The sequence below is a fragment of the Amycolatopsis sp. lyj-109 genome (assembly GCF_046548995.1).
GTDB lineage: Bacteria > Actinomycetota > Actinomycetes > Mycobacteriales > Pseudonocardiaceae > Amycolatopsis.
In genome coordinates, this window is sequence record NZ_JAJPWR010000005.1 from 390,031 (window position 1) to 446,505 (window position 56,475).

Genomic DNA, 56,475 nt, shown 5'->3' on the forward strand with positions numbered 1-56,475 from the left:
CACCGGGGCGAGGGTGGTCAGGTCGTCTTCGAGCACGGTGAAGTAGCTGGCGCCGAGGGTCTCGCGGGTGCGCAGCAGTTGCTCGGCCACCGCTTCCGCCGAGCCGGCGAGGACCGTGGCCAGCGCGCCGAGCTCTTCGACGTCGAGGTGCGGTACGAGCTGGTGAGCCTCCTCCAGGGCCGCCCGCCGGTCATCGGTGATCCGGACGAAGTGGACCATCAGGTTCAGCTCGGCGTCCCGGCCGTCGAGCACCCGCTTCACGAAGTCGGTGCGCTCGGCCAGCGCGGCGGAATCGGCCAGGGCCAGCCGCCCCTCGGCCGCGCCGGGCGCCGTACCGGTGAGGGCGATGGTGTCGGCGTGCGCGGCGGCGAAGGTCAGCATCCGGTCGCCGCGGCCGCCGAGCAGCAGCGGCGGCCGCGGGCGGCCGGTGAACGCGCGCTCGATCTCGGTGACCACGTCGACGAGCCGGCCGAACCGGCGGCCGGGCGTGCCCCAGTCGATCCCGGCGGCTTCGAACTCCGCGCGGACGTACCCGGCGCCGATTCCGAATTCCACCCGGCCGCCGGTGAACTCGTCGAGCGCGACGAGGTCGCGGGTCAGGACCGCCGGGTGGTGGAAGCTCGCGTTGAGGACGTAGGTGGTCAGCCGGATCCGCTCGGTGGCCTCGGCGGCGAGGAGCAGGGCGGGAACCGGCGCGACCCGGCCGAGGTGATCGACCACGCCGACGACGTCGTAACCGAGATCCTCGGCCTGGCGGCATTTCGCCACCCACTCGGCCCGTGAGCCGGGCACGTACAACGCCACCCCGAAGCGGAACGATCTCATGGCCGCGAACGTACCCGGGCTCGTGAGTGGTAATTAGGGTTAGAACCCTAATTACCACTCACGAGAGCCGCGGCAGACTGCTCAGCTCAGGCGCTGGGCCAGCGCGTCGAGCTCGTCGCGCAGCGAGGTCGGGACCTCGCCGATCTTCTCGAACCACTCCTCGATCAGCGGCAGCTCTTCGCGCCACTCCTCGGGCTTGACGTCGAGGGCGGCCTGGATGTCCTCGATCGGCTCGGTGAGGCCCTCGGTGTCGAGGTCCTCGGCCCGCGGCACGAAGCCGACCGGCGTCTCGACGGCGTTGCCCTTGCCCTCGACGCGCTCGACGACCCACTTCAGGATCCGCGAGTTCTCGCCGAAGCCCGGCCACAGGAACCGGCCGTCGTCGCCGCGGCGGAACCAGTTGACGTAGAAGATCTTCGGCAGCTTGTTCGCGTCGGCGTTCTTGCCGAGGTTCAGCCAGTGCTTGAAGTAGTCACCGGCGTGGTAGCCGAGGAACGGCAGCATCGCCATCGGGTCGCGGCGGACGTTGCCGACCGCGCCGGCCGCCGCGGCGGTCGTTTCCGACGACATGGTGGCGCCCATGAACACGCCGTGCTGCCAGTCGCGGGCCTCGTTCACCAGCGGCACCGTGGTCTTGCGGCGGCCACCGAACAGGATCGCCGAGATCGGCACGCCCTTCGGGTCGTCCCACTCCGGGGCGAGGATCGGGCACTGCGACATCGGCGTGCAGTAGCGCGAGTTCGGGTGGGCGGCCTTCTCGTCCGAGTCGGGCGTCCAGTCCTGGCCCTTCCACGACGTGGCGTGGGCGGGCTTGTTCTCCATGCCCTCCCACCAGATGTCGCCGTCGTCGGTCAGGGCGACGTTCGTGAAGACCGTGTTGCCCTTCTCGATCGTCCGCATGGCGTTCGGGTTGGTGTGCCAGTCGGTGCCCGGCGCGACGCCGAAGAAGCCGAACTCGGGGTTGACCGCGTACAGGCGGCCGTCCTCGCCGAAGCGCATCCAGGCGATGTCGTCACCCAGGGTCTCGGCGCGCCAGCCCGGGATGGTCGGCTGCAGCATGGCGAGGTTGGTCTTGCCGCAGGCGCTCGGGAACGCGGCCGCGACGTAGTGGACCTTGTCCTCGGGCGAGATCAGCTTGAGGATCAGCATGTGCTCGGCGAGCCAGCCCTCGTCACGGGCCATCACCGACGCGATGCGCAGCGAGTAGCACTTCTTGCCCAGCAGGGAGTTGCCGCCGTAGCCCGAGCCGTAGCTCCAGATCGCCCGCTCCTCGGGGAAGTGCGAAATGAACTTCGTTTCGTTGCAGGGCCAGGAAACGTCCTTCTCGCCCGGTTCGAGCGGCTTGCCGACCGAGTGCAGCGCGGGCACGAATTCGCGCTCGGATCCGTCCGGCGCGACGAACTTCGCGAGCGCCGCCTTGCCGGCGCGCGTCATCACGCGCATCGAAGCGACAACGTAGGCGAAATCCGTGATTTCGATACCCAGCTTGGGATTGTCGTCGCCGAGCGGGCCCATGCAGAACGGGATGACGTACATCGTGCGGCCACGCATCGAGCCCCGGAAGAGCTCGGTCATGGTGGCCTTCATCTCGGCCGGGTCCATCCAGTTGTTGGTCGGCCCGGCGTCCTCGGGACGCTCCGAACAGATGAAGGTCCGATCTTCGACGCGGGCGACGTCGTTCGGGTCGGAAGTGGCCCAGAAGGAGTTCGGCTTCGACTTGAGCTGCACGAACGTGCCCGCTTCGACCAGCTCCTGGTTGATCCGGGCGGCTTCTTCGTCAGACCCGTCGACCCACACCACGCGGTCCGGGTTGGTCAGCTCGGCGACCTCCCGGACGAAGGACAGCACGCCAGTGTGCGTCGTCGGCGCGGTGTCCAGTCCGGGGATGGCGACTGCGGTCATCTCTACTCCTGACTTCCGACGACAAATGCGCCCGCACCGGAACGACGTTGTCCCGGTGCGGGCGTCATTGCCGGCGACCGAATGGCTTCGCACACCGGCTGGCGAACCGGTGTCTGCGATTGGGGATTCCCTGAGCGTAGCTGCATGACCGGCAAGTAACCGAGAGCTGACGTGTAGGTTCTCTCACAAGAACGATAAGGGAATCGATTCAGATGTCACTTGATCGGTGTATTCGCTGAAAATCTTCCGGTGCGCTGGGACACAGCCGTGACCTGCTCGTTTTCATTGAAGACATGAAAAAAGCCCGAGGCCGAAGCCTCGGGCCTTCAAACTATGACCTGGGTCACTTTCAGTTCGGCGAAATCCACTGCCCCGTGCCGGAGTCGATGCGGGCAACGCCTTCCAGGGTCTGCGTGCCGGCCTCGCCCCACGCCGCGTCGGCGGCCGGGTCGCCGTCGGTGCCGGCGTTCATCAGTCCACTGGAAACTTCGGTCCACTGGCCGGGGCCGGAGTGCTCGAACGTCGTGGTCGTGCCGTCGGACTCGGTCTGCACCGCGATGTCCGCTTCGCCGTCGCCGTCCTTGTCGGTGAAGGCGATGGTGCCGCCGCTCTTCGTCTCGACGATGGCGGTGTCGTTGTGCCCGTCGTGGTCGGTGTCGATGGTCGCGACCCCCGCGTCCACCTCGCCGTCCGGCAGGTCGGCGTGGATGTGCCCGCCCGAGCTGTCGTCCCGGCCGCCGGTGTCGGAGCCGTCGTGGCCGCCGCCCGAGCCGTCCTGGACCCACTGGCCGCTGGCGTCGTCGTAGACCGCCTGCTCGACGACCTTCCCGTTCTCGTCCAGCACGGCGTAGTGGTCGGCCTCGCCGTCGTGGTTCGTGTCGATGAAGGCCTGGGCCGAGCCGTCGTCGTGCTCGATGATCGCGGTGTCGTTCACCCCGTCTTCGTTCACGTCGTAGTTGACCTCGGCCTGGTACTCCTGGCCGTCGACGTGGACGGTCATCGCGTCCGCGCTGCTCGCGTCGGTGTCGCTGCCGCCGCTCTCGTCGACCCACATGGGACTTCCCCCTTCGAACCGGGTAACACGCTCCGACCTGCTGTCTGAGGGTATGACTCACCGTAGGCCCGTTCGGTTCCGCTCCACAACCGGACCGGTGCTCAGGCGGTTTTGTCCCGGAGCGCCCGGATCCGCGTCAGGAAGGCTTCGGCACGCTCGCGGCCGTCGCTGACCTCCTTGAGCCGCTTCGACACGACGGCGATCTTCTTGGCCCGCTCCTGCGCGCCCATCTTGATCGTCTTGTCGACTTCCTTCAACTCGGCCTCGATCGCGTCGATGCGCCGGCCCAGTGCCTCGTCCAGCGCCATCGACAGCTGCTGCTCGGCCTCGATGAGCTGCTCGGCGACGAGCTGGTCGAGCGTCGAACGGGCGTCCGCGATGGCCTCGACCAGCCATTGCTTCATGTGCTGCTTGTCGGCCGCGTGCTTGCGCGTGCGGGCCATCCACCAGCCGGCACCCAGGCCGATGATGATCGTCGCGGGCAGCACCACCGGGTTGAGGATCGCGACGCCGGCCAGCGGCAGCGCCGCGACCTTGCCCGCTCCGACGCCGCCGGAGATGCCCATGAAGACGAGCAGCTTGTCCTCGGCCGTCGGCGGCTTCTTGTCCGGCGGGCGCAGCACCACCGGCGGGCCGCCGGCCCGGGCGAACTGCGCACGGATGACGTCGAGCTCTTCGGGCGAGAACAGCTCCGACAGCGAGACGTTGGTGACCTGATTCAGGCGCTGCGAGAGCAGCATCGAGATCCGCTGCGACGTCGTCTGCAGCGCGATGTCGACCTGCTGGGGCAGCGCGGCCAGCTCGTCGCGCTTGGCCGCGTCGATCAGCTGGCGGAAGTGGGTCTGCGCGTCCCGCATCTGCCGACTGCTCTCGTGGCTGACCTCGACGCGAGTGCGCTGCACCTCGCCGCGCAGCTTCAGCTGCCAGCCGCGGGTCGAGCTCCGGCGTTCGGCCTGCAGCTGGTCACGGCGTTCGCGCAGCTGCTCGGCCTCGGCCTCACCGGCCGACAGCGCCCGGCTCTCGGCCTGCAGCTTGGCCTTGAGCTCGCCCAGCGCACTGGACAGCGCGCGCAGCGTGTTCGCCTCGCCGAGCATCGCCGAACGGCCGACGAGCAGCTCCTGCAACGCCGTCTGGATCGCCGCGACCCCGGACTTCTCCCGCAGCATCGCGGCCATCTGCTCGTTGGGTGCCTTCGCGGCGGTCTCGAACATCCGCGCCGACACCGGGTGGAACACCGCGTCGGCGAAGCGCGGCGCGTACTCGCGCAGCAACTGCTTGTCGGCTTCCATGATCTCGCGCCAACCGCGGAACATGTCCACCTTCGTCAGCGCGAACACCACGGTTTCGACGCGCTCGCCGACGTCGCGCAGGAACTGCAGCTCGGTGGTGGTGAACGGCGCCGACGCGTCGACGACGAACAGCAGCGCGGTGGCACCCGCGGCGGCTTCCTTGGCCAGCTCGCCGTGCATCGAGTCGAGCCCGCCGACGCCCGGGGTGTCGACCAGCGAAAGCCGGTCCAGCAGCGGCACCGGCCCGGTGACCTCGACGTACCGCGGCGGGATCTGGCCGGGCGGCAGCTCGTGCGCGGCGGAGACCCAGTTGATCAGCTGGCCGAGGTCGATCGGCACCGGAGCGAGCTGGCCGGGGTAGCAGGCCTGGGCGCCCCAGTGCTCCGCGTGGTCGAACACCAGGTAGGTCGCGGTGGCCACGTCGGCGTCCACAGGGGACAGTCCCGGCCGCGCGAGCAGCGCGTTGACCAGCGAGCTCTTCCCGCGGTTGGTCTCGCCGACGACCACGACGGCCGGCTTCTTCGGCCGGGCCTTCCGGATCTCCTCGACCCACTTGGCGGCGTCCGGATCGGCGTCGCGGACGACGGTCAGCAGCTGGTCTCGGGTCGCGGCGACCTGCGTGGGCAGGCTGGGCGCGGTCGGTGCGCTCACGGGTTCTTCTTCGCGTAGACGGTGACGATCGGGGCGCGCAGCAGGCGGTCGTGGTCGGCGAACCCGGTGACCTCGGTTTCCGCGACGACGCCGTCGAGGGCCGGGTCTTCGGTCGGGACCGCCCCGCCCGCTTCGTGCCGGGCCGGGTCGAACCGCTCGCCGTCGGGCCGCAGGGCCTGGACGCCGATCGCGGCGAGCCCCTCTTCCAGGCGTTCGACGACGCCGCCGCTGCGGGCACGGTCCAAGGCGTACAGGCACATCTGGATCAGCGCCTGGCGGTCCGCGAGAGCACGCTCAAGGTCCGTGACCTGCTGCAAGGGGTGCACATCGGTGTCCGACGCGACGGAGCCGCTGCCGGTTCCCTCCTTGCGAAACCACGCCATGCCGACATTCTGGCGGACTCAGCCGCCGTCCGGGCGCGAAACCGGGCGAAGGAACCGGATCAGGATCGTCCGGAGGATCGCCTGTTCGGCCGCCAGATCGAGGCCGGGGTCCAGGCCGGCCCGCGAAATCATCGCGTCGATCAGCCCCGCGACCCACCCGGCGGCCGCGTGCGCGGGGACGCCGGGGTCGATCAGCCCGGCATCCTCGGCCCGCCCGACCAGGACCGCCAAGCCGTCGCGCAGGGCACTGTCGTTGCGGTGGATCAGCTGGGCGAACTCGTCGTCGCGGGCGGCCTGCGCGGCGGCTTCCAGCACGATCCGGGCGACCCCCGGCTGCGCGACCTGCCCCGCCTGCTCGACGACGATGTCGAGCAGCTCGGCCAGCGGATCCTCGGCCTTCGCCGCCGTCTCCAGGCGTTCGGCCGTCTCGGCGGCGTCGTCGGTGAAGATCGCCGTGAACACCGCGCGCTTGCTGGGGAAGTAGTGGAAGAGGCTGCCGGAGCTGATGCCCGCGGCCCGGCAGATGTCCGCCGTCGTCGTCCGCTCGAAGCCTTTTTCGGCGAAGCAGCCGGCCGCGGCGTCGACGATCGCGCGGCGCTTGGCCGCGTGCTTGGCGGGGTCGACGGTCCTCATCGCTCGACCGGCGGCTCGTCCCGCCAGGGGTAGCCGTGCTCGGCGAAGGCCGGCGCCAGCTCGCGGCCCGGCAGGTCGGTCTTCTCGCGGACGATCTCCCGGCCGTCGGCCGTGCGCAGGACGAGCTCCTTGCCGTCGAGGTAGACGGCTTCGAGTTCGGCCTCGATGCGGCGGGTCTTGTCGCCGCGGACCAGGGTGACGCGGGTCGGCGACACCGTGACGACCAGCCGATCGCGGGCCCAGATCGCGGCGAACAGCAGGCCGAGCACGAGCCCGCCGGCGACCGCGGCCAGCGTCGCCCACGGCTGCGGGAGCTTCGTGAGCACTTTGAACACGCCCTGGAACGGGAAGGCGGGCAGGTCGGTGACCCACGCGGCGATGGCCCAGACGCCCACGCCGAGGGCACCCCCGACCAGCGGGCAGCCGACCCAGGACCCGGTGCGCAGCCACGACGGCTCGTCGACGGTCGTCTCCATACCGCCCATTATTAGACCGCGTGCTCGGTTTATGAAACCCGGGACTCAGACGAGCTGGTCGATCACGTTGCGGAGCACGGCTTCGAGACCGGGCCCGTCCTCGGCGAGCCGGGACGAGACGAGCAGCTGGTCCTCGGCCGTGCGCAGCCAGATCGACCCGGCGACCGAGATCTCGATGACGTTCAGCCGGAAGGGGTAGGCACGGCGGCCCTGCTTCACCTCGGCCTCGCGCACCAGCTGACCGAGCCGCTCACCGGCCACGATCTGGCGGCGGTAGAAACCGGGCGCCCACGGCGTGCCGCCCGACGGCTCGTTGGTCCCGCGCAGGGCCGGGCCGCGGGCGTTGGCGAAGTGGCGGGCCGCGGCCGGGGCGAAGAACTCGAGCGCATGCCGCATCGCCGACCCCTGGGCGAGCGCGGGCCTGCCATAACGAGAGCGCGGGCTGCGCGGGTCCGGGTCCTCGCGGTTGCGCAGGAAGGCCAGCAGGTCGACCCACCAGTCGGCCCACTGCGCCTGGACGGCCGCCCGGTCGAGTCCGGCCGGAACGTGCACCGGGACCCGCGGCTCCACCGGCGGCAGCACCTGTCCTTCGGAAACGGACAGTGCCAGGGCGTCACGGATGTACAGCGCGACGTCGACCTCGGTCTCGCTGCTCCAGCCGGCTCGCCAGGATGTCGTGTTTTCTAGGCGCACGACTCAACAGTACGCGGAAGAACGGCTCTACCAGCGGAAGTCGGCAAGCAGAAACAACACGGCGCTTTGGGGGTCCGTGGGGGCGGAGCCCCCCGGGGCGGGGTGTGGGGGTTGCACCCCCACAAGGCTCACGCTTCGCGGACCTGCTGCCAGATCAAGAAGTACGCGCGGTGGACGACGTGCGCGACGCGGCTCTGCGCCGGCGTCGCCCCGAAGGACGCGAACGACCGCCACCAGCCCGCCCGTTCGAGCGCGTGCGCGGCCAGCTCCGGCCGCGGGGCACCGGGCTTGCCGAGCTGGGCGCCGATGTCGGCGTTGCTGCCGACCCGCAGCACCTCTTCGGACAGGTCCTCCGGCATGTCGACCGCGCCGGAGGCGACCAGCGTCAGCGCTTCGAGCAGCCGCAGCTGGTGGGCCTCGGGCTTGGCGAGCAGCACCTCGATGGCGTCGTGGACGCGCTGGCGTTCCGCCGGATCGGCCGACGCGTGCGCGAGCGCGGTCACCGAGGCCAGGGCCGCGGCCGCCTTGATGCCGTCCGCGCGGGCCGCGAACACCACCGCCAGCCGCTGCCGCACCGCTTCGAGGCCGGACGCGTCGAGCAGCGCCCGCCGCAGCGCACCCGCCGTGATCTCCGGTTCCTTGCGGATGGCCTCGACGGCGTGCGAGATGCCGAACAGGTCGAGCTTCTCCAGCAGCCGCAGCCGGGTGCCCGCCGGGACGTCGCACTCCCAGCTCGTGAAGATGTCGGCCGAGATGAGCATGGTCTGCAGGACGTCGTCGTCGAGCTCGGCGAGCCGGCGGAGGCCCTCGGCGTCGGCGGAGGTGAACCCACCGGACTCGGCGGACTCGGCGATCAGCCCGATCACCGGCAGCACGTCGGCGACGCGCGGCTTCAACGTCGACGCCTGCTTCTCGGCGAGGAGCGTCGCGGCCTTCCAGACGTCGCCGCCGGAGCCGTCGACCGACTCGGGCGCGATGGTGTCGGCCTTGTTGAGGACGGCGATCGCGTTGACCGGGCCCGCCTCGCGGCTCGCGGTGGCCGCGGTGAAGGCGGCGAGGGCCTGCTGGTCGTCCGCGCGGACGCCCTGGGTGACGACGTAGAGGACGGCTTCCGCGCCGGCGACGGCGTTGCGCGAGGTGTCGTCGAGCTCGTCCGAGCCCTCTTCGTCGTCCTCTTCTTTGCGGTGTTTCGCCGCGCCCAGCAGCTGCTCGGTGCGGGACACCGAAGCGGCGTCGAGCGAGCCGAGGCCCGGGGTGTCGATCACCGTCATGCCCTGGAGGACGGCGTTGGTCAGGTACGCCTCGATGTGCGACACCCGCTCGATGTCGACACCCAGCTCGGCGGGGATCATGCCGTCGGCGGCGAACGGGAGCACCTGCTTGCGGCCGTCGGTGAAGACGATTTCGACGCGGTCCACCGTGCCGTACTGGAACCGGGTCACCAGCCGGGTGCACTCGCCGATGTCGGTCGGCGCGACCCGGCGCCCGATCAGCGCGTTGACCAGCGTCGACTTGCCCGACTTGATCCGGCCGGCAACGGCCACCTGCAACGGCGCCCCGAGCCGGCGCAGCACCTCGGCGAACCCGGCGGCGGTGCGCGCGGAGACCTGCGGCTGCAGGCGGTGGCACAGGTTGGCCACCGACATCGACAACGGACCCGCGAGCCGGCCCTGCTCCGGTGACGTCACGGCCCCCCTCCCCGTCATACGGACAACCCCTGAATCGTGCCATGTAGGTCATCCGTAGGTCGCACCGAAGGTGGTACCGACGACCGACGCGCGGCCTTCGCGCGCGACCTAGGGTTGTGTGGTGCGACGGCTGAGTCTCTGGATGCGTGCCCACCCCATGGCGGGCGACTCGGTGCTGGCCGTCCTGCTCGGCCTGTTCGACCTGATGCTGTTCGCCGCCGACGGCCTGGCCGAAATCACCGAGCTGCCGCCTTGGTACATCGCCGTGCCGCTGGACATCGCCATGGTGCTGCCGCTGGCGTTCCGGCGGCGGTCGCCGCTGTGGTCGGCCTACGTCGTGCTGGTGTTCAGCATCGTGCACGCGACGCTGGAGCTGGGCATCGCCAGCATCGCCGGGCTCGCGATGAGCATCTACTCGGTCGTCGTCTACGCCGGGCGGCGGCAGGGTCTGGTGTACGTCGGCGCGGTCGTGGCCGGCTCGGCCCTGATGCTGATGCTGGGTCCGCAGGACGAGCTCGTCATCTCGGCGCTGTTCCTGGCGTTCGGGATCGCCCTGTGCTGGACCCTCGGCGAGTTCGTCGGGGCCCGGCGCGCCTACGACGTGGAAGTGGAGGCCAGGTTGCACCTGCTCGAGACCGAACGGGACCAGGCCACCCGGATCGCGGTGGCCGAGGAGCGCGGGCGGATCGCCCGCGAGCTGCACGACGTCGTCGCGCACGCGGTGAGCGTCATGGTCGTGCAGGCCGACGGCGCTTCGTACGCGCTGGCGAGCAATCCCGAGCTCGCGCAACGGGCTCTGCAAACGATTTCCGAGACCGGCCGGGGCGCGCTCGGCGAGCTGCGGCGCCTGCTGGACGTGCTCCGCAGCGACGACGCGGACGGCGAGCCGCGCGTGCCGCAGCCGGACGCGCACGCCCTCGCCGAGCTGGCCGACCGGATGCGCACCGCCGGCGTCCCGGTGGAGCTGGAGCTCGGCGAACTCGGCGACCTGCCGGCCGGCGTCTCGCTCGGCATCTACCGGATCGTGCAGGAGTCGCTGACCAACACGCTCAAGCACGCCGGCCGCGGCGCGACCGCGTCGGTGCGGGTGCACCGCGCCGGCGACCTGGTCGAGGTGCTGGTGAGCGACGACGGCGCCGGCCACGTCCCGCAGCTGGTCCCCGCCGGGCGGCGCGACTCCCGGCTGCCGGGCGGCAACGGCTTGATCGGCATGCGCGAGCGCGCGCACGTGTACGGCGGAACATTGGACGTGGGCCCGGCTCCGGGCGGAGGGTGGCAGGTCCGCGCGGCTCTGCCGGTTAGGTTGGACAAGTGATCCGGGTGGTGGTCGTCGACGACCAGGAACTGATGCGCGTCGGGTTCCGGATGGTGCTGGGCGCCCAGGAGGACATCGACGTCGTCGGCGAAGCGGGCGACGGTGCGCAGGCCATCGAGCTGGCCGAGCGGCTGCGTCCCGACGTCGTGCTGATGGACGTCCGGATGCCGGTGCTCGACGGCGTCGAGGCGACGAAGCGGATCGTCGCCGCCGGCACCGCGCGCGTGCTGGTGATGACGACGTTCGACCTCGACGAATACGTCTACGCGGCGCTCCAGGGCGGGGCGAGCGGGTTCCTGCTCAAGGACACCCAGCCCAGCCACCTGGTCTCGGCGCTGCGCGCGGTCGCTTCGGGTGACGCGGTGGTGTCGCCGTCGGTTACCCGCCGCCTCCTGGACCGCTTCGTCGGCACCGGCGGCTCGCCGATGCGGGACACGGCCGAGCTGGACGTGCTCACCGACCGCGAGCGCGAGGTGCTGGTGCTGATCGCCAAGGGCATGTCGAACCTGGAGATCGCCGAAGCGCTCTTCCTGTCCGAGGCGACGGTGAAGACGCACGTCGGGCGGATCCTGGCGAAGCTGGAACTGCGGGACCGGGTGCAGGCCGTCGTGCTGGCCTACGAAACCGGTCTCGCGCGCCCTGGTCTGGGCTGAACGGCACTTTCACGCGAAAGCTCCGCTCGGATCGTGGAGACCACGGCCTTCGGCGATCCGTACAGATCAGCCTTGGTGACGATCACGAAGCGCCATCCCAACGCGCGGATGGCGCTCCGACGTTCCTCGTCACGCTGCGGTTGGTCGCCCTCCCGATGCCAGTCACCGTCGTATTCCACCGCGACCTTCCGCTCGGGAAACGCGAGGTCCAGCCGCCCCACGAACGCACCTTGCTCGTCGACGACCGAAACTTGGAGATCCGGTACGAGGCCGGCGACCGACAGCCAGACCCGCAGCTCGGATTCGGGGATGCTCTCCGAGCGAGGATCGGCAAGCCGGAGTGCTCTCTTCGCACGGACGATCCCGTTGTCGCGACGGCCCTTGAGGTAGTCCGCCAGCACCGGGACGTCCACCACCCCGGCCCTGAGCAACACGTCGAGGTATCCGACGACTCTCGCGAGTGATCGATGCAGCTTGGTGTTGGTCAGGATGTCGAGGGCGAGACGCGGTGAAGAGGCCAGCCGGATCTCGCGCCACGGCTCGCTGTCGATCGATCCCCGGCTCGTCCGGCGGATGTGCACACCGTCCCGCAGGGCGAACAGCACACTTTCGGGCAAGATCAACTCGACCGGGTCGTGCGGACCCGCCAACTCCACGCCACGGACGGCTGCGGCCGAGCACCCGGTGAGCACGGCACCCGGTGGCGCGAGCAGCGCGGCGGCCCGGCACCGGAGCACGTGCGTGACCGGAACCGTCGAGGCCACGTAGACGTTGCGCAAGAGCCTGGTGAAGAGCGGTGAGCGCAGGGCGCGTTCGGTCACCGCGCCTTCGGCGATGGCGTGGCTGCCCAGGAACGGCTCGGCGAACTCGAAGTTCACGGAAGTAAACGACACATGCCAAGCGTGACGTACGCCCGGCTGCGGCCGACCGTCCAAGCGCACCTGTCCACACCCGCCCCCAAGTTGTGGACAACCGCCGCTTTCACGTGAAAGCGGCGGTTCGGGGGGTCAGCGGTAGGGGGCGGGTGGGGTGGTTGCCGGGTCCTTGCCCGCGTTGCGGACTTCGGTGAGCCAGCGGCCGAAGTCCGGGCGGTCGCCGTCGACGTCGGTGTAGCCGTACTCCTTCATCAGCGTCCAGGACGCCAGCGTCTGGCCGGCGAAGCGGGCGACGTCGGCGTCCTGCGCCAGGGCCGCGACGCCGCGGGCCAGCAGGTACGGCGTCTCGGAGATCTTGAAGTCGACCGGGGCCAGCTTGCCGATCGCGTCGCGCCAGTTGTCCTCGGTGACCTCGAAGTGGTCGAGCATCGACTCCGAGCGCAGGAATCCCGGCGTCACCGCGAGGCCTACGCAGTCGTCCTTCTTCAACTCCGCGCCGAGCGCCCGGCCGAGGGCGCGGATGCCGCACTTGGCCAGGTAGTAGGGGAGGCCCGCGCCGACGTAGTCGTCGTTGTCGCCGTCGGTCACCTCGAGGACCAGGCCGCGGCGGGCGACCACCAGCGGCAGGAGCTTGTGCAGCGCGATGAGGTGCGTGTCGAGGGCGTTGTGCGTCAGCTTCAGCGCGTCTTCCAGCGGCGTCTCCCAGAAGGGCGCGTCGAAGTGGAAGTACACGTCGCCGCCCCAGACGTCGTCGACCAGGATGTCGATTCCGTCCACTTCGGACTCGATGCGCGCTTTCAAGGCGTCCACATCGGACACCGAGGTGAAGTCGCAGCGGACCACGACGGCCTTGCCGCCCGCCGCCTCCACCAGTTCGCCCGTCTCTTCGATCGTCTCCGGGCGCTTCATCGGCGACACCGTTTCGCGCGTCGTGCGGCCGGTGACGTACACCGTCGCGCCCGCGCGGCCCAGCTCCACCGCGATCGCCCGCCCGCAACCCCGGGTCGCCCCCGTGACCACCGCGACCTTGCCCGCCAAACTCATCTGACCTCCCGTCCCCGCCACGCGGCCAGCACCGCGTCGACGTCCTCCGCCAGCCGGTCGGCCAGCCGCCCGTGCGGCCGGATCGACCAGTCGATCGACACCCCGTTGATCACGCCGAGCACCGCACGGGCCGCCCGCGGCACGCTCGGCGCGTGCGGCAACGCGGACGCCGCCGCCCGCACCAGCCGCCGCAGTTCTTCCTCGACCGCCGTGAAGTGCTCGCCCAGCAGCGACCGCAGCACCGGGTCGCCGATGTCCACACCGAGCTGGCCCAGGTGGTTCGCGGCCTCTTCGGCGTCTCCGAGCGCCGAGTAGACCGACACCGCCGCGGCGCGCAGGCCGCCGACCGGGTCGTCCGCCCGCTCGGCGCACTCTCGCATCTGCTCGACCGCCCGCTGTGTGGCCCGCCGGCTCATCGCCTGCAGCAGGCCGCCCTTCGAACCGAACCGCTGCGCGACCGTGCCGACCGAAACCCCGGCCTCCGCCGCCACCTGCGCCAGCGTGAAACCCGGGCCGCAGCGGCCGATCACGGTCTCCGCCGCGGCCAGCAACCGCTCGTCGGTGATGCTCCTCGGCCGGGCCACGTAATTATTGAACCACAGTTCATTAATTACGTCGAATCAGGGTCGACTCAGGGTCATCACGGATCGCGCATCAGCCGAAGAGCCAGCAAGGTACTACTCAGGTAGGGGGCCCGGTTCGGTCCACAGGGTGACGCGCGAACCGGCTCCGACCCGCGACGATGAACGCGTCGTAAGCGAGGGGCGGAAGAGGAGCAGTCATGATCGAGGCAACCGGCCTCACCAAGCGGTACGGAAAGACACTGGCGGTGAACAACCTGTCGTTCTCCGTGGCCGCGGGTCAGGTCACCGGCTTCCTCGGCCCGAACGGGGCGGGCAAGTCCACCACCATGCGGATGATCCTGGGCCTGGACAACCCGACGGGCGGCCAGGTCACCATCGGGGGCAAGAAGTACCACGACCTCAAGGAGCCGCTGCGCACCGTCGGCGCGCTGCTCGACGCGAAGTGGGTGCACCCGAACCGCTCGGCGCGCGCCCACCTGCTGTGGATGGCGAAGTCCAACCGCATTCCGGCCACCCGCGTCGACGAGGTGCTCGAGACGGTCGGCCTGACCAGCGTCGCGAACAAGCGCGCCGGCGGGTTCTCGCTCGGCATGTCGCAGCGGCTCGGCATCGCGGCCGCCCTGCTCGGCGACCCCGAGGTGCTGCTGTTCGACGAGCCGGTGAACGGCCTCGACCCGGAGGGCATCCTCTGGATCCGGAAGTTCATGCACCGGCTGGCCGAGGAAGGCCGTACCGTTTTCGTCTCCAGCCACCTGCTTTCGGAGATGGCGCTGACCGCGAGCAACCTGGTGGTGATCGGCCGGGGGCAGCTGATTTCGCAGTCGTCCACCGAAGAATTCGTCGCCCGCGCGGCGGAGAACACGGTCAAGGTGCGTTCGCCGCAGCTGGCCGAGCTCCGGGACGCCCTGCAGCGCGCCAGCGCCGGGGTCGCCGAGGAGGCGAACGCGCTCGTGGTGTCCGGGATGGACAGCGACAAGATCGGCGAGATCGCCGCCGCGAACGGGATCGTGCTGCACGAGCTGAGCCCGCAGACCGGCTCGCTCGAGCAGGCCTTCATGCAGATCACCGGCGACTCCGTCGAGTACCACACCGGCCTCGACGCCGAGGCGCAGCACGTGCTCGAGACCGCCAAGTAATCGGGGAAGCCAAGATCATGAACCTGCTCGCCGTAGAACGCATCAAGCTGTTCTCGACCCGCTCGCCGTGGTGGTGCGCGCTCATCACCCTGACCCTGGCCATCGGCTTCGCCGCCATCCTCGCCGGCAACAGTGATGCCGACTCGCCGATCACGATGTCCGCCACCCTGTTCGGCGGCACCCAGTTCGGCATCGCCGTCGTCATGGTGCTCGCCGCGCTCGCGGTGACCACCGAATACCGCTTCAACACCATCCGGACGACCTTCCAGGCCGTGCCGCACCGCTCGCCGGCGCTGATCGCCAAGGCGATCGTCCTCGCCGCGGTGGCGCTGGTGCTCGGCGAGCTCGCCGCGTTCGGCGCGCTCGGCCTCGGCATGCTGATGCGGCCGAACGACGGCCTCGGCCTGCACACTTCGCAGGACTGGATGAACGTGGCCGGGCTCGGGCCGGTGTTCGCCATCAGCGCCGTGCTCGCGGTGGCGCTCGGCATCCTGATCCGGCACAGCGCCGGGGCGATCGCCCTGCTGCTCATCTACTACTTGGCCGTCGAGGAACTGGTGCAGCTGATCCCGAAGATCGGGCACACCATCCACGAGTGGCTGCCGTTCAACGTAGCGAACAAGTTCCTGCGCGGCTCGGCGATGGTCGACGGCCCGGCACCGTCGGACTCGCCGCTGAGCCCCGGCTGGGCGCTGGCGTACTTCGCCGGCATCGCCATCGTGGTCCTGCTCATCGCGCTCGGGGTCGCGAAGAAGCGGGACGCATAGGGGGTAACAGGGGAAAAAGGGGAAAACACCGAATCCGGGTCGCGCTGTCGGGGGGCGACCCGGATTCGGTGTTTCGCAGTAGGCTCACCTCGACGGACGGGGGAGCCCATGATCGAAGCGACGGCACTGACCAAGCGGTACGGCGCCACCACCGCGGTCAACGAACTGACGTTCACCGCGCGGTCTGGGCGCGTCACCGGCTTCCTCGGCCCGAACGGCGCCGGCAAGTCCACGACGATGCGGCTGATCCTCGGCCTCGACAGCCCGGACGCGGGCCGGGTACTCGTCGACGGCGTCCCGTACCGGGAGCTGAAAGATCCTTTGCGGACGGTCGGCGCGATGCTGGACGCCACCTGGCGCCACCCCGGCCGCAGCGGGCGCGACCACCTGCGCTGGCTGGCCGCGACCAACGGCATCCCGGACAAGCGCGTCGAAGAGGTGCTGGCCCTGGTCGGGCTGACCAGCGTCGGCAAGACCCGCGTCCTGCAGTACTCGCTCGGCATGCAGCAGCGGCTCGGGATCGCCGCCGCCCTGCTCGGCGACCCGCGGGTGCTGCTGTTCGACGAGCCGGTGAACGGCCTCGACCCCGAGGGCATGGCGTGGATCCGGCAGCTGCTGCACGTGCTGGCCGGCGAGGGCCGGACCGTGTTCGTCTCCAGCCACCTGCTGCCCGAGATGGCGCAGACCGCGCAGGACCTGGTGGTGATCGGCCGCGGCCGGCTGATCTACCAGGGCACCATGGACGACTTCATCGCTCAGACGAGTGACCACGGCGTGCGTGTCCGCACCCCGCACGCGGACCGGCTGCGCACGGCACTGACCGGGCAGGCCGAGTTCACCGAAACCGGCGACGCCTTCTTCGTGTCCGGATTGGACAGTGACCGGATCGGGCAGCTCGCCTTCGACGCCGGCGCGACGCTGCACGAGCTGAGCCCGACCACCGGCTCGCTCGAGCAGGCCTATCTCGACCTCACCCGCGACGCCGTCGAGTTCGCGCTGCCGTCCCCGGAGGCCTCCCGATGATCACCAACCTCCTCCGCGCCGAGCGCATCAAGCTCTTCAGCACCCGGGCGCCGTGGTGGTGCCTGGCCATCGCGGTCGTCGCGCCGCTCGGCTTCACCGCGCTGTTCTTCGCGCTGGCCGGCACCGAAATCCCGCCGACCGTCGGCAACACCCAGCTCGCGAGCGGCAACGGCCGGACCGTGCTGCTCGTCCTCGCGGTGCTCGCGACCGCGTCGGAGTTCAACTGGGGCACCATGCGGCTGACGTTCCAGGCGGTGCCGAGCCGGGTGCCCGCGCTGGTGGCCAAGGTCGGGGTCGTCGGTGCGCTGGGCGCCGTGCTGGGGCTGGTCGTCGGCTTCGGTTCCTGGGCACTGGCGTCCTTGGTGCAGCCGGACGCCGACCTCGCGCTGCACTCGGCCGAAGCCTGGCGCTCGGTGCTCGGCCAGAGCCTGGTCTTCCTGTTCACCGCGGTCGCCGGGGTCGGCGTCGCGCTGCTGCTGCGCAGCGTCGCCTTCGGGCTGACCGTGGTCCTCGTGTGGACGCAGGTGCTGGAAGGCGTGCTGGCCGTGATCCCGGGCTTCGGCAAGCACGTCTACCAGTGGATGCCGTTCCACGCCGCCGACGAGTTCGTGGGGGCGGCGAGCTTCGCCAGCGGCCCGCTGCAGCTGCCGTCCGCGCCGCTCGGCCCGTGGGGCTACCTCGGTTACTTCGCGGCGATCACCGTTGCCCTGTTCGTGGCCGGCGTACTCGTCACGGCACGACGCGACGCCTGAGCGTGACCGCGGTGTCGATACCGTACAAATCCTTGTTAACAAAAGATGAAACAACTGTGGCTTCTCTCACAGGCACCGGACATACTGCTACGACCAGGCAAGATTCATAAGGGAACGCGCCGGACCCGTCTGAACTCCCCCTGGAGGTGATCCTTGACGGTGGACACCGGACAAGAATTGGGCAGCACGATTCCGCGAGCCCGCGTCGAAGGCGACGCTCCCCGGCTTGAACCCATGCTGGACCTCGAATGGTCGCGGGCGATCGAACTCCCGCAGGCCGTCATGACGGCGGCGACACCGGCCGAACTCCGCCGGGCGTGGGTGCACCGCGCGCCCGAAGACAACGTCCTGGCCCTGTACCGCGCTTCGTCCGGGATGGCGGGGCCGATCCCCGCGCCGTGGTGGCTGCGCGCGATGGCGGACGGCAAGCTCGATACGCGGGAACAGGGTTTCCGCGTCGAGGACCGGATCGCACAACTGCTGGGCCCGCGCCCGGGGTGGGAATTCGTCCCGTGGGCCGCGGACGGCGAATCCGGCTACTGGGAGTTCATGCCGTCCGAACGCGGGAAATCGGGCCACGCGATTCCCACGACGGTGGTGAACACCGACCGGCACCCTGGTTGGATCGACGTCCTGCCCGCGCACACCGGGCGCACGCCGGATCCGATCCCGGTGGCGGGATTGGCCGGGCTGCGGTCTCGTCTCGGGGTATTCGAAGCAGTTCGTTAACCTCGGCGGGTGGAAAACCAAGACCAACCGCGGCTGCGCAGCGTTGTCAGCTACGTCAAGCGCGGCGGCCGGATGACCGTCGGGCAGCAGCGAGCGTGGAACGAACTGTGGCCTGACCTTGGCCGCACGGTCGGCGAGCTGCCCGAAGGGCCGCTCGACTTCACCGCGTGGTTCGGCCGCGAGGCGCCGGTCATGCTGGAGATCGGCTCCGGCATGGGCGAGACGACGTCGCAGCTGGCGGCCGCGGCGCCGGAGCTGAACTACGTCGCGGCCGAGGTCTACGACCCGGGCCTCGGCCAGCTGATGCTGCGCGCCGAGAAGCTCGGCGTCGAGAACCTGCGGCTGCTGCACGGCGACGCCGTCGTACTGCTGACCGAGCACGTCGAGCCCGGCACGCTGCACGGCGTGCGGCTGTTCTTCCCCGACCCGTGGCCGAAGAAGAAGCACCACAAGCGGCGGATCGTGTCGCCGTCGTTCGCCGCGCTCGTCGCGTCGCGGCTCGCGCCCGGCGGCACCTTCCACCTGGCGACCGACTGGGAGAACTACGCCGAGCAGATGCTCGAGGTCTGCTCCGCGGAGCCCGCGCTGCGCAACCGGTACGCCGACGAGCCGGGCGGCTGGGCGCCGCGGCCGGAGTGGCGGCCGGTGACGAAGTTCGAGCAGCGCGCGGACGTCGAAGGCCGCGTCTCGCACGACCTCATCTTCGAGAAGCAATAGGGGCACTTTCACGTGAAAGTGCCCCTCCCTGGTGGGTGCTTTCACGTGAAAGTGCCGGGGTTCGCCCCTCCCCCGACAGAGGGGCGAACGCCTTATTCCTCGGCCAGCGGCTCGGCCTGGACCCGCTTGAGGGCCGGTGTGCAGACCGACGCGCCGAGCAGGGCCACCCCGACCCCGAGCACGACCGGCGCCAGGAGCCACGGGCTGAGCACGATGCCCCGCGCGTCGACCATGCTGTAGAGCCCAACGCCGACCAGTACCCCGACGATTCCCGCACCGATGGTGGCGACCAGTGCCGGCAGCGCGGCTTCCATCCGCAACGCCCTGGCCAGCACCCGCACCGGGGTGCCCGCGGCCATCAGCGCCCCGAACGTGCGGCGGCGGTCCATCACCGAGCCCGCGGTCGCGACCGCGGCGCTGCAGCCGGCCAGGATCCCCGCCGCGATCAGCCCGATCACGGTGACCCGGCGCAGGTCGCCGAGCTCGGTCTGCTGGTTGAACAGGTACTGGTCCCGGCTGCCGATCTCCTCGCCGGCGGCCGGGCCGGCCAGCGCCGTCCGGACGATCTCGCGGTTCGCGTCGGTGGCCGGCGCGACCACGGTGACGTACTTCGGCGTGAAGCCGTCCGGCAGTGCAGCTGGGTCGATGACGAACGAGCCGCTCAGATCGGCATCCGGGTACTTGACGTTTTCCACCCGCGTCCCCGACTTCGCGGCTGTGGCCGGACCTTCCCAGTCGGCCGCGATCTTGTACTGCGCCAGGTCGAGTGCCGAGTCCCCGAAGACGGCCGGACCGCCCGTGCAGTTCTCGGCGGTGAGCCCGAAGCGGGTCAGCTTCACGGCGTCGGCGCAGGTCAGCACCAGCGCCCGGTGACCGTACCGATTGGGAGCCGTGCCCCGCACCAGGTTGACCTCGGCGACCGCGACCGCCTTTTCGGACTGCCCGTACTTCTGGAGGGAGGCGTTGGCCTGCTCGACGATCCGGTCCGCGTGCTGGGCATCGGTGTCGACGTAGAGCACGGAGTCGGAGAACGACCGCCCGCCGCCGGCCATCGACTCGAACGTCGGCAGCAGCGTCAGGGCCATCGACCCGGCGAACACCGCCAGCACGATCCCGGCGGACGCGCGGTAGGCGCCCTTCGGGTCGTCACGCAGGCGGCGGCCGGCGAGCAGCGCGGACGGGCGTCGCCAGATCCGGACGAACGTGCCGCCGACCGCCGACGTCACCCACGGTCCGACGATCGCGGCCGAGCCGACCAGGAAGAACAGGCCCGCCATGACCAGCCCGATGCCACCGGTCTCCTTCGCCGTCGTCACGGCGATGAGGAAGAACGCCCCGGCCGCGGGCAGCGCCAGCAGCCGCCACCAGTGCAGCGGCTTCTTCGTGTGGCCACCGGTCGCGAACAACGGGTTCTTGAGGACGCGGCGCAGGCCGAGGACACCGGCCAGGACCACGAGCACCGGGATGGCCACGGCGATGGACACCGTCAGGCCGATCGGCAGCGCGAAGTCGGACGCCAGCCAGGTGCCGCCGGCCCACGGGACGAACGCCGCGAGGCCGTGCAGCGCCGGGCTGATCAGCACCCCGAGCACCGCGCCGATGCCCGCGGACAACGTCGTCTCGGCGGCCACCATGTTCGTGACCTGCCCCGGCGTCGCCCCGGCCAGCCGGATCGCGGCGAGCCGCCGTTCCCGCCGGGCCGCGGTCAGCCGGGCCGACGACGCCACCAGCACCAGGCTCGGCACCAGCAGCACGATGATCCCGACCCAGGACAGCAGCATGAGCAGGGCGTCCGGGCTCGCTTTCCCGCTCGGGAAACCCGGTATGTGCGAGACGTTCTCCGGCATCGCGTCCGGCGTGTGCCCGGTCAGCGCGACGAGCTGCTCCGGGAACCGGAGGCCGTCTTCGCCGAACGCGCCGACGGGCTTGCCGAAGCGGTCGCCGAGCTGCCCGGCCGGGTTCGCCTGCAGGAGCCGGCCGAGCGCGGGCGACACGATGGTCTCGCCCGGACCGGGCAGCTGCGGCACGCCCGGCGGCAGCTGGATCTCGGCCGCGCTCGCCCCCGGGGCCAGCGCGACGTCGACCCGGACGATCTGCTTGCCGTCGAAGTAGTCCCGCGACTGGTTGAAGAGCATCTTGACCGGGCCGTCGGAGACGCGGCTGTAGAACTGCTCGCCCTGCCAGAGGGCGCGTTGTTCGCGGTTCTGCGTGGCGAACGGCAGCGTCGCCAGCAACAGCACCAGCCCGGTCGCGACGGCCACCCCGATCGCGGTGAGGATGGCCGACGTCCGGGTCCGCCGATCCACCCGCAGCACCCGCAGGGCGATCTGCAGCGAGTTCATGCGGCGAGCCTCGTCGCGATCAGGCCGTCGCGGATGGAGACGGTCTTCGGCATCGACTCGGCCAGTTCGCGGTCGTGGGTCACCACGATCACCGCGGCCCCGGTCTCGTGGGCGGCGCCGAGGAGCGCGTCCATCGTCTCGCGGCCGGTGCGCGTGTCGAGCGCACCGGTCGGCTCGTCGGCGAAGATCACCTTCGGCCGGTGGGTCAGGGCCCGCGCGATCGCGACGCGCTGGGCCTCGCCGCCGGACAGCTCGCCGGGACGGCGCTTCTCCTTGCCGGCCAGGCCGAGGCGGGACAGCCACTGGCGGCCGGCGTCGATGGCTTCCCTGCGCCCGAGCCCGGCCAGCAGCGACGGCAGCGCGACGTTCTCTTCGGCCGACAGCTCGGCCACCAGCATCCCCGACTGGAAGACGAACCCGAATTCGGTGCGGCGTAGCTCGCTGCGCTTCTTCTCACCGAGGTGGTCGACCCGCTGCCCGCCAAGGAAGATCTGGCCGTCGTCGGCCCGGAGGATGCCGGCCAGGACGTGCAGCAGCGACGTCTTGCCCGAGCCGGACGGCCCGACGATGGCGACGGCGTCCCGCGGCTGGATGTCGATGTCGATGCCGGCCAAGGCGTACTGGGTGCCGTAGCGCTTCACCAGTCCGCGGCCGGACAGCACCGCGCCGTTCGTCGTATGTGGAGTGTTCGGGTCCACGAGGTTCTCCCTGCGGTTCGGATGTCCCAGTCGGTTGGGATCTTGATGCCGATGAGCTTCGCCGAGAGCTGGGGGAATCCACTTCGGGCAGACGGCCAGTCACGTCCCGGCCGGCCTCGGCCGATCGGCCGAGGGAGCGCGGGCCAGTCGGCCAAGGTGCGGGTGCCGGGGAATCACGTAACTTCACGTTGTGCCCGCCGCGTCGCCACCGAAAACGCTCTACACCCGCACGACCGCCCTGGTGCGGCGCATTGGCGTGCCCTCCGCCGTCCTCTTCGCCGCGCTCCTGTTCGACGTCGTCTACACGACGCAGGCGGCGCTCGACGACCTGGGCCCGCGCCTCGTCGACTTCGGCCTGCTGCCCGCCATCTTCGCGATGGCGGCCTGCGGGCTCTGGGCCCAGAAGCGCGCCGCCGTCGCCGGGGTGGCCGGTGCCGGGGTGCTGGTGTTGTCCACCCTCTTCATCCACACGTTGCGCATCCCGCCGTACTCCAGCGTGCTGCCGAAGGTGACCATCACCGAGGTCGTGGCCGGGGTGCTGATGGTCTACTACGTGGCCCGCCGGGCGCGGGCGGGCGTGGCGTTCTGCGTGATCAGCTTCTTGGTCGTCGCCGGCCTGGTCGCCGTCTTCGGGCGGTACGCGGGTGTCGCCGACATCACCAGTGGCACGGGCACCCAGGCGCTGCTGTTCGGCCTGCTGCTGCTCGTCGCCCCGCTGGTGCCCGCCATCGCGGCTCGCGACCGCGGCCCGCGCTCCGAGCCCCGGACCCGGCTGCTTCGCCGGATCAACGAGCTGGCGATGGGGCAGTGGCCGCTGATGGGGCTGCTCGCCTTCGCGCTGCTCTTCGAGTTCGGCTACACGTATTCGAACACGGCCCGCGGTTTCCCGATCCTGTTCTGCTCGATCCTCGCGGCCGTGATCGCGGTGCTCTCCCCGCGGCGGCCCGCGGACGCGCTCCTCGGTCTCGCCGGCATCATGCTGCTGTCCGCGGTCATCACGCCGTTCCTGCAGCTGCGGTCCTACGACTACCCGGTGCCGGGTGGCATCCCGGCCACGCAGATCATCGCCGGTATGGGCGTGGTGGTGAACCTGACCCGGGCCCGTGGGCTGAGCCAGTCCTGGGCGCGGGTCGCCGTGCTTTCGAGCGTCGTCGCGCTCGGGGCGATCCTCAACTCGGACGCGCGCCGGGGCCTGCAGACCGATCCGCAGGTCCTGTCGGTCCTCGCCTTCGCCGCGACGCTGATGCTGGGCATCTCGATCGCCTTCGGCCTGATGCTGCGGTCACGGGACGCCGAGCGCACGACGGCCGTCCAGTCCGCGGTGAGCGACGCGCAGACCGCCGAGCGGATGGCGCTGGCCCGCGAACTGCACGACATCGTCGCCCACCACGTGACCGGGATCGTCGTGCAGGCGCAGGCCGCGCGGCTGATGGCCGAGCGGAACCCGCAGATCGCGGTGGACGCGATGGGCCGGATCGAGAACGCCGGCGTCGAGGCGCTCGCGGCGATGCGGCGGCTGGTCCGGTCGATGCGCGGCGACGCACCGGCCGGGTCGAGCGAGTTCAGTGAACAGGCGACCACTGACCTCGGCGCCGACCTGCGGAAACTGGTCGAAAGCGCCAACCACGGCGTGCCGACGTCGATGCACCTCGACCTGCCGCCGGACCTGCCGCACGAGGTCGGCCGCTCGGCGCTGCGGCTGGTGCAGGAGTCGCTGACCAACGTCGGCAAGCACGCCGCCGACGCGACCGAAGCGTTCGTCATCGCCGAAGTGGGTGGCCACGAGCTGCACCTGCGGGTGACCGACAACGGGCGCGCGACGGTGCACCGGCCGGCCGGTGGATCGGGCGGCTACGGTCTGGTCGGCATGCGCGAACGCGTCGCGCTGCTCAAGGGCCGGCTGTCGGCCGGGCGGGGCCCGGACGGTGGCTGGCGTGTCGAAGCTTGGCTGCCACTGGCCGCCGGGGAAGGGGACGAGTGATCCGGGTACTGATCGCCGACGACCAGGAAATGGTGCGGATGGGCTTCCGCATGATCTTGGAGTCGCACGACGACATCGAGGTCGTCGCCGACGTCGCGGACGGTGTCTCGGCGGTCTCGAAGGCCCGCGAGCTGCGCCCGGACGTCTGCCTGCTCGACATCCGCATGCCCGGCCTCGACGGCCTGGAGGTCACCCGCCAGCTGGCCGGGCCGGACGTGGCCGACCCGCTGAAGGTGGTCGTCGTCACGACGTTCGACCTCGACGAGTACGTCCACACGGCGCTGCGCAACGGCGCGTCCGGATTCCTGCTGAAGGACGCGGGCCCGGCCCTGCTGATCGAGGCGGTCCGCGCGGCCGACCGCGGTGACGCGCTGGTTTCGCCGCAGATCACCGTCCGGCTGCTCAAGCACTTCAACGGCGGCGCGGTGAAGCCGCAGGCCGCGTCGCCGTCCGAGCCGCTGACCCCGCGGGAACTGGACGTCCTGCAGGCGGTCGCGCGCGGGCTGACGAACACCGAGATCGGCGCGGAGCTGTTCATGTCGCTGTCGACGGTGAAGACGCACCTGGCGTCGGTGCAGAGCAAGATCGGCGCGCGGAACCGGGTGGAGAGCGCGGCGTGGGCGTGGCGGAGCGGAGTCGTTTCGTAATTGCGGGTGCGTAGTATCCAGAGATGCAACGCCGTTTCCACGCCCCTGTCGTTCTCCCCGCCGACCCGTCCTGTTCGCTGCTTCGTGACGCGGTCGTCGATGTCGACGCCGATGGGCGCATTTCGTACTGCGGACCGGCGGCCACCGCCCCCGAATCCGCCGCACCGGTCACCACCCTGACCGGCATCCTGCTGCCCGGCCTGGTCAACACGCACGCGCACAGCCCGATGACGCTGCTGCGCGGTATGGGCGGCGACCTGCCGCTGCTGCCGTGGCTCAACGAGATCATCTGGCCGGCCGAGGCGAAGCTGCGCGCCGACGACGTCCGCACCGGCATGCTGCTCGGCTCGGTCGAGATGCTCCGCCACGGCGTCACCACCAGCGCCGAGATGTACTTCGAAGGCGAGCAGCTGGTCGACGCGGTTCTCACGACGGGTGGCCGCGTGTTGGTCGCGCCGCCGGTGATGGAGCTGCCCGGCCTGGACTGGCGGGCGCAGCTCGCCGGCATCGAGCGCTGGATCGACACCGACGGCCTCCGGTTCGGCCACGGCGACCGCATCGAGCTCGGCTACGGCCCGCACTCGGCGTACATGCTGTCCGCGGAGGGCCTGCGGGCGACGGCGGAATCCGCGGCCGCGCGGGGTGCGCTGATCCAGATCCACGTCGCCGAGGCGGCGGCGGAGGACACCGCGGTCCGTGCTTCGCACGGTTCGGTGCCGGCGCTGCTCCGGGAGCTCGGCATGCTGGACGGGCGCGTGCTGGCGGCGCACTCGATCCACCTGTCCGACGAGGACATCGCGCTCTACGCGGCCCACGGCGTCGGGATGGCGCACTGCCCGGGCTCGAACGCGAAGCTCGCTTCGGGGATCGCGCGGATCGCCGACCTGCGGGCCGCGGGCGTCGCGGTCGGCCTCGGCACCGACGGCCCGGCATCCAACGACGACCTCGACCTGTGGGAAGAACTGCAGCTCGCGGCCATGTTCGCCCGGCTGGCCACCGGCGACTCGACGGTCCTCACAGCGGCCGATGTGTTCCTGCTGGCGACTCGCGGCGGGGCGGCGGCACTGGGCCGCTCCGACATCGGGGCGATCGAGGCCGGCCGCTGGGCGGACCTGGTGCACATCGACCTGGACGACCCCGCGTTCGCGTGCGGCCTCGAGGTGCCGGACGTGCAGCTGCTGTCGAACCTCGTCTGGGCGGCGGGGTCGCGGCGGGTCCGGGACGTGTGGGTCGCGGGCGAGCAGGTCGTGGCCGACGGCGAGTCGACGAAGGTGGACCGGGCGAAGGTGCAGGCCGGGGTGGCCGAGACCGCCGCCCGGCTGCGCGCCTAGCACGGCCGAAGGGGCACTTTCACGTGAAAGTGCCCTCTTTGAGGTCAGCGGGGGCGGAGGATGACCTCCGTCGGGTGGGCGTCCGGGGTGGCGGACACCGCCGTCACCACCGCGGTGGCCACCGAGTCGGCCTTCAGCAGGTGCGACGTGTCGTACTCGCGGCCTTCGCCGGCGAAGATCTCCTGCTGCATCTCCGTGTCCGTGCGGCCCGGGTAGACCGACGTCACGCGGATGTCGCGCTCCTCCTCGCGGAGGGCGTCGGCGAAGGCGCGGACCGCGAACTTGCTCGCCGCGTACGGGGACCAGCCCGGGCGGGCGTTCCGGCCCGCTCCCGAGTTGATCACCACGACGTGGCCGCGGGCCGCGCGCAGAGCCGGGAGCAGCAGGCGGGTCAGCTCGACCACCGCCAGGGTGTTGACCTCGAAGTTGGCCCGCCACGCGTCGGCGGAAGCGTCTTCGATGCGGCCCAGGCGCGCGACGCCCGCCGAGTGGACCAGGACGTCCAGGGACGAGACGTCCGCGACCGCCGACGCCAGGGACGCCGGGTCCGTCAGCTCGACCGGCCACGGCTTCGCGCCCGGGAGCTCCTTCGCCAGTGCGGCCAGTGCGCCGGCGTCGCGGCCGCCGAGGAGCAGGCGGTGCGTCGGGGCCAGCTGGTGCGCGACCGCCGCACCGATTCCGCGGGACGCGCCGGTCACCAGGGCGAGGGGAAGATCCGTCATGACCTCACCGTAGCGGCGAACCCGGCGTCCACCGTGCGGTCTTCGCGCTTGCCGGCGCCGAGGGTGCGCGGGTCCGCGCAGCCGGACGCCGGGTCCACGTCCGAGTCGCGGGTGTCGTCGCCCGCGTCCTTGGCCGTCGGGTGGTGGCCGTCCGCGGTGAAGCACACCTGGTACGTGCCGTCCTCCAGGCCGTCGAAGCCGTACGAGCCGTCGGCGGCGGTGACCACGCTCGCCACTTCCTTGCCGCTCGCGTCCTTCAGCACCACCTTGACGCCGGCCAGGCCCGGTTCGCCCGCGTCCTGCAGGCCGTTGCCGTCCGGGTCGGCCCAGGCGAAGTCGCCGATCCGGTCGGTCGGGGACAGCAGCCCGAGGTCCACCGCGAAGTCCTCGTGGGACGGCCCGCCCACGGTGCGCGGCGCGGTGCAGCCGTCCGGGTCGGCGTCCGAATCGCGATCTTCGCTGCCGGCGTCCCGGCGGGTCACGGTGAAGTCCGCCGGAACGGCGAAGCAGACCTGGTACGTACCGTCCTTCAGCTTCTCGAAGCCGTACTTGCCCTTGTCGTCGGTGGTCGCGGTGGCGACCGCGCCGCCCGCGCCGTCCTTCAGCGTCACCTTGACGCCCGCGACGCCGGGTTCGTCCGGGTCCTGCAGGCCGTCGCGGTTGCGGTCCGCCCAGACGAAGTCGCCGATCTTCGCGATGGCCGGCGGGGGGAGGACGGTGATCGTCGCCGACGCCGTCTTGTCGCCGAGCGTGCCGCCCGGGTAGTGCACGCCGGTCACCTTCGCCGTGTTGACGTGCCCGCTGTCGGCCACCGTGAGGTCCGGGTGGTCGCAGGTCAGCTGCCGGTTCGCGCCCGCGGCCAGCGCGAACGGCTCGAACGGGCCGGCGCACCACGGATCCTGCACCGTGATCCCGGTGAGGTCCTGGGTGCCTTCGTTGGTCACCGTGACGCGGTAGTGCGCGGTTTCGCCCGCGGTGACCGTCGCGAACGACGCCCACGCGCCGGTCGCCGGGTTCTGCACTTCCTTCTTCACCGAGTACGCCGCGAGCTGGAGGTCGACGCAGTCCCAGTGCAGCCGGTCGAGGGTGGACGTGGCGAAGAACTTCACCGCCGTCGCCTTCGCCGGCGCCGTCGCCGCCGGGAAGTCCTGCTCGACGAGGGTGCCGTCGCCCTCGTAGTGATCGGCGACGAGCTTGGTCTCCTGGATCTGCGTGCCGGTGGCGTCGTAGAACCGCAGGCCGGTGGCCGGTTCGTACCTCGGAGCGCGCGAAGCGGTCCAGACGCTGAGGGCGTAGACGCCGCCGGGGACGAACCGCTCGGTCTGGTAGGCGGTGCTGGTCTTGCCGTCCGGCGTCTGGAGGAACGCCGCCCGCTGCCCGTCGACGGCGTACTCCTGCGCGGTCAGCAGTTTCGGCACCTTCGCGGCCGGTGTTCCGGGCGGGACCGGGGCGGCCGGGGCGAAGACGTACCCGTCCGGGGCGCCGTTGCGCGCCACGAGCTCGACGCTCGGGTTCGCCGCGAGTCCACCGCAGACCGGCGGCGCGTCCTCGGCGATGGACGCGGACGCGGGCACGACCGCCGCCGCGATCGCCACGACCGCCACTGCCACCGCGCGCCCGGAGAAGATCACCTCTCGACTATGGCGCGCGGCGCGGGCCCGCACCGGCCGAGAACCGTCCACTTAAGAGTGAACCTCGGCCGGCGCGGGCCCACACCCGCGTCAGCGCTCGCCGATGCGGCCGGGCAGCCCGAAGCGGCCCTTCTTCCACACCGAGACGATGGCCGGCCGCGGCTGGGCGGTGCCGCCGTCCGGCCAGTGCGAGGTCGGGTTCGCCGAGCTCGTCGCGTTCTCACCCGGGTGCTGGACCGCGACGAGCACCAGGTTGTCGGTGACGACCGGGCCGCACGTCTCGGCGCCGACCGGCACCGACAGGAACTGCTTGACGTGCCCGCGCTCCGGCCCGGTGACCGGCACCGAGAACAGGCCGTCGTTCGCACCGAGGGCGTTGCCATCGGTGGCGACCCACAGGTTTCCGTGCCGGTCGAACGCGACGTTGTCCGGGCAGGAGATCGGGCTGACCTGGTCCTTCGGGAAGCCGCCGAAGTAGGTGTCCGCCGCCTTGGGGTCACCGCAGACCAGCAGCAGCCGCCAGGAGAACCGGGTCGAGGCCGCGTCGCCGCAGTTCTCTTCCCACTCCAGGACGTGCCCGTTCTTGTTGGCCACCCGCGGGTTGATCTCGTCGACGCCGGCCTTGCCCGCCGCGCCGCGGTCGCTGTTGTTGGTCAGCGCCGCGTAGATCCGGCCGTTGACCGGGTTCGGCTCGATGTCCTCCGGCCGGTCCATCTTCGTGGCGGCGACCTTGTCGGCGGCCTGGCGCGTGAAGACGTAGACCTCTTCGGCGGTGAAGCCGTCCACAAAGGACTTGTCGCCGCTCACCAGCGGGATCCACTCGCCGGTGCCGTCGAACTCGCCGTCGGCGGGCAGGGTGCCCTTGCCGTCGATTTCCGCGGCCGGGCTGTCGCCGGTGAAGCGGCCGACGTAGAGCGTGCCCTCGTCGAGCAGCGCCGAGTTGTGCCGGCGCGCGTGCGCGCTGTGGCCCGGCTTGTACTTGCCCTTCGAGACGAACTTGTAGATGTACTCGAAGCGGCTGTCGTCCCCGGAGTAGACGGCGACCCGGCCGTCGGCGGTGATCTTGATGTTCGCGGCCTCGTGCTTGAACCGGCCGAGCGCGGTGTGCTTGATCGGCGTCGAGTTCGGGTCGTTCGGGTCGATCTCGACGACCCAGCCGAACCGGTTCGGCTCGTTCGGCTCCTGCGCGACGTCCCAGCGCTTGTCGAACCGCTCCCACTTGCGGGTGCTCGTGCCGGCGCCGACGGAGTAGCGCTTGAGCCGCGCCGCCGCGACCGGGTCGGTGACCTTGTCGGAGTTGGCGAAGTACTGGTCGAAGTTCTCCTCGCCGGAGAGCACCGTGCCCCACGGCGTCACGCCGCCGGAGCAGTTGTTCTGCGTGCCGCGGACCTTGCGCCCGCTCGGGTCGGCCGAGGTCTTGAGGAACTTCGAGCCGGCGGCCGGGCCGCGGACCTCGAAGATCGTGTCGAGGGTGATCCGGCGGCCGTACCGGCTCGGGACGACTTCGAGCCCGCCGTGGATCGGGTCGCGGCGGGCCTGCAGCACCGAGAGGCCATGCGCCGCCCAGGCGATCTTCGCCTGCTCCTCGGTCGGGTTGGCCGGGTCGTACTGGTCGGCCGGGAACATGTGGACCTCGGTCGTGTACTCGTGGTTGACCACGAGCAGGTTCGACAGGCCCAGCGGGTCCTGCGGGATCAGGCCGACGAAGTCGTTGTTGTAGCCGAACTGCTTGGCCTGCGCGGCCGCGGTCTGCTTGGTGAAGTCGAACTTCGGCGCGCCCGCGACGACCGGGTCGCCCCAGCGGACGACGACGCGTTGGTCGTAGCCGTCGGGGACGCTGACCGCGTCGAGCTTGTTCGGCGGGACCGGCGTGAAGTCGGTGCCGGGCACCGGACGCGGCTTCGGACCGCCGTGGCCGTTCACCGAGACGTCGGCCGGCGCGGCGGCCGCGGTACCCGTGGACAGCGCGGCGAACCCGCCCGCGGCGGCGGCCATCACGGCGCCCGCCTTGAAGACGCGGCGGCGGGAGATGTCCTTGACGACGTCGCCGAAGTACTCGTTGTCGGTTTCGTTCGCCTCCGGGTGGGCGCACGCGTTGCCGCAGCGGTACTCGCAGGTGATCGGGGAGCGGCCGCCCGGGTGAGCGGGGAACAGCGGGAGCAGGCGGTCGGGCACAGCGCCTCCATGGTGGAAGTTCGGGAACGAAGTGACCGTATGTGCCGAAAACCAGCCGATCCAGACATCCGGATGAACAACGGGTGTATTGCTCGCAATGCGCGCGAGCCGACACCCCCGAACGGCCGACGGCCCCCGGACGCTTGGTCCAGGGGCCGTCGCTCAGCGTGAAATCAGAATTCTTCGCCGACGAGCACCGCTTCCTTCGGCACGGTGTGCGGATCCGGCGTCTTCTCCCGCAGCGAGAGCAGCGCGCCCGCGACGACGCACAGCACGGCGGAGGCGACGAAGGGCGCCTGCGGCGAGCCGAACCACTCGGCGACGTGCCCGACGAGCGTCGCGGCGACCGCGCCACCCAGCCAGCGGCAGAAGTTGTAGCCCGCGCTGGCGACCGGGCGCGGTGCGTCGCTGATCGACATCGCGGTGCCGGTGAACAGCGTGTTCAACAGGCCGGACACCAGCCCGGAGACGACGATCCCGGCGACGAGCACCGGCTTGCTCGGCACAGCGAGGACCAGCATCAGCACGGCGTACCCGAAGACGGCGGCCGCGGCGGCGTGCCGCTCGCCGAGCTTGGCGGCCAGCCGCGGCGCCAAGGCGACCCCGGCGACGGCGACGCACAGGCCCCAGCCGCAGAAGATCAGCCCGACGGCGATGGCGCTCCAGCCGAGGACGAACGGCGACCAGGCCAGCACCGCGAAGAACGCGGCGGTGTACAGCGCCGAGGCGACGGAGGTGCGCAGCAGACCGGGGTGCTTCAGCGCGCGCAGCGGGTCGAGCAGCTTGATCGGTTCGCGTCGCTCGTGCTTGTCGCTCTTGAGGAAGACCGCGCACAGCACGAGCGCGCCGGCCATCAGGATCGCGGTGCCGAGGAACGGGCCGCGCCACGAGATGCTGCCGAGCAGCGCACCCAGCAGCGGGCCGATCGACAGGCCGACGCCGAGAGCGGCCTCGTAGAGCAGGATCGCGCCGGACTGGCCGCCGGTCGCGGCGCCGACGATCACCGAAAGCGCCGTCGCGATGAAGAACGCGTTGCCCAGGCCCCAGACCGCGCGCAGCCCGACGAGCTGCTCGATCGACCCGGCGGCGGCACAGAGGGCGGTGGCCGCGACGATCAGCGTCAGCCCGACCAGCACGGTGCGCTTGGCCCCGAACCGGGCGCTCGCCGCGCCGGTGACCAGCATCGCGACGACCTGGACGCCGAGGTAGGACGAGAAGAGCAGGGTGACCTGGGACGGCGTCGCGTCCAGGCCCTTGGCGATGGACAGCAGGATCGGGTCGACCAGGCCGATCCCCATGAAGGCGATGACCGCGGCGAACGCGGTGATCCACACCTGCTTCGGCTGACCCTTGACCGCGTCCAGCAGGCTCGAGTGGTGTTCAGCGCTCATCGCTGATCAGTTCCTCCTTCTTGGTGTCGACGAGCAATTTGACGAGGGCGGGCAGGGCGGCTTCGATCGCGGCGCGGTCGGCTTCGTCCATGGCGATGAGCCGCTCGCGGAGGAACTCCTCCCGAGCCGTCACCAGTTCGGCGTAAAAACGCAGGCCCTCGTCGGTGACTTCGACCAGCACCGCACGGCCGTCGGCGGGGTCCGGGCGGCGGGTCGCGAGCCCGAGCCGTTCGAGCCGGCCGACGACATCGGTCATCGACGGCAGCTTGACCCGTTCGAACTCGGCCAGCGCGGACATCCGCCGCGGACCGCCGTTGACCAGCTCACTCAGCACCGACCCCTGGGTGAGGGTCAGCGTCAGCTGCGGGGTCTGCCGGCGGACCTGGTGGTAGAGCCGGAAGACCAGCGGCCGCAGCCGGTGGGCGAGATCGGTGATCGCGGAAGTCACTTAGCTAGGCTAACAAAAATTAGTAAGGGTGGCTAAGTAAGTCCGCTCACAGGCTAGGCTCTGGCCATGGACGCGGTGATCTTCGACCTCGACGGCGTACTGGTGGACTCCGAGCGGATCTGGGACGAGGTGCGGCGCGCGGTCGTCGCCGAACACGGCGGCACCTGGCGCGCGGAGGCGACCCGGGCGCAGCAGGGGATGAGCACCCCGGAATGGGCCCGCTACCTGGTCGAGGAGCTGGGCGCCCAGCTCTCGCCGCCGGAGATCGCGACGGTCGTGGTCAAGCGGATGGCCGCCCGGTACGCCGCGGAACCGCCGCTGATCCCGGGCGCGGTGGACGTCGTCCGGCAGGTGTCGGCCCGGTGGCCGGTGGCGATCGCGAGCTCGTCGCCGGTGATCCTGATCAAGGGCTTCCTGGACGTGACGGGCCTCCCGGTCGGGGCGGCGGTGTCGTCCGAGCAGGTCGGGGCGGGGAAACCGGCGCCGGACGTCTACCTGCGGGCCGCCGAGCTGCTGGGCGTGCCGCCGGCGGACTGCGCGGCCGTGGAGGACACGACGAACGGGCTGCGGTCCGCGCTGGCGGCGAAGATGGCGGTGTACGCGGTGCCGAACCCGCACTTCCCGCCGGACCCCGAGGTGCTGAAGCAGGCGACGGCGGTGGTGGAGAAGATCACCGACCTGCCGGGGGCGCTGGGGCTCAGCTGACGTCGAAGCGCACCGGCGGCAGGCTCGGATTCACGTCGGCGAGGAACAGTCGATCGGCGCCCAGCGTGCCGACCGCCTTGGCCTGGCTCAGGTCGCCCGCCGCGTCGTAGAGCCGCAGCTGCCGGACCGCCGGGTCGACGAGGTAGACCGCCTTGCCCTCGGGTAGGGGCCCCCCGTTCTTGCCGACGTACCCGGCGCGCACCGGAGACGACGACACCGGGACGCACGACGGCGACTCGATGCCGAAGGACGAATCCGCGCTGCCGTGGGTCGCGCCCTTGGGCAGTGCCTCGATGCAGAGCAGGGGATGTCCCCCGGTGTCGACCGCGTCGACCGCGTAGGAGGTCCAGGCGTCGGTCTGCCCCGCGAAGTCGGTGAGCGCCTTCGGCTCGCCCGGGTGCTCCATCGGCGGTGAGATCAACGGCTTGGCGAGCACCAGCTCCTGCCCCGGCTGCGTCGCGGGCTGCGGCGGCGGTGGGGGCACGGTCGTGTTGACCTGCGTGGCGATCGACACGCTGGTCAGCACCACCAGGACCGCGGCCAGCGGAGCGCCCCAGACGGCGACCCGGCGGCGGCGCGGGGCGCGCTGCTGCCTGCGCTGCTGTTCCGCCCAGGCCGTGTCGAGGTTGGGCGTGACCTCCCCGGCCTGCCCTCGCAGTGCTTCGGCCAGCTTGCGTTCGAGGTCGGTCATCGCTCACCTCCCAGGTCGTCCCCCAGGTGCTTGCGCAGATTCTCCATCGCGTGGTGCGTGGTCGCCTTGACCGTGCCCGGCGAGATGCCCAGCGTCTCCGCGATGGCCGCCGTGCTCAGGTCCAGCCAGTACCGCAGCACCAGCACCTCGCGCTGCCGCCGGGACAGCTTCGCCACCACCTCACGCAACTGCTGGTGCTCCCAGTTCGCCACCGCCTTGACCTCGGCCGACAGCTCGTCCGGCGGCCGGTCCGGCGGGGTCCGGCGGACCACGCGCAGGTGCCGCGTGCGCGACCGGGACATGTTCACCACGGTCGTGCGGAGGTAGCCGGCCACCCGCGTGTGGTCGGTCAGGGAGTCCCAGCGCTGGTGCAGCTTGACGAACGCCTCCTGCGCGACGTTCTCCGCGTCATCCGCGCCGAGCAGGTGGGCCAGCCGGGTCATCTGGCCGAAGTACTCGCGGAACAGGTCGTGGAAGGTCGGCGCGCCCAGGTCCCCCGGCACGCTCTCGCCCACGCTCGCACTCACACCCCGCCAACGCGCACCCCACCCCACCGGTTTACCCATCCGGCCAAAAAGTAGGCCGCCCCCCGCACGACACGTAACCTCCACTCCCAAGCCATCGGCCGTGACTGTGGTCGGATGGGTAAAGATCGGCACAGCGTGGACCACGCGAAGAAGGCCGCCACCAGCGGTGACGGCCCTCTCCGAAGATCAGCTGCTACCGCTCGATCTCGCCGCGGATGAACTTCTCGACGGCGTCACGCGCGGTCGAGTCGTCGTACTGCTCCGGCGGCGACTTCATGAAGTACGACGACGCCGACAGGATCGGGCCGCCGATGCCGCGGTCGAGCGCGATCTTCGCGGCCCGCACGGCGTCGATGATGATGCCGGCCGAGTTCGGCGAGTCCCACACCTCGAGCTTGTACTCCAGGTTCAGCGGCACGTCACCGAACGCGCGGCCCTCCAGCCGGACGTAGGCCCACTTGCGGTCGTCGAGCCACTGCACGTAGTCCGACGGCCCGATGTGGACGTTGCCCTTGCCGAGGTCGCGGTCGACCTGCGAGGTGACGGACTGGGTCTTCGAGATCTTCTTCGACTCGAGCCGCTCCAGCTCCTTCATGTTCAGGAAGTCCATGTTCCCGCCCACGTTGAGCTGCATCGTCCGGTCGAGCTGGACGCCGCGGTCCTCGAACAGCTTCGCCAGCACGCGGTGCGTGATGGTGGCGCCGACCTGGGACTTGATGTCGTCGCCGACGATCGGGACACCGGCGTCTTCGAACTTCTTCGCCCACTCGGGGTCGGAGGCGATGAACACCGGCAGCGCGTTGACGAACGCCACGCCGGCGTCGATCGCGGCCTGGGCGTAGAACTTGTCGGCCACCTCGGAGCCCACCGGCAGGTACGACACGAGCACGTCGGCCTGCGCCTCGCGCAGCGCGGCGACGATGTCGACCGGGGTCTCGTCGGACTCCTCGATCGTCTCGCGGTAGAAGCGGCCGAGGCCGTCGTGGGTGTGACCGCGCTGGACGGTGACGCCGAGCGGCGGCACGTCGGCGATCTTGATGGTGTTGTTCTCGGACGCGAAGATCGCCTCGGACAGGTCCCGGCTGACCTTCTTGGCGTCCACGTCGAACGCGGCGACGAACTCGATGTCGCGGACGTGGTAGCCGCCGAAGTCGACGTGCATCAGACCGGGAACGCGGGTGGCCGGGTCCGCGTCGCGGTAGTACTGGACACCCTGGACCAGCGACGCCGCACAGTTGCCGACGCCCACGATGGCCACCCGTACGCGGCGGTTCTCGCCCATGGGGGTTTCTCCTTCAATCCGTGTCTGTTCAGTAGGTCTGGCGCCGCCACGCTGCGGCCCGGGCCGGGCGGCTCAGGTCTCCGGACCCTGCCGTTCGGCTTGTTCATGCGCGATCAGCTCGTTGAGCCAGCGCACCTCCCGCTCGCTGGTCTCCAGCCCCAGCCGGTGCAGCTCGCGGGTGTAGCGATCGATCTTCTCCTCGGCCCTGGCGAGCGCTGCCCGCATGCCCTCGCGGCGTTCTTCGACGCGGCGGCGACGGCCCTCGAGGATCCGCATCCGCACGTCGGCCGGGGTCCGCGAGAAGAAGGCCAGGTGGACGCCGAAGCCTTCGTCGTCCCAGGTCTGCGGCCCGGCGTCGCCGAGCAGCTCACCGAAGCGCTCCTTGCCCTCCGCGGTGAGCTTGTAGACCCGGCGCCCGCGCCGTGACCACGCCCGGTCGTCGGCCTCGTCCAGCTCCTCGACCAGGTACCCGGCCCGCAGCAGTTTCCGCAGGGTCGGGTACAGCGAGCCGTACGAGAACGTCCGCAACGTGCCGAGCGTCTCGTGCAGCCGTTTGCGCAGCACGTACCCGTGCATGGGCGCTTCGTGCAGAAGACCGAGGATCGCGAACTCCAGCACAGCGCACCCCCTTCCGGGAACAAACCGAGACGGCCGACGTTGCTCCGAACGAGCGCCTCGATCCAACCTACTCAGCCACTATATCGCGCCGATACATCGAAGTGGCGAAGGTAACCTCGTCCAACTACCTATCGAGGCCGAAATTCACCGGAGAGTTATCGAAGTTCCGGCGTGTCCGCGCCGGTCCGGGACCTGGGGCCGCTAGGGGGCGTGGACGCCACAGGAACAGCCCGTACTCTGTCCTCGTGATTAACCAGCGGCAGGTCGTGGACTTCGCCTTGCAGCGCCGTGCGCTGCTGGCCGAAGTCCGCTCCGGGCGCGTCGGCAGCTACGAAGCCTGCGACGCGAGCCCGTACCTGTTGCGGGCGGCGAAATTCCACGGCCGGGACGGTGATCAGCCCTGTCCGATCTGCCGCCAGGAGCCGCTGACCCTGGTGTCCTGGGTCTACGGCGACGAGCTCAAGCACGTCGCGGGCTCGGCGAGGAACCCCGAGGAGCTGGCCAGGATGGCCGGCTTGTTCGCCGAGTTCACCGTGTACGACGTCGAAGTGTGCCGGGCCTGCCACTGGAACCACTTGGTCCGGTCATACGTCCTGGGCACAGGGGAACCGGCGGGTCCGCGAAGGACCGCAGGCCGGTGAGCCACCGCACGACCATCGCAACACGCAGGTCAGTACCCCTGCGGGTACTGCTCCGGGAGGCCCATCCGTGACCGACGACAACCGCTCCTGGCCGAACCAGGAGCCAGACGCACCTCGCCGTGCCCAGTGGCCGGGCGAAGACGCGGCGCCGGCGTGGCCCGGTGAGTCGCCCCGGCGCGCCACTCCGCCCCGCGGCAATGCCCGGCAGGGTGGCCCGGCGTGGCCCGCCGGCGACGAAGGTGGCCAGCAGAGGCCCGGTGACCAGCCACGACGTCCGCAGGCCGCCAACGGCGCGGCCGGCCGTCGCCAGCCGCCTCCGGACGGCGGGCGCCGTCCCGGTGGGCCGCCCGGCTCGCCGCCGCAGGGCTTCCGGCAGCCACCGCCCGCCGGCCGTCGTCCGCAGCCGGAACCCGAGCGTGAGCCGGATCTCATCACCCACCACGCGCACAACGGGACCGAAGACGGCTACGACCCGTATGACGACGACGACCGCTTCGACGAGTTCGCCGACGACGTCGAGCCCCAGCAGGAGCTCGACGAGAAGGGCCGCAAGGTCCTCACCCCGGCGCAGCGGAAGAAGCGCCGCTGGAAGATCATCCGGCGAGTCGCGTACGCGTGCGTCGGCGTCTTCTTCATCGTTCCGGCGATCGCGTTCGTGATCACCTACTTCATGGTCGACGTGCCGACGCCGGAGAGCGTCGCGGCGCTGCAGAGCCAGCCGATCACGTACTACTACGCCGACGGCAAGACGGTGATGGGCAAGGCACTGCCGAAGGGCGGCGACCGCCAGCTGGTCAAGCCGGGCGACATCCCCGACGTCGTCAAGCACGCCGTCTACGCCGCCGAGGACTCGACGTTCGAGACCAACTCCGGCTTCGACTTCACCGGCATCCTGCGCGCGGTCTTCAACCAGGCGACCGGCGGCCAGGGCGGTGGTTCGACCATCTCCCAGCAGTACATCAAGAAGGCCACGGAGAACGACGCCCCGACGCTGACCCGCAAGTGGACCGAGCTGGCCAAGTCGTTCAAGATGAACAACCAGGAGTCCAAGGAAGAGATCATCACGGGCTACCTGAACATCGTCTACTTCGGCCGCTCGTCGAACGGGATCCAGTCAGCCGCGAAGAACTTCTTCAACAAGGACGCCAAGGACCTCAGCCCGTCCGAGGCGGCGCTGCTCGCGGGTCTCATCCAGGGTCCGAGCAAGTCGGAGAACCAGGAGTACGCGCAGCGCCGCTGGAACTACGTGATGGACCAGATGGTGGCCAACAAGTGGTTGCGGGCCGACGAACGCGCGGGCGCGCAGTTCCCGACGCCGGTCCCGAAGGCGGCGAAGGACACCAGCCAGTCGATGTCGTTCCACATCCAGCAGCGGATCGACGACGAGCTGGCGGACGAGGGCTACGACAGCGCCAAGCTGCACGCGACCGGCGCCAAGGTCTACACCACGATCGATCCCAAGGCCCAGAAGGCGGCCGAGGACGCGGTCGCGGACAAGATGAAGGGCCAGACCGACGACCGGCTCCTCAGCGCGCTGGTCGCGGTGAGCCCGAAGACCGGCGGCGTCCTCGCCTACTACGGCGGCCCGGACATCGTGAAGAACGACAAGGGCCAAGACCAGACCGGCCAGGACCGGGCCAACCAGGCGCGGAACCCGGGTTCGTCGTTCAAGGCGTTCGACCTCACCGCGTACCTGAAGATGGGCAAGGGCCTCGGGGACACCTTCGACGGATCCAGCGGCCGGAAGTTCGGCGACCCGCCGAAGACGATCCGCAACGCGGGCGAGAGTTCCAGCTGCGGCACGCAGTGCACCGTCGCCACGGCGATGGAGATCTCGGCGAACACCGTGTTCTACGACATGGTCTACAACGTAACGAAGCCGAAGCGGGTGGCCGAAGCTGCCAACGAGGCGGGCGTTCCGACGTCGCCGGCGATGAGCGGCGACATCAACATCGCGCTCGGCGGTGGCGCCACCGTGGCCACGCCGGAGGCGATGGCCGCGGGGTACGCCACCTTCGCCGGCGACGGCATGCAGCGTCCGGCCCACTTCGTCGCCAAGCTGACCAACGCCCAGGACGAGGTCGAGTTCGACGAGAGCAAGTACCAGGCCAAGCCCGCGTTCGACACCGACGCGCAGAAGACCGCGCAGATCGCCGGCAACGTGACCACGGCGCTCGGCCCGGTCATCAAGCACTCCAACCTGGAGTGCCCGACCGGTCACCAGTGCGCCGGCAAGACCGGTACGCAGCAGTACGACCCGCGCGACGGCGACCCCGCGGCGTACAAGGACCGCAACGCCCAGACCTGGATGGTCGGCTACACGCCGTCGGTCTCGGCCGCGGTCTGGGTCGGCGGCGACGGCAACATCCCGCTGCACGACAACAAGAACAAGCCGATCTTCGGTAGCACCATCTCCGGGCCCATCTGGCAAGAGTTCATGAAGAACTACCTGAACGGGACCCCGCCGGAGCAGTTCGACAAGGTCGACCCGATCGGCAAGGACGCCAACGAGGTGACCACGACGCAGTCGAAGCCCTCGGACACGCCGACGGCGTCCCAGACGCCGCCGACGCCGACGTCCGAGACGCCGCCCGAGACGTCCACCGATTCCGAGACCACGACACCGAGGACGAGCCGGACGCCCCGGCCGGGTCCGGGCGGGTCGACCCCGCCGCTGCCCGGCGACGGGTTGGCCCGGCCACCAGGTGGGGAAGAAGGCTGACCGGAGGCCCCGCACTGTTTTCAGTGCGGGGCCTCTCCGTTTCGTGAACCACCGCCGTCCGTGGTCCGTGTGGAGTGTCGAGGGGTTTGCGCCCGCAGCCCACCGGCGTACCGAGGACGGCCCGTGTACACCGACCGAAATCGCTCGAGGTCCGGCCGCAGGCCGGTTCCGCGTGGTCGCTACCAGCCACGCCGTCCTCTCCCGCGGCCGGCCGAACCGGACGACCTCGCCGCCGATGTCACCCCGGCCCCGCCTCCGGACCAGCGCAAACGTCGTCGTTGGAAGACGGTGCGCCGGGTGCTGTACGTCTTGTCCGGCCTGTTCTTCCTGGTGCCCGCGGTCGCCTTCGTGATCACGTACTTCGCCGTCGACGTGCCTTCGCCGGACTCGGTCGCACAGTCGCAGGGCCAGGCGGTCACCTACCTCTACGCCGACGGCACCGAGATGGGCAAAGACGTGCCCACGGGCGGGAACCGGCAGCTCCTCGACCCCGCCCAGATCCCGGACGTCGTCAAGAAGGCCGTGATCGCCACCGAGGACGCGTCCTTCGAGACCAACTCCGGGTTCGACGTCTCCGGCATCCTGCGGGCCGCCTACAACCAGGTCACCGGCGGGTCCGGTGGCGGGTCGACGATCTCGCAGCAGTACATCAAGGTCTCCTCCGGCGACGACTCCCCGACCTTGACCCGCAAGTGGGTCGAGCTCGCGAAGTCGTTCAAGATGAACCAGACCTACCAGAAGGCGGACATCATCACCGCCTACCTCAACACCATCTACTTCGGCCGCGGCAGGTACGGCGTCCAGGCGGCAGCGCAGGCGTACTTCGGCAAGGACGCTGCCCAACTGAACTACTCCGAGGCCGCGTTGCTCGCCGGGCTGATCCAGCAGCCGGGCCGGTCGGAGAACGCGACGGTGGCCCGTGACCGGTGGAACACCGCCTTGGACCGCATGCAGCGCAACGGTTACCTCACCGCCGCGGACCGGAAGGCGGCGAAGTTCCCGACGCCGATCCCGCTCGTCGAATCGCAACAGGGGACCAAGCTCAACCCGTTCGTCAAGAAGCAGGTCAAGGCCGAGCTGGCCGCGGCGGGAATTCCCGAGGAGAAGTACTACTCGGGCGGGTTCCAGGTGTTCACGACGATCGACTCGAAGGCGCAGGAAGCCGCCGAGAAAGCCGTGGCCGAAGGCATGGCTGGGCAGACCGACGACCGCATCCTCGACGCGCTGGTCGCCGTCGACCCGAAGTCCGGCGGCGTGCTCGCCTACTACGGCGGCGCGCCGATCGTGAAGGGCCCGAACGGTGAAGACCAGGCCGGACGCGACTGGGCGGACGAAGCGCACAACCCCGGATCGTCGATGAAGCCGTTCGACCTCACGGCATTCCTCAAGGGCGGCCGCGGGCTCAACGCGGTCTTCGACGGCCGCTCGCCGCGGACGTTCCCCGACGTGCCGCTGCCGGTGCGCAACGCCGGCACCAGCAGCAGCTGCTCGGAGCAGTGCACGGTGGCCGAGGCGATGCAGCGGTCCACCAACACCGTCTTCTACGACATGGTGCTCAACGTGACCAAGCCGGGCGGGGTGGCCGAAGCCGCGCAGGAGGCCGGCATCCGCACGAAGGACACCGGCGGCCGCAGCCAGCTGTTCACCGGGGACAACAACATCTCCATCGGCGGCGGCCAGACCGCGGTCACGCCGGCGGACATGGCCGCGGCGTACGCGACCTTCGCCGCCGGCGGCGTCCAGCACGGCCGCCACTTCGTGCAGAAGGTGACGAACTCCCAGGGCGAAACCGCCTACGAGGCCGACGTGCGCGCGACGGACGCGTTCGCGGACAACGACCGCGGCAAGAGCCGCCAGATCGCCGGGAACGTGACCGCCGCGCTGGCGCCGGTCATCCCGTTCTCGCGGCTGACCTGCCCGGCCGGCCACGAGTGCGCGGGCAAGACCGGCACCCAGCAGCACACCCCCGGCGACGACGAACCCGCGTCGGCGGCGAACACGAACTCGCAAACGTGGATGGTGGGCTACACACCCTCGGTGTCCGCGGCGGTCTGGGTGGGCGGCGACGGCGACAAGGACCTGCGCGGCCCGACCGGCGCACCGCTGACGCCGTCGGTCGTGGCCGGCCCGGTGTGGCAACGGTTCATGCAGCTCTACCTGACCGGGAAACCGGCCGAGCGCTTCGACCGCGTCCAGGCGATCACCTCGCCGCAGGACGACCAGCTGCAACTTCAGCTCCAGTTCCAGCAGCAGCAGTTGCAACAGCAGCAGTTCCAGCAACAACAACAGCAGCAGCAGGATCAGCGCTTCACCATCGGTCGTGGCGGCAACCAGGACCAGCAGCAACAGCAGCAGAACGGCGTGCGCGGCAACGATCGGCGCGACGGCCGGGTGCGCGGCAATGGGAACGGCAACGGGAACGACACCGGCCAGTCGAACTCCGGCCAGTGAGCACGACGGGCCGGACGGGGAAGGAGGCCGTGACCTCGGAGCTGGGGGTCACCGAGGTCACGGCCGGTCAGGGGGTCAGAGCTCGACCACGACACCTTCGACGCCGGAGCGGTGGGCCGCCTCGATGACGCGCAGGGCCTCGACCGACGACGCCGGGTCGACCGGGAACTCGCCTTCGCCGCGCAGGGCGTCGCGCACCTGGGCGTAGAACTGCTCGTAGCGGCCGACCTCGGTGGGCACGGTCTCGACGTCCGGGCCGACGCCGAGCTTTCCGGCGTCCGCCGCGGGCTCGGTGCCCCAACCGGCGTCGCCGGGACGCAGGCCCGACTTGATCTGCGGTTCCTGCACGTCGAGCCCGTACTTGGTGAACGTCGCCCGGTCGCCGAGGATCCGGAACCGGGGGTTCTGCGTGCCCGCGAGCGCGGTCGCCCACAGGTGCGAGCGGACGCCGTTCGCGTGGTGCAGCGCAACGAAGACGTCATCGTCGACCTGGACGCCCGCCCGGCGGCGGTCGGTCTCCGCGTAGACCCGGGTGACCGGGCCGAACAGCTGCAGCGCCTGGTCGACGATGTGCGCGCCGAGGTCGTAGAGCAGGCCGCCGGCCTCGGCCGGGTCGCCGAACTCGCGCCAGTTGTCCTTGGGCTTCGGCACCCAGCGGTCGTAGCGGGACTCGAAGCGGAACACCTCGCCGAGCCGTCCGGAGCCGAGGACCTTCCGCACGGTGAGGAAGTCGGAGTCGAGCCGGCGGTTCTGGAAGACCGTCAGGCCGACACCCGCCGCCTTCGCCGCGTCGACGACCCGCTCGGCCTCGGCGGCGGTCGGCGCGAACGGCTTGTCGACGACCACCGGCAGGCCGGCTTCGATCGCCCGCAGCGCGAGCGGCACGTGCGTGCGGTTCGGCGTGCTGACCACGACGAGGTCGAGGTCGCCCGCCCGCTCGAACAACGCGTCGGCGTCCGGCACGACCTCCGCGCCGGGGTGGTCGGTGCGTGCTTGAGCGGCGTTGCCCGACGTCGTGATCACCGCCGGGGTGAGCCCGGGCGTCGCCGCCACCAGGGGCGCGTGGAAGACGCGGCCCCCGATGCCGTACCCGAGGATGCCCACGCGCAAGTCGTCCGCCATGTCGCTATTAAACCCCGCCGCCCCGTAATAAAACAACAGCGTTGCCTAACTGACCAGACGTGCGAAGATCCTGTCCATGGCGGAGACCGGGGTGAACCTGCGCGACGTGCGCGCACACAACCGTGCCCTGCTGCTCACGCACATCCTGCGCGCCGGCGGCCTCAGCCGGGTGGAGCTCGCCGAACTGACCGGGCTCACCCAGCAGGCCGTCTCCAAGATCGTCCCCGAGCTCCTCGACACCGGCCTGCTGGACGAGCAGCGGCAGCCGTCCGCCGGCGTTGGCAAACCCCGCACGGCCCTGCGCATCCGGGCGGGCGCCAAGCACGCGCTCGGCGCGCGCCTCGACCGCGACGAGTACCGCGTGCTGCGCACCAACCTCGTCGGCGAGGTCGAGGAGACCGCGGGCGGACCGTTGCCGCCCGGCTTCACGCCCGCGCAGGCCGTCGACGCCATCGGGGCCACCGCGCTCGAACTCGCCGACGGCTTCGACGTCCTCGGCCTCGGCCTGGGCGCGGTCGGCCCGCTGGACCACCGCGCCGGCCTGGTCCGCGACGCGACGAACATGCCCGGCTGGCACGACGTCCCCCTGCGTGACCTGCTCGAAAAGCGCACCGGGCTGCCGGTGACGCTGGACAAGAACACCAACGCCGCCGCGTTCGCCCGGCTGTGGCCGCACGGCGAGCCGACGGCGACCGCGGTGGTGCTCGTCGGCACCGGCATCGGCGTCGGCCTGCTGATCGACGGGCGGCTCTACCGCGGCCCGCGGACCAACGCGGGTGAGTTCGGGCACACCACGATCGCCTTCGACGGGCCGCGCTGCGCCTGCGGGCGACGCGGCTGCGTCGAGATCATGGCCAAGCGGGCACCGGACACCCGGGCCGCCGCCGGCTTCCTCGGCATCGGGCTGGCCGACCTGGTGCAGGTGCTCGACCTGGAGCGGATCGTGCTGGCCGGGCGGGCGGTCCGGGACGAGCCGGACGTCCACCGCGAAGCCGTCTCGACCCGGCTCGAGGAGCTGCTGCCGCTACCGCACTGGCAGCGGATCGAGGTCGTCGAAGACGCCTCCGGCGAGGAGATCGTCACCCGCGGCGCGGCCGCCGAGGTGCTGGCCTCGTTCTACGCGAATCCGGCATGATCACCGGCTTCACCGCCGCGCGCACGGATCACCGATACGATCCGCCTCGTGCCAGAGGAGACCACGCGGGAGCCGGAACCCGGCCCGGTGACGCTGACCAGGGCGGAACGGGTCGTCCCCAGCTGGAACGAGCCCCTCGCCGCGGCGGTCACCAGACCGATCGGCGGCCCGCTCGGTGAGCACGCGGCGGTCGGCAGGCACTGGTTCTGGTCACCCCAGCGCGTCGGGCTGCTGCTGGCCACGCTGGCGCTGATGCTGTGCTGGTTCGGCAAGGGCTCCTGCATCCAGCAGTACCAGGACTCCAGCGGCGCCACCCAGCTCGACTGGCGGGCGGGCCGCCCGTTCGTCGCGATGTGCTACTCCGACATCGTGCCGCTCTACGGCTCCGAGCGGCTCGACCGGCCGGGCACCTTCCCGTACTACACGTCGTGGAAGGAGAGCTCGCAGACCGCCGAGAACAACACCCGGTACATGGAGTACCCGGTGTTCACCGGCCTCTTCCAGTGGGCGAACGCAAAACTCGCGGCGGGCTGGTACAACGTCGCCCAGGCCGGCTGGCTGCCGGGCGCGCTGCCGGTGGCGATCTACTTCGACATCACGGCGCTCTTCCTCGGGCTTGCCTGGCTCGTCACCGTCTGGGCGACCGGCCGGACCGTGAAACGCCGTCCGTGGGACATGGTCCTGGTGGCGATCTCGCCACTGGTACTGGTGCACGCCTTCACCAACTTCGACGCCGTCGCGACCGCGTTCACCGCGACCGGCCTGCTCGCCTGGGCGCGGAAACGCCCGCTGCTCGCCGGCATCCTGCTCGGGCTGGGCGCGACGGCGAAGCTGTACCCGCTCTTCCTGCTCGGCGTGCTGTTCGCGCTGTGCCTGCGCGCGGGCAAGCTGACGCCGTTCTGGAAGACCGCGGGCGCCGCCGTCCTGACGTGGCTGGCGGTGAACGCGCCGTTCATCCTCACCGCGACCCGCGGCTGGTGGGAGTTCTTCCGGATGAGCACGCTGCGGCCGATGGACCCGGACTCGCTCTACAACGTGTTCTCGTACGTCTCCGGCTGGCCCGGGTTCGACGGCGTGCTGCAGAAGAACCAGACACCGACGTACCTGAACCTCACGGTGGCCGTGCTGTTCCTGACCTGCTGCGCCGGGATCGCCTACCTCGCGCTCGCCGCGCCACGACGGCCGCGCGTCGGCCAGCTCGCGTTCCTCGTGGTGGCCGCGTTCCTGCTGACGAACAAGGTGTGGAGCCCGCAGTACTCGCTGTGGCTCGTCCCGCTGGCGGTGCTGGCCATCCCGCGCTGGCGGCTGCTGCTCGGCTGGATGCTGATCGACGCCGTCGTCTGGGTGCCGCGGATGTTCTACTACCTCGGCGTCGACCACAAAGGACTGCCCGAAGGCTGGTTCCTGGGCACGGTCGTGCTCCGCGACCTCGCCGTCGTCGGGCTGTGCGTGCTGGTGGTCCGGGAGATCTACCGCCCGGCCACCGACCTGGTGCGGATGGACGGCGACGACGACCCGGCCGGCGGCTTCCTCGACGGCGCCCGGGACGTGATCATCCCGAACGCCACCCGGCGCCGCCGGCGGGCCGTGACCGTCTAGTACTACCGAGACACTTGTGTGCGTGACCTGGGGAAACAAGGTCACCGTGTGCCGTGGCTGGTGGTCGTGAGTGGTAATTCGGGTTCTAACCCGAATTACCACTCACGACCAGCTGCGGCAGACCGTCAGCCGAGCTGTTCGCGCAGGTAGGCGATGTCGGCGGCCTGCCCCTCGGCCGGCGTCTCGACGACGACCGGGGCTCCCGCCTCGCGGGCGACGGCGACCAGCACCTCGGGGTCGATCGTGCCCTCGCCCTTGACGACGTTCGCGTGCCGGTCGCGGGTCGAGCCGAACTCGTCGCGGGAGTTGTTGAGGTGCACCAGGTCGATCCGGCCGGTGATGGCCCTGACCTTTTCGACGGCGGTCGCCAGGTCCCAGCCCGCGGCGAACGCGTGGCAGGTGTCCAGGCAGAACCCGGCGCCGAACTCGCCGACCTTGTCCCACAGCCGGGCGATCACGTCGAGGTCGCGGGTGATCGCGTTCTCGCCGCCGGCGGTGTTCTCGATCAGGATCGGGACCTTGAAGCCGCCCTTCTCCTGCTCGCGCTCGAACAGCTTGCGCCAGTTGTCCAGGCCGGCCTCGACATCGTCGTTCGCGCCGACGTGCCCGCCGTGCACGATCAGGCCCTTCGCGCCGATCGCCGCGGCGCCGTCCGCGTGCTGCGTGACGTTCTTCCGGGACGGGATCCGGATCTTGTTGTTCAGGGAAGCCACGTTGATGAGGTACGGCGAGTGGATGAACACCTCGACCGGGTCGGCCGCGATGGCTTCGCCGTGCGGGTGCGGCTTCGGGGCCTTCCAGCCCTGCGGGTCGGAGAGGAAGAACTGGACGACGTCGGCTTTGCGTTCGACGACCGCGATCAACGGGTCGTCGTCACGGACATGGGCGCCAATCAGCATGCCGAGCACGGTACTCCGGACACCGTTTCCGGCCGGAGAGCCCGGTTGGTGACGCTCGTGGAGTACCGTGAGCGCGTTCCGTGATCCAGATTGGTCCGACTGCCGGAGGGCATGATGGGGAAGCACGTCGCCCGGATCACCGCACTGGGGTTCACGATCGCCGCTTCGGCCGCGCTCGCGGTGCCGGGCCTGGCGAGCGCCGACACCAGCCCGACGCTCGGCGGGAGCTGCGAAGCCACCCTGCAGCAAGGGGGCTCGTCCGGCCTGACGCTCGACGCCGGCGCCCCGCTGAACGCCCCGAACCAGCTCACCGTGGGCCTCGACTCGAGCTCGCGGAACACGAACGGCTCGGCACCTCTGCTGACGCTGCCGCTCGGCGACACGGTGAAAGCGCTCGGCATCGGCCAGGTGCCGCTGGTCGGCGACGCCGCGGCGAAGGGCGTCTGCCCGGCCGCGCAGGGCACGGTCAACGCGGTCGGCGGCCTGACCCAGGGCGTGGCCTCCGAGCTGCCGCCGCCGCCACCGGCGCCGGGCCCGAAGCCGCCGCAGCCCGGCCCGACCCCGCCGAGCCCGGCACCGAACCCGCCGGGCAGCAGCACCGGCCCGGTCGTCACCGGCCAGGGGAGCGCGGGCCTGCCGGGCGACGCGATCTCGGGCATCTTCACCAACGCCGCGCTGCTCCCGGGCACCCTGGTGCAGGCGCCGGTGATCGCGCAGATCATCCCTGGCCAGCAGGTCCCGCCGCCGACCGTCGACACGCAGAAGTCCGGCACCGCGGAAGCGCTGCCCGGCGTCACGCCGCCGGCGAAGCTGCCGATGCTGCTCGCCGTGCTGGCGCTGGCGATCGTCGCGGCCGCGCTCGTCCGGGCCTGGATCCGCCGCAGCCCCGCCTGACGCACGGTGACCACCGCTTCCACCCGATTGCCGGACACTTCTGAGCAAGCGGGCGTCACCGAGCTGCCCTAGCGTCGTTGTCCTGGGTAGAAGGCGACGACACCAGGGGCGGCGAGCATGCAGGATCGGACACGGAGGGCAACGGCGGTCGGCGCGGCGGCGGTCGTCCTCGCGGGTTCAGCTGTGCTCGGGATGCCGGGCACCGCCTCGGCCGACACGATCACGGCCAAGTGCGGTGACACGGTCAGCGCCAAGCCCGGCGACACGGTCAAGGCCACGACGCCGCTGCTCGGCCTCCCGCTCAACCTCGGCGTTGTCACCGAAGGCACCAAGGTGCTGACCGGAACGATCAACGCCATCCTCGGCACCCTCTGCCAGGTCACGGTGAACGTGGTGAACACCGTCGTCGCGCCGCTCCCGGGAGTGGGCGCACCCGCGGCAAGCGCAATCAACCAGGGCGTCCAGGGCGTGACCGGCGGCACCCAGCAGGGCCTCCGCTCGCTCAGCGGTGGCGGCCAGCCCGCCCCGCAGCAACCGGGTGGCACCGGCGGCAATCCGCAGCAGCCGCCGGCCCAAGGTGGGTCCGGGGGCGCGCCGCAGGGCGGCACCCCGGCGGGCACCACGCCGATCCCGGACGCGAACAGCCCGCTCTTGCCCGGCTTCGCGAGCACCCCGGTGTTCGGCGGCTTCCCGTTCACCTTCGGCACCGGCTACGCCCCGATGCGCGACTACAGCGGCATCCCGTTCGCGACGGCCGGGCTGTTCTCCCCGTCACCGGCGATCCGGTACGGCAGCCAGATCCCCGGTTACGCCCCGCAATACGGCCTCACCGGTCCGGATGGCGCGTCGGACGGCAATTCCGGCGTCCAGACCGCAGGCCAGGCCGAAGCGCTACCCTCGGCATCGGACGGATTCACGAACGGGTCTGATCTTCCGCTGTTGATTGCGGTTCTGGCACTCTCCGGAGTCAGCGCGGGGCTGGTCCGGACCTGGGTGCTCCGCCGAATGGCCGCTGCAAGTTGAGCCAACTGCCGAGTATCTTTCACGTATCTCGGTCGTTCATCCTGATGTTGCCTCGAACGACGCCCCCGTAATTCCCTGGAGGACAGCTCGTGCGGAAGATCATGACCGTCACCGCCATTGCCGCATTCATGGTCGGTGGCGCGTTCCTCTCCACGGGCACCGCTTCCGCCGCGACGACCCTCGCGGGCACCTGCACGGGCTCGGTCAACGGCAGCATGGGCGACACGGTGGCCGTCGCCGGCACCTCGGTGAAGGAACTGGTCCGCAAGGGCGCGCGGGACTACGTCAACAGCCACTTCTGGACCTTCGCGAGCGTGTGGCCGGATTCCCTCGCCGACACCATCGCGGGCAAGGGCGCGCTGACCGTCGGCCAGGTGCCGAACGCGGCGGGCGGCACGGTCGAGGGCGCCGCGATCGGCAGCGCCGTCGCCACCGCGCTGAAGGGCGCGAACGGCCTTGGCGTGCTGGACGGCACCAAATCCGAGGTGCTCAGCGCGATTTCGTCGACCGTCGCCAAGGGCTGCGGCCTGACCACGATCGCCACCAACTACATCGCACCGGGCAGCGCGGCCACGAACGGCGCCGGCGGCACGCAGGCACGCACCGACACCCTTCCCGGCGCGTCCGGCAACCTCTCGAACCTCAACCCGGGCACCGCCGGCGGCACGGGCGGCAGCGCGCCGATGCGCGACTACAGCGGCATCCCGACGGCGACCGCCGGCACGGCCGTCGCCCCCGGTGTGCGCTACCCGGCGAACGGCACCCTGCCCGGTGACGCGGCCGCCCCGCAGGCGGGCGCGGGCGACCAGAGCGGCCAGGGCGCGGACATCCGCGACGCCGGCAACGCGCAGTCGCTGGCCTCGAACAGCGCGTCGAACGACGTGCAGCTGCCCATGCTGATCGCGGTGATCGTGCTCGCCGGGGTGACCGCCGGGCTGGTCCGTACCTGGGTCCTGCGCCGGGCCGGCTGACCCCCGAGAAGAGACCCGCTGTCCGGCCCTGCCGGGGCCCCCAGGTAGCCTTACCTGGACAAACCCTCCTGCCACGGACAGTCCGTGGCCGCGAGCCCATAGGAGGTGAGTGGTTGTGTCACGCCATTACGAGGTAATGGTCATCCTGGACCCCACGCTCGACGAGCGTACGGTCGCCCCCACCCTCGACACGTTCCTCAACGTGATCCGCACTTCGGGCGGAAGCGTCGAGAAGGTCGATGTCTGGGGCCGTCGTCGCCTCTCGTACGAGATCAAGAAGCACGCCGAGGGCATCTACGCCCTGCTGGACCTGAACTCGTCTTCGGACGCGGTGAAGGAGCTGGACCGCCAGCTGTCGCTGCAGGAGACCGTGCTCCGCACCAAGGTCATGCGTCGCGAGATCAAGCGCGCCGCGGCCAAGCCGCCCGTCGCCGCCAAGGCCTGAGCCGAAGGGTATTCCCGATGGCTGGAGACACCGTCATCACGGTGATCGGCAACCTGACGTCCGACCCGGAACTGCGCTTCACCCCGTCCGGCGCGGCGGTCGCGAACTTCACCGTCGCGTCCACGCCCCGCACGCTCGACAAGCAGTCGGGCGAGTGGAAGGACGGCGAGGCGCTGTTCCTGCGCTGCAACATCTGGCGGCAGGCGGCGGAGAACGTCGCCGAGTCCCTGACCCGCGGCGCCCGCGTCGTCGTGCAGGGCCGCCTGAAGCAGCGGTCGTTCGAGACGAAGGAAGGCGAGAAGCGGACCGTCGTCGAGCTCGAGGTCGACGAGATCGGCCCTTCGCTGCGCTACGCCACGGCCAAGGTCAACAAGGTCAGCCGCGGTGGCGGCGGCGGTGACTTCGGCGGCGGCGGTGGCGGCGGGAACCGCGGTGGCGGTGGCGGCGGCGGAATGCCGGCCGACGACCCGTGGGGTTCCGCCCCGGCCGCGAGCGGCGGCGGTGGCGGCGGCTTCTCGGACGAGCCCCCCTTCTGATCTCGTACACATCCACACAGATTTGAATTACCAGGAGTAGACAGTGGCCAAGCCACCCATTCGCAAGCCCAAGAAGAAGGTCTGCGTGTTCTGCAAGGCCGAGAAAAAGGGCCGTCCGGAACTGATCGACTACAAGGACACCAACCTGCTGCGGAAGTACATCTCCGACCGCGGCAAGATCCGTGCCCGTCGCGTCACCGGCAACTGCAGCCAGCACCAGCGTGACATCGCCATCGCGGTCAAGAACTCCCGCGAGATGGCGCTGCTGCCCTACACCTCGACCGCGCGCTAAGGGAGGGCACTGACATGGCGAAGATCATCCTCACCACGGACGTGGCCAACCTGGGCGGCCCCGGCGACATCGTCGAGGTCAAGGACGGCTACGCGCGCAACTACCTGCTCCCGCGGGGCTACGCCATCGTGGCTTCCAAGGGCGCGGAGAAGAACGTGCGCACCATCCAGCGCGCGCAGGAGAGCCGTCGCATCCGCGACCTCGACCACGCCAAGGAAATCAAGGCGACGCTGGAGGGCCTCGGCGCCATCCAGCTCACCGGCAAGGCGGCCGAGGGCTCCAAGAAGCTCTTCGGTTCGATCACCGCCGGCGAGATCGTCGACGCGATCAAGGCGGCCGGTGGCCCGCTGCTCGACAAGCGCGTCATCGAGCTGCGCGACCACATCAAGACCGTGGGCAAGCACTCGGTCGGCGCCCGGCTTCACCCGGACGTGAAGGTCGACGTGCGGCTCGAGGTCAAGGCCATCGCGCAGTAAGGCAGTTACGTCGTGAGAAGGCGGGTCGCTCCCTGGTGGGCGGCCCGCCTTCACGCTTTTCGGGGAACCTCGGACACCGTGGCGGCGTCGGAGGAGAATGGGCGGCGACGCGAAGGGGATGGATCGGGATGGGTAACGAGGTCAACATGTCCGCGCCGGCCGGCGGTGGTGGCGGCTTCACGTTCGACGCCGACAAGATCGACGGCGTCATCAAGAAGTGGCAGGACCTGCAGGCCGACCTGAAGCGCGACTACGACGACGCCAACCTGATGGCGAACGTGAAGGCGCCCGGCAAGGAGTTCGCGAGCGGCGACTGGGAAAAGCTCGCGAACCCGTCCGGCAAGGCGTTCCTCGAGCAGAACCGGAAGATGCAGGACTACGTCAAGAACTACATCGAGGCGCTGACCGCCGCGAAGCAGAAGATCACCACCAAGGAGTCGGACGCCTACTCCGACCTTTCGAAGACGGGGAACCAGGCCACGTGAACCGACGACTCCTCGCCGTCCCGGCACTGGTCTGCGCCGTGCTCGCCGTCGCGGGCTGCTCCGGCAAGACCCGCGGCACCGCGAACCCGGCGCCGTCCACGGCCGAATCGGGCAGCGAGACCACCCGGTCCACCGCCGACACCGCGCCCCGGGTGCCGAGGCCGCTGAACACCGCGTCGATCACCTCGGACGCCTGCGCCACGATCGACGCGTCCGCGCGCTCCTCGCTGGGCCTCGGCGAAGGCGCGCCGCGGACCACCGGCAACGGCCCGAGCTGCACGTTCCAGGAATCCGCCGACCCGGGCAACCAGATCGACGTCACCACGGTGACGGCGAACAAGAACGGGCTGCAGGACGTCTACGACACCAAGGCCAACGACGCCTACTGGGGCGAGTCCCAGGCCTACGGGTACCCGTCCGTCTTCGCCGCGGCGGTGGACGACCGCAAGAACGGCAAGTGCGGCCTGTTCGTCGGGGTGACCGACCAGCTGGCGGTCAACATCCTGGTCCAGTACGACAACGGCGCCGGTGCGTCGGACCCGTGTTCGGTGGCACAGAAGTTCGGCGACGCGATGATCCACACCTTGGGAGGCTGAGATGCTGGAACTGGTGCTCCTGGGCGGCTTCGCCGCGTACAACATGGCCACCACGCATTCGGACGACCACACGTCGGTGCAGGGTGACCGCAAGATCGACTGCTACGACATCTGGGAGAAGATCACCACCGGCCCCGGCGCCGGTTCGATCGAAAACGGGCAGTCCGCGGCGAACCGGCTGAAGGGCGCGTACCAGGAACGCCTCGGCACGATCGACGCGCTCTCCAAGGAAATGGACGCGGCCTGGACCGGCGGCGGCGCCGAAGCGGCGCAGAAGGCCGGCGCCCACCCGCTGCGGGTGTGGATGGAGGACTCCGGCACCAAGCTCACCGACTCCGACAAGTACCTCGGGGAACAGCACGGCGCCTTCACCACGGTGCACGCGCAGGTGCAGCAGGTGCCGAAGGAACCGCCGAAGAACAACCTGCTCAACGCGATAAAGCCGTGGACGACCGATACCGACCGGGCGATCCGCGACTACAACTCCAAGGGCCAGGCCAACGTCGACGCCTTCAACACCTACTACAAGGCGAGCAACGACAACGGCCAGAAGATGCCGACGTACGCCGCGCTCCAGGGCCAGCAGGAGAACGTCAACGTCGACGGCGGCAAGGACGGCAAGAAGAAGCCGGGCGACAAGGACGGCAACGGCTCGGGGGACGGCAACGGCAATGGCAACGGGACCGGGACCGGGACCGGCTCGGTCCCCGGCGTCACCATGCCGCCGGCCGGCAGCGTCCCGTCCTTCCCCGGCCAGCCGAACACCCCCGGCGGGAACTTCGACCCGGGCAAGGTGCCGGGCTTCGACCCGTCGAAGCCGCCGAACTTCGACCCCTCGAAGATCCCGGGCGGGAACTACGACCCGGCCAAGATCCCCGGGGCCGGCAACTACACCCCGCCGAACTTCTCCGACGGCACCCACTCGTCGGGGTTCACCCCGCCGAAGATCCCCGGGGCCGGCGGCGGGTTCGGGCCTGGCGGCGCGGGTGGCGCGGGCGACTTCGCCATCCCCGGCGGCGGCTTCGGGCCCGGCGGCTCGGGTGGCATCGGCGACCCGTCGGCGGGCTTCGGCCCGGGCGGCGCGGGCTTCGGGCCCGGCGGCTCCACCGGGGCGGCGATGCCCGGCGGTGGCGACGCGGCCGGCCGGGGCGGCGCGGGTGCCGGCGGGGCGATGGGCGGCGCGGCCGCGGGCCGCGCCGGTGCCTCCGGGATGGGTGGCATGGGCGGCATGCACCCCGGCGGCGCCAAGGGCCAGGGCGGCGGCGACGAGGAACGCACGTCGAAGTACCTGCTCGGCGACGACCCGAACGACATCTTCGGGACCGACGAGTTGACCGCGCCGCCGGTCATCGGCGAGTAGCGCACGCGGGACCACCGGGCGCGTGCCAAGATGGGCGCGCCCGGCGTCCGACGGGTTCACCGAGGTCGATCTCACTGGGGGAAGAGCGGTGCTGGACAGGCAGGTCACCATCACGACCGGCGCCCTGATCACCCTGATCCGGCGCCGGGGCGGCGAGCCGCACACGGTGCTGTCCGAGACGCCGACCTGGTACAGCGACGAGGCCCAGCGCGCCGAGGACGAGCGGACCAACGCCGAGCTCGCCAAGGCCGGGCTGTTCGGCCCGCGCGGCATGCACCCCGGGTTCGTCGCGACGATCGAGGCGATCGCCCGGCCCCAGCTGGAGTACTACGGCTGGATCGACGGCGGGTTCCAGGGCAAGCCGGTGAGCTACCGGCTGCTCGCCGGCAGCGCCGGGGGCGAGGCGTTCGTGCTGGCCAAGCACGAAGAACTGGACGTCGTCGTGCTGGAGTCATCGCGTCCGGGCGAAGTGCTCGACGACTTCCTCGGCCAGATCCCGAAGCTGGCGCCGGGCCGCGGGACGCCGCTCGCGGTGCCGAAGAGCCAGCTCGAAGGGACCGCCCGGGGCACTGACACGGCCGGCTACGCGGTGCTCCGCAGCGACCGCCCGGCCGAGGGGTCGCAGGAGGTCGAAGAGCTCCGCCGGATCCTCGCGTTGCGCCGGATGGGGAGCGGCAGCCTCTACGTCGCGTCCCGCAGCCGCACCGGTGCGCGGCACCGGATCGAACGCCCGGTGAACTACATCGATACGTCGGAAGGCCGGTGGCTGACCGAGGAGATTCCGGGACGTGGCGAGAGCCGGATCGCCTTCACCCCGGCCGACCAGCGCGTTCTCGCTGACCGGTTACGCAGCGCACAGGGCCGGCTCACCGCGGCCTGACCGGCGGGCCGTTCAGCCCACCGGGTTACGCGTCTACCCTCCGTGATATTCATCCACAGGTCGCACCGTTCAATGGGTCTGAGCTGGTCCACGACACGCCGAAGAACGGACTTCCCGCGACACGCCGGACGAGTTTTCCGCAAGTTCTCCACACCTTGTACACAACCTCTGACCAGCGGATTCACCAAAGGCGATCACGCTTGTCCCCAACTTGTCCACAGCTCTCGCGGCACCTGTGATTGGTTACCCCGGTTCATCCACAGGTTGTCCACAGAAGGGTCCCCAGCCTGAATTGCCATCGGCCTTCCGGGGGATCTAGCGTGCCCGCTCGAGCCTGTACTCACGGTGGCGCTCCGCGTGTCTGCGGCAGCCGGTCGGCGTTGTCGCCGATCATCGGGGGACGAGGTCCGGTGGACGACCGGTGGACCAAAGCATGGGCACCAGTCACGTGCTTCGAGAGCGAAGATCCGGCATAATCGAACGGGTGTTCGACACAATGAGGAGGTGTCCGGGGCGGTGGCGCTGACCGACGATCGCAGTCCGATGTACGCGGAGTCCGACCCGGGTCCCAGCGACCCCGGACCCGGTGGTGGTGGCGGTGGCTTCGACCGCCAGCCGCCGCAGGACATCGCGGCCGAGCAGTCCGTGCTCGGCGGCATGCTGCTGTCGAAGGACGCGGTCGCCGACGTCATCGAGGCGCTCGGTCCCGACGACTTCTACAAGCCGGCACACCAGGCGATCTACGACTGCATCCTCGACCTCTACGGCCGTGGCGAGCCCGCCGACCCGATCACGGTGTCGGCCGAGCTGGAGCGGCGCGGCGAGCTGGGCCGCGTCGGCGGCGCGCCCTACCTGCACACGCTGATCGCGACGGTGCCGACCGCGGCGAACGCCGGTTACTACGCGGAGATCGTCTCGGAGAAGGCGGTGCTGCGCCGGCTCGTCGAGGCGGGCACCCGGATCGTGCAGTACGGCTACGGCGCGGCCGCGGCCGACGGCGCGAACATCGACGAGGTGGTCGACCGCGCGCAGGCCGCGATCTACGACGTCACCGAGCGCCGGACCAGCGAGGACTACGTCGCGCTGGAAGAGCTGCTGCAGCCGACGATGGACGAAATCGACGCGATCGCTTCGCGCGGCGGGCAGTCGCAGGGAATCCCGACCGGGTTCACCGACTTCGACGAACTCACCAACGGGCTGCACCCGGGCCAGATGATCATCGTCGCGGCGCGTCCCGGTGTCGGCAAGTCGACACTGGGGCTGGACTTCGTCCGGTCGGCGTCCATCAAGCACGGGCTGACCAGCGTCATCTTCTCGCTGGAAATGAGCCGGACCGAGATCGTCATGCGCATGCTCTCGGCCGAGGCCAAGATCCGCCTCTCCGACATGCGCGGCGGCAAGATGTCCGACGACGACTGGACGCGGCTGGCCCGCCGGATGAGCGAGGTCTCCGAGGCGCCGCTGTTCGTCGACGACTCGCCGAACATGACGATGATGGAGATCCGCGCGAAGGCGCGCCGGTTGAAGCAGCGCAACGACCTGAAGCTCGTCGTCCTCGACTACCTCCAGC

Annotated in this window: 54 protein-coding genes (2 of these 54 cut by a window edge); 29 read left to right on the forward strand and 25 right to left on the reverse strand. The window is 70.6% G+C overall.

Annotation, left to right across the window (positions count from 1 at the left end; all coding sequences use genetic code 11):
• The 9 genes from ACLJQF_RS14005 to ACLJQF_RS14045 all read right to left on the reverse strand — a co-directional run.
• Positions 1-825 carry the 5' portion of a TIGR03621 family F420-dependent LLM class oxidoreductase gene (locus ACLJQF_RS14005; protein ID WP_410608844.1) on the reverse strand. The gene continues 18 nt to the left of window position 1, outside the view, so 825 of the gene's 843 nt are visible here — the first part of the coding sequence; its start codon is at positions 823-825; its stop codon lies beyond the left edge, outside the window.
• Between the two features lie 81 nt (positions 826-906).
• Complete coding sequence (locus ACLJQF_RS14010; RefSeq protein ID WP_410608846.1) at positions 907-2,727, reverse strand: phosphoenolpyruvate carboxykinase (GTP); 1,821 nt, start codon at positions 2,725-2,727, stop codon at positions 907-909.
• A gap of 349 nt (positions 2,728-3,076) precedes the next feature.
• On the reverse strand, positions 3,077-3,781 hold the full coding sequence (locus ACLJQF_RS14015; protein ID WP_410608847.1) for a hypothetical protein: 705 nt from the start codon (positions 3,779-3,781) through the stop codon (positions 3,077-3,079).
• A 101-nt stretch (positions 3,782-3,882) separates the two neighbouring features.
• Positions 3,883-5,721: a dynamin family protein gene (locus ACLJQF_RS14020; protein ID WP_410608849.1), complete on the reverse strand. Its 1,839-nt coding sequence runs from the start codon at positions 5,719-5,721 to the stop codon at positions 3,883-3,885.
• Positions 5,718-6,104 (reverse strand): nucleotide exchange factor GrpE, encoded by a 387-nt coding sequence (locus ACLJQF_RS14025; RefSeq protein ID WP_410608851.1) that lies wholly within the window; start codon positions 6,102-6,104, stop codon positions 5,718-5,720. Before ACLJQF_RS14025 ends, ACLJQF_RS14020 begins: the two co-directional genes overlap by 4 nt.
• 18 nt (positions 6,105-6,122) lie before the next feature.
• A complete protein-coding gene (locus ACLJQF_RS14030) occupies positions 6,123-6,737 on the reverse strand; it encodes a TetR/AcrR family transcriptional regulator (protein ID WP_410608853.1) in 615 nt (204 codons plus the stop codon).
• Complete coding sequence (locus tag ACLJQF_RS14035; RefSeq protein ID WP_410608855.1) at positions 6,734-7,213, reverse strand: hypothetical protein; 480 nt, start codon at positions 7,211-7,213, stop codon at positions 6,734-6,736. Before ACLJQF_RS14035 ends, ACLJQF_RS14030 begins: the two co-directional genes overlap by 4 nt.
• Before the next feature lie 45 nt (positions 7,214-7,258).
• Positions 7,259-7,906 (reverse strand): hypothetical protein, encoded by a 648-nt coding sequence (locus ACLJQF_RS14040; RefSeq protein ID WP_410608857.1) that lies wholly within the window; start codon positions 7,904-7,906, stop codon positions 7,259-7,261.
• Positions 7,907-8,034: 128 nt separating this feature from the next.
• On the reverse strand, positions 8,035-9,612 hold the full coding sequence (locus ACLJQF_RS14045; protein ID WP_410608859.1) for a dynamin family protein: 1,578 nt from the start codon (positions 9,610-9,612) through the stop codon (positions 8,035-8,037).
• 139 nt (positions 9,613-9,751) lie between these two features.
• Here ACLJQF_RS14045 and ACLJQF_RS14050 point away from each other — a divergent pair, with 139 nt between their 5' ends.
• Both ACLJQF_RS14050 and ACLJQF_RS14055 read left to right on the forward strand, forming a co-directional pair.
• Positions 9,752-10,909 (forward strand): sensor histidine kinase, encoded by a 1,158-nt coding sequence (locus ACLJQF_RS14050; RefSeq protein ID WP_410609033.1) that lies wholly within the window; start codon positions 9,752-9,754, stop codon positions 10,907-10,909.
• Complete coding sequence (locus tag ACLJQF_RS14055; protein WP_410608861.1) at positions 10,906-11,562, forward strand: response regulator; 657 nt, start codon at positions 10,906-10,908, stop codon at positions 11,560-11,562. Before ACLJQF_RS14050 ends, ACLJQF_RS14055 begins: the two co-directional genes overlap by 4 nt.
• On the opposite strand, the gene ACLJQF_RS14060 is transcribed toward ACLJQF_RS14055, so the two are convergent.
• The 3 genes from ACLJQF_RS14060 to ACLJQF_RS14070 all read right to left on the reverse strand — a co-directional run bounded on the left by ACLJQF_RS14060 (position 11,526) and on the right by ACLJQF_RS14070 (position 14,065).
• Complete coding sequence (locus tag ACLJQF_RS14060; RefSeq protein ID WP_410608862.1) at positions 11,526-12,497, reverse strand: endonuclease domain-containing protein; 972 nt, start codon at positions 12,495-12,497, stop codon at positions 11,526-11,528. The genes ACLJQF_RS14055 and ACLJQF_RS14060 overlap by 37 nt on opposite strands.
• Positions 12,498-12,569: 72 nt before the next feature.
• Complete coding sequence (locus ACLJQF_RS14065) at positions 12,570-13,481, reverse strand: SDR family NAD(P)-dependent oxidoreductase (protein WP_410608864.1); 912 nt, start codon at positions 13,479-13,481, stop codon at positions 12,570-12,572.
• A complete protein-coding gene (locus ACLJQF_RS14070; RefSeq protein WP_410608866.1) occupies positions 13,478-14,065 on the reverse strand; it encodes a TetR/AcrR family transcriptional regulator in 588 nt (195 codons plus the stop codon). Before ACLJQF_RS14070 ends, ACLJQF_RS14065 begins: the two co-directional genes overlap by 4 nt.
• 197 nt (positions 14,066-14,262) lie before the next feature.
• Between ACLJQF_RS14070 and ACLJQF_RS14075 the strand changes: the two genes are divergently transcribed.
• The 6 genes from ACLJQF_RS14075 (at position 14,263) to trmB (ending at position 19,189) form a co-directional block, all read left to right on the forward strand.
• Positions 14,263-15,201 carry an ABC transporter ATP-binding protein gene (locus tag ACLJQF_RS14075; RefSeq protein WP_410608868.1) on the forward strand — a complete coding sequence of 313 codons (939 nt, stop codon included), beginning with the start codon at positions 14,263-14,265 and terminating at the stop codon, positions 15,199-15,201.
• A 17-nt stretch (positions 15,202-15,218) separates the two neighbouring features.
• Positions 15,219-15,968 (forward strand): ABC transporter permease, encoded by a 750-nt coding sequence (locus ACLJQF_RS14080; protein ID WP_410608870.1) that lies wholly within the window; start codon positions 15,219-15,221, stop codon positions 15,966-15,968.
• 108 nt (positions 15,969-16,076) lie between these two features.
• Complete coding sequence (locus tag ACLJQF_RS14085) at positions 16,077-16,991, forward strand: ATP-binding cassette domain-containing protein (RefSeq protein ID WP_410608872.1); 915 nt, start codon at positions 16,077-16,079, stop codon at positions 16,989-16,991.
• Positions 16,988-17,743: a hypothetical protein gene (locus tag ACLJQF_RS14090; protein WP_410608874.1), complete on the forward strand. Its 756-nt coding sequence runs from the start codon at positions 16,988-16,990 to the stop codon at positions 17,741-17,743. Before ACLJQF_RS14085 ends, ACLJQF_RS14090 begins: the two co-directional genes overlap by 4 nt.
• A gap of 177 nt (positions 17,744-17,920) precedes the next feature.
• On the forward strand, positions 17,921-18,472 hold the full coding sequence (locus ACLJQF_RS14095; protein ID WP_410609035.1) for a hypothetical protein: 552 nt from the start codon (positions 17,921-17,923) through the stop codon (positions 18,470-18,472).
• 9 nt (positions 18,473-18,481) lie between these two features.
• Complete coding sequence (gene trmB / locus ACLJQF_RS14100) at positions 18,482-19,189, forward strand: tRNA (guanosine(46)-N7)-methyltransferase TrmB (protein WP_410608876.1); 708 nt, start codon at positions 18,482-18,484, stop codon at positions 19,187-19,189.
• A gap of 92 nt (positions 19,190-19,281) precedes the next feature.
• Here the strand turns inward: trmB and ACLJQF_RS14105 are convergent, their stop codons facing one another.
• Positions 19,282-21,531 (reverse strand): FtsX-like permease family protein, encoded by a 2,250-nt coding sequence (locus tag ACLJQF_RS14105; RefSeq protein WP_410608878.1) that lies wholly within the window; start codon positions 21,529-21,531, stop codon positions 19,282-19,284.
• The gene (locus ACLJQF_RS14110) at positions 21,528-22,229 is read right to left on the reverse strand and encodes an ABC transporter ATP-binding protein (RefSeq protein ID WP_410608880.1); all 702 of its coding nucleotides are present in this window, start codon (positions 22,227-22,229) and stop codon (positions 21,528-21,530) included. The genes ACLJQF_RS14105 and ACLJQF_RS14110 overlap by 4 nt, the downstream gene beginning before the upstream one ends.
• A 190-nt stretch (positions 22,230-22,419) precedes the next feature.
• On the opposite strand from ACLJQF_RS14110, the gene ACLJQF_RS14115 reads away from it, so the two are divergent.
• The 3 genes from ACLJQF_RS14115 to ACLJQF_RS14125 are packed head-to-tail and all read left to right on the forward strand — an operon-like array spanning position 22,420 to position 26,188.
• On the forward strand, positions 22,420-24,210 hold the full coding sequence (locus tag ACLJQF_RS14115; protein WP_410608882.1) for a sensor histidine kinase: 1,791 nt from the start codon (positions 22,420-22,422) through the stop codon (positions 24,208-24,210).
• Positions 24,207-24,857, forward strand: coding sequence for a response regulator (locus tag ACLJQF_RS14120; RefSeq protein WP_410608884.1), 651 nt, complete (start codon positions 24,207-24,209; stop codon positions 24,855-24,857). Before ACLJQF_RS14115 ends, ACLJQF_RS14120 begins: the two co-directional genes overlap by 4 nt.
• Before the next feature lie 23 nt (positions 24,858-24,880).
• Positions 24,881-26,188, forward strand: coding sequence for an amidohydrolase family protein (locus tag ACLJQF_RS14125; protein WP_410608885.1), 1,308 nt, complete (start codon positions 24,881-24,883; stop codon positions 26,186-26,188).
• Positions 26,189-26,232: 44 nt separating this feature from the next.
• Here the strand turns inward: ACLJQF_RS14125 and ACLJQF_RS14130 are convergent, their stop codons facing one another.
• The 5 genes from ACLJQF_RS14130 to ACLJQF_RS14150 all read right to left on the reverse strand — a co-directional run bounded on the left by ACLJQF_RS14130 (position 26,233) and on the right by ACLJQF_RS14150 (position 32,555).
• On the reverse strand, positions 26,233-26,910 hold the full coding sequence (locus tag ACLJQF_RS14130) for an SDR family oxidoreductase (RefSeq protein WP_410608887.1): 678 nt from the start codon (positions 26,908-26,910) through the stop codon (positions 26,233-26,235).
• Positions 26,907-28,541, reverse strand: coding sequence for an SdrD B-like domain-containing protein (locus ACLJQF_RS14135; protein WP_410608888.1), 1,635 nt, complete (start codon positions 28,539-28,541; stop codon positions 26,907-26,909). Before ACLJQF_RS14135 ends, ACLJQF_RS14130 begins: the two co-directional genes overlap by 4 nt.
• A 90-nt stretch (positions 28,542-28,631) precedes the next feature.
• The gene (locus tag ACLJQF_RS14140; protein ID WP_410608889.1) at positions 28,632-30,716 is read right to left on the reverse strand and encodes a PhoX family protein; all 2,085 of its coding nucleotides are present in this window, start codon (positions 30,714-30,716) and stop codon (positions 28,632-28,634) included.
• Between the two features lie 173 nt (positions 30,717-30,889).
• Complete coding sequence (locus ACLJQF_RS14145; RefSeq protein ID WP_410608891.1) at positions 30,890-32,107, reverse strand: MFS transporter; 1,218 nt, start codon at positions 32,105-32,107, stop codon at positions 30,890-30,892.
• Positions 32,097-32,555, reverse strand: a complete 459-nt coding sequence (locus tag ACLJQF_RS14150; RefSeq protein WP_410608892.1) for a MarR family winged helix-turn-helix transcriptional regulator — start codon at positions 32,553-32,555, stop codon at positions 32,097-32,099. Before ACLJQF_RS14150 ends, ACLJQF_RS14145 begins: the two co-directional genes overlap by 11 nt.
• A 66-nt stretch (positions 32,556-32,621) precedes the next feature.
• Here ACLJQF_RS14150 and ACLJQF_RS14155 point away from each other — a divergent pair, with 66 nt between their 5' ends.
• Positions 32,622-33,260, forward strand: a complete 639-nt coding sequence (locus ACLJQF_RS14155; RefSeq protein WP_410608893.1) for an HAD family hydrolase — start codon at positions 32,622-32,624, stop codon at positions 33,258-33,260.
• On the opposite strand, the gene ACLJQF_RS14160 is transcribed toward ACLJQF_RS14155, so the two are convergent.
• From ACLJQF_RS14160 to ACLJQF_RS14175, 4 genes are all read right to left on the reverse strand, one after another.
• Positions 33,253-33,951, reverse strand: coding sequence for a hypothetical protein (locus tag ACLJQF_RS14160; protein WP_410608895.1), 699 nt, complete (start codon positions 33,949-33,951; stop codon positions 33,253-33,255). The two genes, ACLJQF_RS14155 and ACLJQF_RS14160, sit on opposite strands and share 8 nt — an antisense overlap.
• Complete coding sequence (locus ACLJQF_RS14165) at positions 33,948-34,466, reverse strand: RNA polymerase sigma factor (protein WP_410608897.1); 519 nt, start codon at positions 34,464-34,466, stop codon at positions 33,948-33,950. The genes ACLJQF_RS14160 and ACLJQF_RS14165 overlap by 4 nt, the downstream gene beginning before the upstream one ends.
• Positions 34,467-34,671: 205 nt before the next feature.
• Positions 34,672-35,760: an inositol-3-phosphate synthase gene (locus ACLJQF_RS14170; RefSeq protein ID WP_410608899.1), complete on the reverse strand. Its 1,089-nt coding sequence runs from the start codon at positions 35,758-35,760 to the stop codon at positions 34,672-34,674.
• 72 nt (positions 35,761-35,832) lie between these two features.
• Positions 35,833-36,378: a PadR family transcriptional regulator gene (locus ACLJQF_RS14175; RefSeq protein WP_103353893.1), complete on the reverse strand. Its 546-nt coding sequence runs from the start codon at positions 36,376-36,378 to the stop codon at positions 35,833-35,835.
• Positions 36,379-36,623: 245 nt separating this feature from the next.
• Here ACLJQF_RS14175 and ACLJQF_RS14180 point away from each other — a divergent pair, with 245 nt between their 5' ends.
• The 3 genes from ACLJQF_RS14180 (at position 36,624) to ACLJQF_RS14190 (ending at position 42,192) form a co-directional block, all read left to right on the forward strand.
• Positions 36,624-37,019 (forward strand): DUF5318 domain-containing protein, encoded by a 396-nt coding sequence (locus tag ACLJQF_RS14180; RefSeq protein WP_410608901.1) that lies wholly within the window; start codon positions 36,624-36,626, stop codon positions 37,017-37,019.
• Between the two features lie 67 nt (positions 37,020-37,086).
• Positions 37,087-39,741, forward strand: coding sequence for a transglycosylase domain-containing protein (locus ACLJQF_RS14185; protein WP_410608903.1), 2,655 nt, complete (start codon positions 37,087-37,089; stop codon positions 39,739-39,741).
• Positions 39,742-40,038: 297 nt separating this feature from the next.
• Positions 40,039-42,192, forward strand: a complete 2,154-nt coding sequence (locus ACLJQF_RS14190; protein WP_410608905.1) for a transglycosylase domain-containing protein — start codon at positions 40,039-40,041, stop codon at positions 42,190-42,192.
• Positions 42,193-42,267: 75 nt separating this feature from the next.
• Here ACLJQF_RS14190 and ACLJQF_RS14195 read toward each other — a convergent pair whose 3' ends face one another.
• Positions 42,268-43,314, reverse strand: coding sequence for a Gfo/Idh/MocA family oxidoreductase (locus ACLJQF_RS14195; RefSeq protein WP_410608907.1), 1,047 nt, complete (start codon positions 43,312-43,314; stop codon positions 42,268-42,270).
• 76 nt (positions 43,315-43,390) lie between these two features.
• On the opposite strand from ACLJQF_RS14195, the gene ACLJQF_RS14200 reads away from it, so the two are divergent.
• Both ACLJQF_RS14200 and ACLJQF_RS14205 read left to right on the forward strand, forming a co-directional pair.
• On the forward strand, positions 43,391-44,449 hold the full coding sequence (locus tag ACLJQF_RS14200; RefSeq protein WP_410608909.1) for an ROK family transcriptional regulator: 1,059 nt from the start codon (positions 43,391-43,393) through the stop codon (positions 44,447-44,449).
• A gap of 48 nt (positions 44,450-44,497) precedes the next feature.
• Entirely contained in the window at positions 44,498-46,048 is a 1,551-nt protein-coding gene (locus tag ACLJQF_RS14205) for a glycosyltransferase family 87 protein (RefSeq protein WP_410608911.1), read from the forward strand.
• Between the two features lie 125 nt (positions 46,049-46,173).
• On the opposite strand, the gene ACLJQF_RS14210 is transcribed toward ACLJQF_RS14205, so the two are convergent.
• On the reverse strand, positions 46,174-46,947 hold the full coding sequence (locus ACLJQF_RS14210) for a deoxyribonuclease IV (RefSeq protein ID WP_410608913.1): 774 nt from the start codon (positions 46,945-46,947) through the stop codon (positions 46,174-46,176).
• A 114-nt stretch (positions 46,948-47,061) separates the two neighbouring features.
• Between ACLJQF_RS14210 and ACLJQF_RS14215 the strand changes: the two genes are divergently transcribed.
• From ACLJQF_RS14215 to dnaB, 12 genes are all read left to right on the forward strand, one after another.
• On the forward strand, positions 47,062-47,841 hold the full coding sequence (locus ACLJQF_RS14215; RefSeq protein ID WP_410608915.1) for a hypothetical protein: 780 nt from the start codon (positions 47,062-47,064) through the stop codon (positions 47,839-47,841).
• Positions 47,842-47,958: 117 nt separating this feature from the next.
• Positions 47,959-48,864: a hypothetical protein gene (locus tag ACLJQF_RS14220; RefSeq protein WP_410608917.1), complete on the forward strand. Its 906-nt coding sequence runs from the start codon at positions 47,959-47,961 to the stop codon at positions 48,862-48,864.
• Positions 48,865-48,965: 101 nt separating this feature from the next.
• Entirely contained in the window at positions 48,966-49,835 is an 870-nt protein-coding gene (locus tag ACLJQF_RS14225; RefSeq protein WP_410609036.1) for a hypothetical protein, read from the forward strand.
• Between the two features lie 115 nt (positions 49,836-49,950).
• Entirely contained in the window at positions 49,951-50,280 is a 330-nt protein-coding gene (gene rpsF, locus ACLJQF_RS14230; protein ID WP_323325134.1) for a 30S ribosomal protein S6, read from the forward strand.
• Between the two features lie 17 nt (positions 50,281-50,297).
• Positions 50,298-50,816 (forward strand): single-stranded DNA-binding protein, encoded by a 519-nt coding sequence (locus tag ACLJQF_RS14235; RefSeq protein ID WP_410608919.1) that lies wholly within the window; start codon positions 50,298-50,300, stop codon positions 50,814-50,816.
• A gap of 43 nt (positions 50,817-50,859) precedes the next feature.
• A complete protein-coding gene (rpsR, locus tag ACLJQF_RS14240; protein WP_003098744.1) occupies positions 50,860-51,108 on the forward strand; it encodes a 30S ribosomal protein S18 in 249 nt (82 codons plus the stop codon).
• A 14-nt stretch (positions 51,109-51,122) separates the two neighbouring features.
• Entirely contained in the window at positions 51,123-51,584 is a 462-nt protein-coding gene (rplI, locus tag ACLJQF_RS14245; RefSeq protein ID WP_354811244.1) for a 50S ribosomal protein L9, read from the forward strand.
• Between the two features lie 128 nt (positions 51,585-51,712).
• Positions 51,713-52,069, forward strand: coding sequence for a hypothetical protein (locus ACLJQF_RS14250; RefSeq protein WP_410608922.1), 357 nt, complete (start codon positions 51,713-51,715; stop codon positions 52,067-52,069).
• Positions 52,066-52,665 (forward strand): DUF3558 domain-containing protein, encoded by a 600-nt coding sequence (locus ACLJQF_RS14255; protein WP_410608923.1) that lies wholly within the window; start codon positions 52,066-52,068, stop codon positions 52,663-52,665. The genes ACLJQF_RS14250 and ACLJQF_RS14255 overlap by 4 nt, the downstream gene beginning before the upstream one ends.
• Position 52,666: 1 nt before the next feature.
• Positions 52,667-54,025 (forward strand): hypothetical protein, encoded by a 1,359-nt coding sequence (locus tag ACLJQF_RS14260; protein ID WP_410608925.1) that lies wholly within the window; start codon positions 52,667-52,669, stop codon positions 54,023-54,025.
• An 88-nt stretch (positions 54,026-54,113) separates the two neighbouring features.
• Positions 54,114-54,905 (forward strand): ESX secretion-associated protein EspG, encoded by a 792-nt coding sequence (locus ACLJQF_RS14265; protein ID WP_410608926.1) that lies wholly within the window; start codon positions 54,114-54,116, stop codon positions 54,903-54,905.
• Between the two features lie 516 nt (positions 54,906-55,421).
• Positions 55,422-56,475 carry the 5' portion of a replicative DNA helicase gene (dnaB, locus tag ACLJQF_RS14270; RefSeq protein WP_410609037.1) on the forward strand. The gene runs 374 nt beyond the window's last position, so the window shows 1,054 of its 1,428 coding nt (coding positions 1-1,054); it begins with the start codon at positions 55,422-55,424; its stop codon lies off the right edge, out of view.

Excerpts from the sequence above, each read along its gene's own strand:
- ACLJQF_RS14010 (WP_410608846.1), bottom strand. The coding sequence starts at position 2,727 with ATGACCGCAGTCGCCATCCCCGGACTGGACACCGCGCCGACGACGCAC.
- ACLJQF_RS14015 (WP_410608847.1), bottom strand. The coding sequence starts at position 3,781 with ATGTGGGTCGACGAGAGCGGCGGCAGCGACACCGACGCGAGCAGCGCG.
- ACLJQF_RS14025 (WP_410608851.1), bottom strand. The coding sequence starts at position 6,104 with ATGGCGTGGTTTCGCAAGGAGGGAACCGGCAGCGGCTCCGTCGCGTCG.
- ACLJQF_RS14030 (WP_410608853.1), bottom strand. The coding sequence starts at position 6,737 with ATGAGGACCGTCGACCCCGCCAAGCACGCGGCCAAGCGCCGCGCGATC.
- ACLJQF_RS14035 (WP_410608855.1), bottom strand. The coding sequence starts at position 7,213 with ATGGAGACGACCGTCGACGAGCCGTCGTGGCTGCGCACCGGGTCCTGG.
- ACLJQF_RS14045 (WP_410608859.1), bottom strand. The coding sequence starts at position 9,612 with ATGACGGGGAGGGGGGCCGTGACGTCACCGGAGCAGGGCCGGCTCGCG.
- ACLJQF_RS14050 (WP_410609033.1), top strand. The coding sequence starts at position 9,752 with ATGGCGGGCGACTCGGTGCTGGCCGTCCTGCTCGGCCTGTTCGACCTG.
- ACLJQF_RS14065 (WP_410608864.1), bottom strand. The coding sequence starts at position 13,481 with ATGAGTTTGGCGGGCAAGGTCGCGGTGGTCACGGGGGCGACCCGGGGT.
- ACLJQF_RS14075 (WP_410608868.1), top strand. The coding sequence starts at position 14,263 with ATGATCGAGGCAACCGGCCTCACCAAGCGGTACGGAAAGACACTGGCG.
- ACLJQF_RS14080 (WP_410608870.1), top strand. The coding sequence starts at position 15,219 with ATGAACCTGCTCGCCGTAGAACGCATCAAGCTGTTCTCGACCCGCTCG.
- ACLJQF_RS14085 (WP_410608872.1), top strand. The coding sequence starts at position 16,077 with ATGATCGAAGCGACGGCACTGACCAAGCGGTACGGCGCCACCACCGCG.
- ACLJQF_RS14090 (WP_410608874.1), top strand. The coding sequence starts at position 16,988 with ATGATCACCAACCTCCTCCGCGCCGAGCGCATCAAGCTCTTCAGCACC.
- ACLJQF_RS14105 (WP_410608878.1), bottom strand. The coding sequence starts at position 21,531 with ATGAACTCGCTGCAGATCGCCCTGCGGGTGCTGCGGGTGGATCGGCGG.
- ACLJQF_RS14125 (WP_410608885.1), top strand. The coding sequence starts at position 24,881 with ATGCAACGCCGTTTCCACGCCCCTGTCGTTCTCCCCGCCGACCCGTCC.
- ACLJQF_RS14130 (WP_410608887.1), bottom strand. The coding sequence starts at position 26,910 with ATGACGGATCTTCCCCTCGCCCTGGTGACCGGCGCGTCCCGCGGAATC.
- ACLJQF_RS14145 (WP_410608891.1), bottom strand. The coding sequence starts at position 32,107 with ATGAGCGCTGAACACCACTCGAGCCTGCTGGACGCGGTCAAGGGTCAG.
- ACLJQF_RS14155 (WP_410608893.1), top strand. The coding sequence starts at position 32,622 with ATGGACGCGGTGATCTTCGACCTCGACGGCGTACTGGTGGACTCCGAG.
- ACLJQF_RS14160 (WP_410608895.1), bottom strand. The coding sequence starts at position 33,951 with ATGACCGACCTCGAACGCAAGCTGGCCGAAGCACTGCGAGGGCAGGCC.
- ACLJQF_RS14170 (WP_410608899.1), bottom strand. The coding sequence starts at position 35,760 with ATGGGCGAGAACCGCCGCGTACGGGTGGCCATCGTGGGCGTCGGCAAC.
- ACLJQF_RS14195 (WP_410608907.1), bottom strand. The coding sequence starts at position 43,314 with ATGGCGGACGACTTGCGCGTGGGCATCCTCGGGTACGGCATCGGGGGC.
- ACLJQF_RS14200 (WP_410608909.1), top strand. The coding sequence starts at position 43,391 with ATGGCGGAGACCGGGGTGAACCTGCGCGACGTGCGCGCACACAACCGT.
- ACLJQF_RS14210 (WP_410608913.1), bottom strand. The coding sequence starts at position 46,947 with ATGCTGATTGGCGCCCATGTCCGTGACGACGACCCGTTGATCGCGGTC.
- ACLJQF_RS14215 (WP_410608915.1), top strand. The coding sequence starts at position 47,062 with ATGGGGAAGCACGTCGCCCGGATCACCGCACTGGGGTTCACGATCGCC.
- ACLJQF_RS14220 (WP_410608917.1), top strand. The coding sequence starts at position 47,959 with ATGCAGGATCGGACACGGAGGGCAACGGCGGTCGGCGCGGCGGCGGTC.
- ACLJQF_RS14225 (WP_410609036.1), top strand. The coding sequence starts at position 48,966 with ATGACCGTCACCGCCATTGCCGCATTCATGGTCGGTGGCGCGTTCCTC.
- ACLJQF_RS14235 (WP_410608919.1), top strand. The coding sequence starts at position 50,298 with ATGGCTGGAGACACCGTCATCACGGTGATCGGCAACCTGACGTCCGAC.
- rplI (WP_354811244.1), top strand. The coding sequence starts at position 51,123 with ATGGCGAAGATCATCCTCACCACGGACGTGGCCAACCTGGGCGGCCCC.
- ACLJQF_RS14250 (WP_410608922.1), top strand. The coding sequence starts at position 51,713 with ATGGGTAACGAGGTCAACATGTCCGCGCCGGCCGGCGGTGGTGGCGGC.
- ACLJQF_RS14260 (WP_410608925.1), top strand. The coding sequence starts at position 52,667 with ATGCTGGAACTGGTGCTCCTGGGCGGCTTCGCCGCGTACAACATGGCC.